Annotated in this window: 65 protein-coding genes (1 of these 65 running past the window's edge); 53 read left to right on the top strand and 12 right to left on the bottom strand. The window is 40.4% G+C overall.

From position 1 onward, the window contains the following. Positions 1-333 carry the 5' portion of a DUF7698 family protein gene (locus tag T355_RS13035; protein WP_037329604.1) on the bottom strand. 96 nt of this gene lie to the left of the window's left edge, so 333 of the gene's 429 nt are visible here — the first part of the coding sequence; the start codon lies at positions 331-333; the stop codon falls past the left edge of the window. Between the two features lie 189 nt (positions 334-522). Here T355_RS13035 and T355_RS0100330 point away from each other — a divergent pair, with 189 nt between their 5' ends. The 10 genes from T355_RS0100330 to T355_RS0100285 all read left to right on the top strand — a co-directional run bounded on the left by T355_RS0100330 (position 523) and on the right by T355_RS0100285 (position 6,421). Further along, complete coding sequence (locus T355_RS0100330; protein WP_027396002.1) at positions 523-1,227, top strand: hypothetical protein; 705 nt, start codon at positions 523-525, stop codon at positions 1,225-1,227. A 123-nt stretch (positions 1,228-1,350) separates the two neighbouring features. Beyond that, entirely contained in the window at positions 1,351-1,575 is a 225-nt protein-coding gene (locus tag T355_RS0100325; RefSeq protein WP_027396001.1) for a DUF4314 domain-containing protein, read from the top strand. Between the two features lie 128 nt (positions 1,576-1,703). Continuing rightward, positions 1,704-1,931 carry a DUF4314 domain-containing protein gene (locus T355_RS0100320; protein ID WP_027396000.1) on the top strand — a complete coding sequence of 76 codons (228 nt, stop codon included), beginning with the start codon at positions 1,704-1,706 and terminating at the stop codon, positions 1,929-1,931. A 2-nt stretch (positions 1,932-1,933) separates the two neighbouring features. Further along, the gene (locus tag T355_RS14900) at positions 1,934-2,107 is read left to right on the top strand and encodes a DUF5049 domain-containing protein (RefSeq protein ID WP_071997142.1); all 174 of its coding nucleotides are present in this window, start codon (positions 1,934-1,936) and stop codon (positions 2,105-2,107) included. Positions 2,108-2,286: 179 nt separating this feature from the next. Continuing rightward, entirely contained in the window at positions 2,287-3,177 is an 891-nt protein-coding gene (locus T355_RS0100310; RefSeq protein ID WP_231482949.1) for an amidoligase family protein, read from the top strand. Between the two features lie 83 nt (positions 3,178-3,260). After that, complete coding sequence (locus T355_RS0100305; protein WP_027395998.1) at positions 3,261-3,716, top strand: gamma-glutamylcyclotransferase family protein; 456 nt, start codon at positions 3,261-3,263, stop codon at positions 3,714-3,716. An 89-nt stretch (positions 3,717-3,805) separates the two neighbouring features. Next, positions 3,806-4,000 carry a hypothetical protein gene (locus T355_RS0100300; protein WP_027395997.1) on the top strand — a complete coding sequence of 65 codons (195 nt, stop codon included), beginning with the start codon at positions 3,806-3,808 and terminating at the stop codon, positions 3,998-4,000. Positions 4,001-4,015: 15 nt separating this feature from the next. Next, entirely contained in the window at positions 4,016-4,240 is a 225-nt protein-coding gene (locus T355_RS0100295; protein WP_027395996.1) for a DUF7678 domain-containing protein, read from the top strand. Between the two features lie 150 nt (positions 4,241-4,390). Beyond that, the gene (locus T355_RS0100290; protein WP_027395995.1) at positions 4,391-4,621 is read left to right on the top strand and encodes a hypothetical protein; all 231 of its coding nucleotides are present in this window, start codon (positions 4,391-4,393) and stop codon (positions 4,619-4,621) included. 207 nt (positions 4,622-4,828) lie between these two features. After that, a complete protein-coding gene (locus T355_RS0100285; RefSeq protein ID WP_027395994.1) occupies positions 4,829-6,421 on the top strand; it encodes a terminase large subunit in 1,593 nt (530 codons plus the stop codon). Here the strand turns inward: T355_RS0100285 and T355_RS0100280 are convergent. Both T355_RS0100280 and T355_RS0100275 read right to left on the bottom strand, forming a co-directional pair. Next, the gene (locus T355_RS0100280) at positions 6,418-6,729 is read right to left on the bottom strand and encodes a helix-turn-helix domain-containing protein (protein ID WP_027395993.1); all 312 of its coding nucleotides are present in this window, start codon (positions 6,727-6,729) and stop codon (positions 6,418-6,420) included. The two genes, T355_RS0100285 and T355_RS0100280, sit on opposite strands and share 4 nt — an antisense overlap. Before the next feature lie 3 nt (positions 6,730-6,732). Next, positions 6,733-7,086 carry a hypothetical protein gene (locus T355_RS0100275; protein ID WP_027395992.1) on the bottom strand — a complete coding sequence of 118 codons (354 nt, stop codon included), beginning with the start codon at positions 7,084-7,086 and terminating at the stop codon, positions 6,733-6,735. 95 nt (positions 7,087-7,181) lie between these two features. Here T355_RS0100275 and T355_RS0100270 point away from each other — a divergent pair, with 95 nt between their 5' ends. From T355_RS0100270 to T355_RS15195, 10 genes are read left to right on the top strand one after another with little or no spacing between them, the layout of a single operon-like run. Further along, positions 7,182-8,438 (top strand): phage portal protein, encoded by a 1,257-nt coding sequence (locus T355_RS0100270; protein WP_027395991.1) that lies wholly within the window; start codon positions 7,182-7,184, stop codon positions 8,436-8,438. Beyond that, positions 8,428-9,123 (top strand): head maturation protease, ClpP-related, encoded by a 696-nt coding sequence (locus T355_RS0100265; RefSeq protein WP_027395990.1) that lies wholly within the window; start codon positions 8,428-8,430, stop codon positions 9,121-9,123. Before T355_RS0100270 ends, T355_RS0100265 begins: the two co-directional genes overlap by 11 nt. Before the next feature lies 1 nt (position 9,124). Then, positions 9,125-10,324, top strand: coding sequence for a phage major capsid protein (locus T355_RS0100260; RefSeq protein ID WP_027395989.1), 1,200 nt, complete (start codon positions 9,125-9,127; stop codon positions 10,322-10,324). Between the two features lie 14 nt (positions 10,325-10,338). Then, positions 10,339-10,614, top strand: coding sequence for a head-tail connector protein (locus T355_RS0100255; RefSeq protein ID WP_027395988.1), 276 nt, complete (start codon positions 10,339-10,341; stop codon positions 10,612-10,614). Beyond that, on the top strand, positions 10,614-10,928 hold the full coding sequence (locus T355_RS0100250) for a phage head closure protein (RefSeq protein ID WP_027395987.1): 315 nt from the start codon (positions 10,614-10,616) through the stop codon (positions 10,926-10,928). The genes T355_RS0100255 and T355_RS0100250 overlap by 1 nt, the downstream gene beginning before the upstream one ends. Continuing rightward, on the top strand, positions 10,925-11,269 hold the full coding sequence (locus T355_RS0100245; protein WP_027395986.1) for an HK97-gp10 family putative phage morphogenesis protein: 345 nt from the start codon (positions 10,925-10,927) through the stop codon (positions 11,267-11,269). The genes T355_RS0100250 and T355_RS0100245 overlap by 4 nt, the downstream gene beginning before the upstream one ends. A gap of 4 nt (positions 11,270-11,273) precedes the next feature. Further along, a complete protein-coding gene (locus tag T355_RS0100240; protein ID WP_027395985.1) occupies positions 11,274-11,612 on the top strand; it encodes a hypothetical protein in 339 nt (112 codons plus the stop codon). After that, complete coding sequence (locus T355_RS0100235) at positions 11,609-12,187, top strand: major tail protein (protein WP_037329603.1); 579 nt, start codon at positions 11,609-11,611, stop codon at positions 12,185-12,187. Before T355_RS0100240 ends, T355_RS0100235 begins: the two co-directional genes overlap by 4 nt. Positions 12,188-12,190: 3 nt before the next feature. After that, positions 12,191-12,508: a hypothetical protein gene (locus T355_RS0100230; protein ID WP_027395983.1), complete on the top strand. Its 318-nt coding sequence runs from the start codon at positions 12,191-12,193 to the stop codon at positions 12,506-12,508. A gap of 2 nt (positions 12,509-12,510) precedes the next feature. After that, positions 12,511-12,678, top strand: a complete 168-nt coding sequence (locus T355_RS15195; protein ID WP_155851636.1) for a hypothetical protein — start codon at positions 12,511-12,513, stop codon at positions 12,676-12,678. 3 nt (positions 12,679-12,681) lie between these two features. Here T355_RS15195 and T355_RS0100220 read toward each other — a convergent pair whose 3' ends face one another. Continuing rightward, positions 12,682-13,269, bottom strand: coding sequence for a YbjQ family protein (locus T355_RS0100220; protein WP_027395982.1), 588 nt, complete (start codon positions 13,267-13,269; stop codon positions 12,682-12,684). 12 nt (positions 13,270-13,281) lie between these two features. Continuing rightward, positions 13,282-13,524 carry a hypothetical protein gene (locus tag T355_RS0100215; RefSeq protein WP_027395981.1) on the bottom strand — a complete coding sequence of 81 codons (243 nt, stop codon included), beginning with the start codon at positions 13,522-13,524 and terminating at the stop codon, positions 13,282-13,284. A 93-nt stretch (positions 13,525-13,617) separates the two neighbouring features. Between T355_RS0100215 and T355_RS13030 the strand changes: the two genes are divergently transcribed. Genes T355_RS13030 through T355_RS0100160 form a run of 11 tightly spaced genes read left to right on the top strand, consistent with a single transcriptional unit; the run spans position 13,618 to position 23,274 of the window. Beyond that, positions 13,618-16,008, top strand: a complete 2,391-nt coding sequence (locus tag T355_RS13030) for a hypothetical protein (RefSeq protein WP_051555282.1) — start codon at positions 13,618-13,620, stop codon at positions 16,006-16,008. 4 nt (positions 16,009-16,012) lie between these two features. Beyond that, entirely contained in the window at positions 16,013-16,348 is a 336-nt protein-coding gene (locus tag T355_RS14550; RefSeq protein ID WP_051555281.1) for a hypothetical protein, read from the top strand. Between the two features lie 2 nt (positions 16,349-16,350). Further along, positions 16,351-16,788, top strand: coding sequence for a hypothetical protein (locus T355_RS0100200; RefSeq protein ID WP_027395980.1), 438 nt, complete (start codon positions 16,351-16,353; stop codon positions 16,786-16,788). A 13-nt stretch (positions 16,789-16,801) separates the two neighbouring features. Beyond that, positions 16,802-17,653 (top strand): hypothetical protein, encoded by an 852-nt coding sequence (locus T355_RS0100195; protein WP_027395979.1) that lies wholly within the window; start codon positions 16,802-16,804, stop codon positions 17,651-17,653. A gap of 13 nt (positions 17,654-17,666) precedes the next feature. Then, complete coding sequence (locus tag T355_RS13020; RefSeq protein ID WP_051555280.1) at positions 17,667-19,688, top strand: hypothetical protein; 2,022 nt, start codon at positions 17,667-17,669, stop codon at positions 19,686-19,688. Next, positions 19,688-21,502 carry a hypothetical protein gene (locus T355_RS0100185; RefSeq protein ID WP_027395978.1) on the top strand — a complete coding sequence of 605 codons (1,815 nt, stop codon included), beginning with the start codon at positions 19,688-19,690 and terminating at the stop codon, positions 21,500-21,502. Before T355_RS13020 ends, T355_RS0100185 begins: the two co-directional genes overlap by 1 nt. Beyond that, entirely contained in the window at positions 21,495-21,725 is a 231-nt protein-coding gene (locus T355_RS0100180; RefSeq protein ID WP_027395977.1) for a hypothetical protein, read from the top strand. The genes T355_RS0100185 and T355_RS0100180 overlap by 8 nt, the downstream gene beginning before the upstream one ends. A 4-nt stretch (positions 21,726-21,729) precedes the next feature. Continuing rightward, complete coding sequence (locus T355_RS0100175; RefSeq protein WP_027395976.1) at positions 21,730-22,215, top strand: hypothetical protein; 486 nt, start codon at positions 21,730-21,732, stop codon at positions 22,213-22,215. Beyond that, a complete protein-coding gene (locus tag T355_RS15385) occupies positions 22,199-22,372 on the top strand; it encodes a hypothetical protein (RefSeq protein WP_231482947.1) in 174 nt (57 codons plus the stop codon). Before T355_RS0100175 ends, T355_RS15385 begins: the two co-directional genes overlap by 17 nt. A gap of 1 nt (position 22,373) precedes the next feature. Next, on the top strand, positions 22,374-22,910 hold the full coding sequence (locus T355_RS0100165) for an N-acetylmuramoyl-L-alanine amidase family protein (RefSeq protein ID WP_027395975.1): 537 nt from the start codon (positions 22,374-22,376) through the stop codon (positions 22,908-22,910). 10 nt (positions 22,911-22,920) lie between these two features. Further along, on the top strand, positions 22,921-23,274 hold the full coding sequence (locus T355_RS0100160; protein WP_155851635.1) for a hypothetical protein: 354 nt from the start codon (positions 22,921-22,923) through the stop codon (positions 23,272-23,274). A 179-nt stretch (positions 23,275-23,453) separates the two neighbouring features. Here T355_RS0100160 and T355_RS0100155 read toward each other — a convergent pair whose 3' ends face one another. Both T355_RS0100155 and T355_RS0100145 read right to left on the bottom strand, forming a co-directional pair. Then, on the bottom strand, positions 23,454-23,975 hold the full coding sequence (locus T355_RS0100155; protein ID WP_027395973.1) for a hypothetical protein: 522 nt from the start codon (positions 23,973-23,975) through the stop codon (positions 23,454-23,456). A 526-nt stretch (positions 23,976-24,501) separates the two neighbouring features. Continuing rightward, complete coding sequence (locus T355_RS0100145) at positions 24,502-26,283, bottom strand: N-6 DNA methylase (protein WP_027395971.1); 1,782 nt, start codon at positions 26,281-26,283, stop codon at positions 24,502-24,504. Positions 26,284-26,543: 260 nt separating this feature from the next. Here T355_RS0100145 and T355_RS14545 point away from each other — a divergent pair, with 260 nt between their 5' ends. The 3 genes from T355_RS14545 to T355_RS0100130 are packed head-to-tail and all read left to right on the top strand — an operon-like array spanning position 26,544 to position 30,183. Further along, the gene (locus T355_RS14545) at positions 26,544-28,670 is read left to right on the top strand and encodes an AAA family ATPase (protein ID WP_051555279.1); all 2,127 of its coding nucleotides are present in this window, start codon (positions 26,544-26,546) and stop codon (positions 28,668-28,670) included. Between the two features lie 24 nt (positions 28,671-28,694). Beyond that, positions 28,695-29,582, top strand: a complete 888-nt coding sequence (locus T355_RS0100135; protein ID WP_155851634.1) for a hypothetical protein — start codon at positions 28,695-28,697, stop codon at positions 29,580-29,582. Then, positions 29,572-30,183 carry a hypothetical protein gene (locus tag T355_RS0100130; protein ID WP_027395969.1) on the top strand — a complete coding sequence of 204 codons (612 nt, stop codon included), beginning with the start codon at positions 29,572-29,574 and terminating at the stop codon, positions 30,181-30,183. The genes T355_RS0100135 and T355_RS0100130 overlap by 11 nt, the downstream gene beginning before the upstream one ends. On the opposite strand, the gene T355_RS0100125 is transcribed toward T355_RS0100130, so the two are convergent. From T355_RS0100125 to T355_RS0100115, 3 genes are read right to left on the bottom strand one after another with little or no spacing between them, the layout of a single operon-like run. Next, positions 30,162-31,271, bottom strand: coding sequence for a hypothetical protein (locus T355_RS0100125; protein WP_027395968.1), 1,110 nt, complete (start codon positions 31,269-31,271; stop codon positions 30,162-30,164). The two genes, T355_RS0100130 and T355_RS0100125, sit on opposite strands and share 22 nt — an antisense overlap. Positions 31,272-31,314: 43 nt before the next feature. Beyond that, entirely contained in the window at positions 31,315-32,430 is a 1,116-nt protein-coding gene (locus T355_RS13005; RefSeq protein ID WP_051555278.1) for an ATP-binding protein, read from the bottom strand. A 51-nt stretch (positions 32,431-32,481) separates the two neighbouring features. Next, positions 32,482-33,657: a DUF2201 family putative metallopeptidase gene (locus tag T355_RS0100115; protein ID WP_027395967.1), complete on the bottom strand. Its 1,176-nt coding sequence runs from the start codon at positions 33,655-33,657 to the stop codon at positions 32,482-32,484. A 102-nt stretch (positions 33,658-33,759) separates the two neighbouring features. On the opposite strand from T355_RS0100115, the gene T355_RS13000 reads away from it, so the two are divergent. From T355_RS13000 to T355_RS0100075, 8 genes are all read left to right on the top strand, one after another. Beyond that, on the top strand, positions 33,760-35,811 hold the full coding sequence (locus T355_RS13000) for a PHP domain-containing protein (protein ID WP_051555277.1): 2,052 nt from the start codon (positions 33,760-33,762) through the stop codon (positions 35,809-35,811). A gap of 141 nt (positions 35,812-35,952) precedes the next feature. Then, entirely contained in the window at positions 35,953-36,486 is a 534-nt protein-coding gene (locus tag T355_RS0100105; protein WP_027395966.1) for a hypothetical protein, read from the top strand. A gap of 230 nt (positions 36,487-36,716) precedes the next feature. Further along, on the top strand, positions 36,717-39,539 hold the full coding sequence (locus tag T355_RS15380) for a DUF2779 domain-containing protein (protein WP_051555276.1): 2,823 nt from the start codon (positions 36,717-36,719) through the stop codon (positions 39,537-39,539). Between the two features lie 46 nt (positions 39,540-39,585). Further along, a complete protein-coding gene (locus tag T355_RS0100095) occupies positions 39,586-41,304 on the top strand; it encodes a hypothetical protein (protein WP_027395964.1) in 1,719 nt (572 codons plus the stop codon). Positions 41,305-41,319: 15 nt separating this feature from the next. Continuing rightward, positions 41,320-41,532, top strand: coding sequence for a hypothetical protein (locus T355_RS0100090; RefSeq protein WP_037329599.1), 213 nt, complete (start codon positions 41,320-41,322; stop codon positions 41,530-41,532). 2 nt (positions 41,533-41,534) lie between these two features. Next, positions 41,535-41,993 (top strand): hypothetical protein, encoded by a 459-nt coding sequence (locus tag T355_RS0100085; protein WP_027395962.1) that lies wholly within the window; start codon positions 41,535-41,537, stop codon positions 41,991-41,993. Between the two features lie 4 nt (positions 41,994-41,997). Next, positions 41,998-43,572 carry an AAA family ATPase gene (locus T355_RS0100080; protein WP_027395961.1) on the top strand — a complete coding sequence of 525 codons (1,575 nt, stop codon included), beginning with the start codon at positions 41,998-42,000 and terminating at the stop codon, positions 43,570-43,572. A gap of 52 nt (positions 43,573-43,624) precedes the next feature. Beyond that, positions 43,625-44,116 (top strand): hypothetical protein, encoded by a 492-nt coding sequence (locus tag T355_RS0100075; protein ID WP_027395960.1) that lies wholly within the window; start codon positions 43,625-43,627, stop codon positions 44,114-44,116. Between the two features lie 341 nt (positions 44,117-44,457). Here T355_RS0100075 and T355_RS0100070 read toward each other — a convergent pair whose 3' ends face one another. Further along, on the bottom strand, positions 44,458-45,213 hold the full coding sequence (locus T355_RS0100070; RefSeq protein ID WP_027395959.1) for a hypothetical protein: 756 nt from the start codon (positions 45,211-45,213) through the stop codon (positions 44,458-44,460). A gap of 884 nt (positions 45,214-46,097) precedes the next feature. Between T355_RS0100070 and T355_RS0100060 the strand changes: the two genes are divergently transcribed. From T355_RS0100060 to T355_RS0100045, 4 genes are read left to right on the top strand one after another with little or no spacing between them, the layout of a single operon-like run. Then, positions 46,098-46,331 carry an SHOCT domain-containing protein gene (locus T355_RS0100060; RefSeq protein ID WP_037329597.1) on the top strand — a complete coding sequence of 78 codons (234 nt, stop codon included), beginning with the start codon at positions 46,098-46,100 and terminating at the stop codon, positions 46,329-46,331. 31 nt (positions 46,332-46,362) lie between these two features. Then, the gene (locus T355_RS0100055; RefSeq protein WP_027395956.1) at positions 46,363-47,880 is read left to right on the top strand and encodes a recombinase family protein; all 1,518 of its coding nucleotides are present in this window, start codon (positions 46,363-46,365) and stop codon (positions 47,878-47,880) included. Beyond that, positions 47,877-48,290: a hypothetical protein gene (locus tag T355_RS0100050; protein WP_027395955.1), complete on the top strand. Its 414-nt coding sequence runs from the start codon at positions 47,877-47,879 to the stop codon at positions 48,288-48,290. The genes T355_RS0100055 and T355_RS0100050 overlap by 4 nt, the downstream gene beginning before the upstream one ends. Beyond that, positions 48,290-49,849, top strand: coding sequence for a recombinase family protein (locus T355_RS0100045; protein ID WP_027395954.1), 1,560 nt, complete (start codon positions 48,290-48,292; stop codon positions 49,847-49,849). The genes T355_RS0100050 and T355_RS0100045 overlap by 1 nt, the downstream gene beginning before the upstream one ends. A gap of 89 nt (positions 49,850-49,938) precedes the next feature. Here the strand turns inward: T355_RS0100045 and T355_RS0100040 are convergent, their stop codons facing one another. Continuing rightward, positions 49,939-50,259 (bottom strand): helix-turn-helix domain-containing protein, encoded by a 321-nt coding sequence (locus tag T355_RS0100040; protein WP_027395953.1) that lies wholly within the window; start codon positions 50,257-50,259, stop codon positions 49,939-49,941. 243 nt (positions 50,260-50,502) lie between these two features. Here T355_RS0100040 and T355_RS0100035 point away from each other — a divergent pair, with 243 nt between their 5' ends. The 7 genes from T355_RS0100035 to T355_RS0100005 all read left to right on the top strand — a co-directional run bounded on the left by T355_RS0100035 (position 50,503) and on the right by T355_RS0100005 (position 56,834). Further along, a complete protein-coding gene (locus T355_RS0100035) occupies positions 50,503-51,456 on the top strand; it encodes an AAA family ATPase (protein ID WP_027395952.1) in 954 nt (317 codons plus the stop codon). 21 nt (positions 51,457-51,477) lie between these two features. Beyond that, positions 51,478-51,960 carry a recombinase family protein gene (locus T355_RS0100030; RefSeq protein WP_027395951.1) on the top strand — a complete coding sequence of 161 codons (483 nt, stop codon included), beginning with the start codon at positions 51,478-51,480 and terminating at the stop codon, positions 51,958-51,960. Between the two features lie 14 nt (positions 51,961-51,974). Beyond that, on the top strand, positions 51,975-53,825 hold the full coding sequence (locus tag T355_RS14535) for a recombinase family protein (protein ID WP_197019533.1): 1,851 nt from the start codon (positions 51,975-51,977) through the stop codon (positions 53,823-53,825). Positions 53,826-53,843: 18 nt separating this feature from the next. Further along, positions 53,844-54,563, top strand: a complete 720-nt coding sequence (locus T355_RS0100020) for a hypothetical protein (RefSeq protein ID WP_027395950.1) — start codon at positions 53,844-53,846, stop codon at positions 54,561-54,563. Continuing rightward, complete coding sequence (locus T355_RS0100015) at positions 54,563-54,934, top strand: hypothetical protein (RefSeq protein WP_027395949.1); 372 nt, start codon at positions 54,563-54,565, stop codon at positions 54,932-54,934. Before T355_RS0100020 ends, T355_RS0100015 begins: the two co-directional genes overlap by 1 nt. A 103-nt stretch (positions 54,935-55,037) precedes the next feature. After that, positions 55,038-55,649 (top strand): hypothetical protein, encoded by a 612-nt coding sequence (locus T355_RS0100010; RefSeq protein ID WP_027395948.1) that lies wholly within the window; start codon positions 55,038-55,040, stop codon positions 55,647-55,649. Positions 55,650-55,652: 3 nt separating this feature from the next. Further along, positions 55,653-56,834, top strand: coding sequence for a hypothetical protein (locus tag T355_RS0100005; RefSeq protein ID WP_027395947.1), 1,182 nt, complete (start codon positions 55,653-55,655; stop codon positions 56,832-56,834). The last annotated feature ends 84 nt before the right edge of the window (positions 56,835-56,918 follow it).

Genomic DNA, 56,918 nt, shown 5'->3' with positions numbered 1-56,918 from the left:
GCCTGATTTTGTGAATTCCCAGGCAATCTTGTTGGAGCTGCTCCAGGTTGAGCTGAAGGTAAATTCCTTGATTCCCGCGTCCTCAAGGCCCTTTAAAAGCATCGGGATGTCTTTTTCCCAAATGCAGTCCTGGCCAAGGTCGAGGCGGCTGTTTTCTCTTTCCTGGCTTGTTTCGTAAAGGCTGAACACCCAGGCGAAGCCTTCGCCGCGTTCCTTGATCCTTGCCTCAAGGTCTTTGTATTCTGCTTTGAGCTGGTTCTTTTCTTCTTCGGTGGTTGCCTCCTTGTAGCGGCTTCTCAGGTTCTTGAGTTCGTTGTAAAAATCCTTAATCATGCTGTTTTCCTCCTTCAAAGGTGTGCTTTTCTTTCGGTACTGTATATATCACTCTAAAGCACATAATTAGCAAGTAATATGTGCAAAATAAATAATTATTATTTATCGAAAAACAACTTGCTATAAATGTTGCTTAGAGCAATCATACACATACCAAAATAAACATCACCAAAAAGGAGGAAATCAGAAATGAAGATTCATTACGACAGAACAGGCGCACAGCGCAAGGAAATGGTGAAGGTGATCAGCAAGGTTACCGGGGAAAAGGCAAAGTACCTTGGAATGCCAAGTTGCGCCTACCAGATTGGCCCATTCCACTTGGACAAGGAAGGAACCTTGGAATTTGACGAAGTAGGGGATAACGAAATCGCCAAGAAGGTAGTTGACGGACTCCTCGAAGCCGGGTTCGCCGGGGGAAAGAACGAGAACATCGGAAAGGTGCTGGAGCAGCTTGACGGGGCAGACAGCCAACAGGAGGCCGACAGCGAAGAGGAAATCAAAATGGCAATCCCTTATGAGGGCTTCGATGAAAATTCCCTCCAAAACCTGGAGAACCTGATAAAAGCAAAGGGCAGCCTTATAAAGAAGGCCCTCGGAATTGAGGAACTTCCAATAAAGGTGGAGGGGAATCAAATAAGATTTCCTTGGTTCCAGAATCCATTGGAAGATAGGGAAAAAATAATCTACGCAACCTTCATTTCAAAACTTGCAAAAATGGCCAAGTGCCAAAAACGCATTAGTGCCAAGGAAAAGGAAGTAACGAATGAGAAATATGCCTTCAGGTGTTTCCTTTTAAGACTTGGATTTATCGGTAATTTTTATAAGCCTCACAGAAAACTTCTCCTGAGCAAACTTGAAGGCTCCAGTGCATTCAAAACTGGTAAACCAGAGTGAAAATAACGGGCTGCCCTTTGGGCGGCCTTTTGTATACTTGCTAAAACGCTTGATAATAGTGTGCTTTAGAGTGATGTATATAAGTGCCAGAAGGCAATACAACACTTAAGGAGAATTTTGAAAATGAGAATGCCAAAGTGGAGTATCATCTACAGAATGCGGGAATGCTATCCGGAAGGAAGTAGGGTGGAACTGGATTTTATGGAGAAACCCAAGGCACCACCAAAGGGAACCAGAGGAACGGTACTTGGTGTAGATCTCGCAGGGAGCATAATTGTTGATTGGGATAACGGCAGTGAGCTTAATGTGACCTACGGTGTAGATAAGTGCCATCCAGTGCATGATTAAGAAAAAACAAGGGCCGCCCCTCAGGGTGGCCTTATGCATACTTTCAAAATCGCTTGATAATTATGTGCTTTAGAGTGATGTATGTACATGCCAAAAGGCAAATACAACATATTAGGAGGATTCGGAAAATGAAAATGCCAAGCAGGGAACTGATTGCAAAAATGCGGAGGATTTACACCAAAGGGAGCCGGGTGGAACTGGATTCCATGGATGACCCACAGGCCCCACCACAGGGCACCAGAGGGACGGTGCTGGGGGTTGATGACATAGGCAGCATCATGGTTGCCTGGGACAACGGCAGCGGCCTTCATGTGGTCTACGGAGAAGACAGCTGCCATTTGGTAGAGGAGGGCTGATCATGACCGAGGAAATCAAAAACCAGATACTGGACATCAGGCAGACCGGGGCAACAAATATGTTCGACATCATAAGGGTGAAGGAAATTGCGGAACTTATGGAATTTACCGAGCTGGCGGAGTTCCTTCCTGAAAACAAGGCCGAGTATGTGAATTTCATTCTTCATGGGGAGTAAGCAAAAAAACAGCTGGGGAAGCGGGCAAAAAAGCCCGTAACCCTAGTTGCTTCAAGGCTTTAAGTATACAAAAATAAACACAGATTCTTTCTGTAAATAACTTGCTATTAGAACACATGTATGGCAATATACACACAACAAAAGCAAAGCAAGGCAAAAAGCAGAAAGGATGACAAAACATGATGGATTTAAGAGCACAGACCTTTGGGGTAGAAATTGAGATGACAGGGATTACGAGAAGCAAGGCAGCAAAGACAATCGCAGCCTACTTCGGAAAAGAAAGCACCCACTACGGCGGAACCTACGACACCTACCAGGCCGGGGACAGCAAGGGCAGAACTTGGAAGGCCATGAGCGACTCAAGCATCAAGGCAGAAAAGAAAAACGGCGGCCGGGCAAGCGACCTTTACAAAACAGAGGTTGTAACCCCAATCCTCAGATACGAGGACATTGAAGACCTGCAGGAAGTTTTGAGAAGGCTCAGAAAGGCAGGGGCCATTGTAAACGAAAGCACAGGAATTCACATCCACATCGGAGCCGAGAATTTCACCCCAGCCACCCTTTGCAACCTTTTAAAGAACATCAGAAGCAAGGAGGACATCCTTTACAAAGCCATCCAGGTAAAGAATTCCAGAGTATACTATTGCAAGAAAACAAACCAAGCCCTGATTGAAATGATTGAAAAGCACCGCCCAACAACAAGGGAAAAGCTGGCCGACCTTTGGTACCAAGAAGCACCTTACGGAAGGGAACGCCATTACAACGAGAGCAGATACCACGGCCTTAACCTTCACGCCTACTTCACCAAGGGAACGGTTGAGTTTAGGCTTTTCAACAGCACCCTCCACGCAGGGGAGCTCAAAGCCTACATACAGTTTTGCCTGGCGGTTACCGCAAAGGCAATAAACACCTCCAAGGCATCCAGCAAGCCAAGCGTAAGCGACAACGAAAAATACACCTTCAGATGCTGGCTCCTCCGCCTTGGCCTTAACGGTGACGAGTTCAAGACCTGCCGCCACCACCTTTTGAAGAACCTTGAAGGAAACTCAGCATGGAGACGCCTTTCCTAAAGGAAACCACACACCAGCCCCTTCGGGGGCCTTTGGGTGGTAGAAGCCGATAGTGATTTCTTTTAGGAAGGGAGTTTCAGATTATGAAAAAATCAATTTATTTAGCCTACGGAAGTAACATGAGCCTCCAGCAGATGTACCATCGTTGCCCTGATGCCGAGCCAGTCGGCAAGGGGATTATAAAAGGATGGCGGCTGATGTTCAAGGGCTCCCAAAGCGGGAACTATGCCACAATCGAAAAAGAGGAAGGCTGCACAGTTCCGGTGGTAGTTTGGGCAATCAGTGAAAAGGACGAGGAACGCCTCGACCGCTACGAAGGCTGGCCACACTTTTATGTCAAGGAAACCGTGGAGTTCGATTACATCGGTGACCGCCCAGGAAGGCGAGTGAAGGGAGAAGGCATGGTTTATATAATGCCCCCGGATGAATCAACCCTTGGCCTTCCAAGCCAGAGGTACTTTGATGTTTTGCTGGAAGGCTACCAGCGCTTCGGGCTGGACCTAAAAATCCTTTATGAAGCCTTGGATTACAGCAAATAATAAAACAGAATAAATGTACTAAATAACTTGCTATTCCTCCGAACCAGAGCTAATATACACACAACCAAAGGAAAAGGAGGAACAAGGAAATGACAAGGTTTCAAAAAGACAAGCAGGAGATTTTGGAAGGCAACAGCCGCGAGGTGATGGCCGGGAGAAAAGAGGAGCTCAAAAAGCTAGAGAAAGAACTCAGGGAATGCCGCAACGGGTTCAGGGCCCAGTGCCTTAGGCAGGAAATTGAACGCCGGCAGAGAGAATACCGCGAACTTGACGAGATGATTTGAAGGGAGGAAACAGCAATGTGGGACAAGGCTACACTTGAAATCGATGGAACCAAGATAGAGTATTGGGTAAAGCATTATGAGAAAGGCTCCGAATTCGGAATCGATGAGGGCAGGATTTCCAAGCTGGACTGCCGGGTAGACGGGGAGAGAATTTTGAATTACGACCGGGGTTGGGATCTTGAACCACAGACGGAACTTGCCATCAAGGCACTTGAAATTCTCAAAAGCAGATTTAACTGAAACCAAATGAAAACAGCCCATTCAGGGTTGTTTTCTCGTAGTGAAGTATACAAAACTTATGTACTAAATAACTTGCTATACCTCCGAAGCAGAGCTAATATGTACACAACCAAAGGGGAACAGCCCCAAAATAAAAGGAGGAACAAGAAAATGGAAAAGCAGGAAATTTTGGAAGAAATCAAATTGGCAACCGAGGAAGTAGCATTGATCCTTTGGGACGGACCACGCCTCAGCAACCAGAAGGCGGTTTTGGAAAACATCGACAAAGCATTGATGAAGGGTTGGGACACAATACCACCTAAGGACTTGCAGCTCGCCTTGGCACAGGGCTTGATGTCAGCCGCCACAATCCTGACAACCATGGAAAACAGCGAGGATTAAAACAAAAAAAGCCGGAAGGCCCTCTTCGGAGGCCTTTTGGTCGTAGCGAAAATTATTACCATACAATAAGAATACCATTTGTTATGGTATGGTAATAACTTTCGCCCGATGACGACTGAGCACAGTATACTCTGTGTGTTGGATTTGAAAGTTTTACTATACTAAAGTATCGGCCCCGATTGGGGCTTATTTTATTGGGGGAATTTTATGGAAGGTTATAAGCCTACAAAATTCAAACTGGATACATCCCATTATGATAAAGGGCAGGCTGACTTTGCGGTAGGCTTTATTGAGTGCCTTTGCCACACAAAGGGCAGGTGGGCCGGTAAGCCTTTTAAGCTGCTCCCTTGGCAGGAACAGATTATAAGGGATATTTTTGGAACTGTTAAGGAAGATGGCCACAGGCAGTTTACCACAGCCTATATTGAAATACCAAAGAAGAATGGTAAAAGCGAATTAGCCGCTGCCGTTGCACTTTATCTTTTGTTTGCCGATGGTGAGGCAGCCCCGGAGGTTTATGGGGCGGCGGCGGATAGGCAACAGGCGGCCATTGTGTTTGATGTTGCCAATCAGATGGTGAAACTGACCCCGGCATTGGCGAAGAGGTCAAAGAGCCTTGGAGCCAATAAACGTATTGTGTCCCATCTGAATAATGGATTTTATCAAGTGCTTTCTGCAGAGGTAGGGACCAAGCATGGCCTAAATGTTTCAGGGCTGGTGCTGGATGAGGTACACACCCAGCCAAACAGAAAACTCTACGATGTTCTTACGAAAGGCTCCGGAGATGCAAGAGAACAGCCTCTGTACTTTTTGATTACCACAGCTGGGAACGACACCAACTCCATTTGTTACGAGCTTCACCAAAAGGCATTGGATATCATTGAGGGGCGGAAGTTTGACCCCACATTTTATCCTGTCATTTATGGTGCTGCCGAGTCCGAGGATTGGACGAGCCCGGAAGTGTGGAAAAAGGCTAATCCTTCACTTGGTGAAACAATCACAATAGATAAGGTGGTGGCGGCCTGCGAGTCAGCCAAGCAGAACCCGGCAGAGGAGAACTCCTTCAGGCAGCTTCGCCTAAACCAATGGGTAAAGCAGGCTGTCAGATGGATGCCGATGGATAAATGGGATAAATGTGCTTTTACAGTCAATGAGGATGAACTGGAAGGACGTGTCTGCTATGGAGGTCTTGACCTTTCCAGTACAACAGATATTACAGCCTTTGTGCTGGTGTTCCCGCCACTTGATGAGGAGGATAAATACTACATTCTCCCTTATTTTTGGATTCCGGAGGACAATGTTGACCTTAGGGTAAGGCGCGATCATGTGCCTTATGATGTGTGGGAGAAGCAGGGGACGCTTCTTACAACTGAAGGAAATGTGGTCCATTACGGATATATTGAGCAGTTTATCGAGAAGCTGAATGAAAGGTTCAATATCCGGGAAATTGCCTATGACCGCTGGGGAGCTGTGCAGATGGTGCAGAATCTTGAGGGTATGGGTTTTACTGTGGTTCCGTTTGGGCAGGGCTTTAAGGATATGAACCCACCAACCAAGGAATTGATGAAGCTGACCCTGGAGCAGAAATTGGCCCATGGCGGCCATCCGGTCCTTAGATGGATGATGGACAACATCTTCATAAAGACAGATCCAGCCGGGAACATAAAACCGGACAAAGAAAAATCCACAGAGAAGATTGACGGTGTTGTGGCCACGATAATGGCTCTTGACCGAGCAATCCGCTGTGGATTGGATAATGGTGAAAGTGTATATGATGAGCGTGGAATATTGTTGATTTAAGACACAACAGGTGCTACAGCTTTTTTAGCCAATAACTCAAGCAGACGCTTGGATGGTCCGTTTGGAGTATTTCTGCCAGATTCCCATGCTTCTATAGTTTTTTTGCTTACACATAAAAACTTGGCAAGCAGGTTTTGAGTAAGATTATTTTCCATACGGATATTTCGTATTTCACTTGGAGTGAAGTTACGTACGGTATCGACATCAATTGTCAATACTGTTTGTTTTAGATTGGCACCATTGGTAACTTCAATATCATCAATAATTTCATTTAAAGATGCACTTATCATATCATATGCTTTACTCATATCTTACACATCCTTTCTGGCATAGATCTTCTCAAGTTTATCAATTAACAATTTGATGTTGTTCCTCTCGGTTTTGGAGAGGTTTTCCATCTCATTTTTAGCGAATACCATGATTAAGAAAATCGTTCCACTAATTTCAAAATCTACATAACATACTCTGGCACAATGAGATTTTCCTCTGTTTCCATAGCTATATCGAAGCTTTCTAAGGCGGCCAGTACCAGACATAACAGGGCCAATTTTAGGATTTTCTAAAAGAATGGATTGAAGTTCTCTAAGATTTTCATCCGTTAGTCCAAGTTCTTTCCACTGTTTTTCAAACAATTCACCGTGGATAAATTTTCTGCTTACTTTCATTTGATTACCCCTATTTAAATTTTACCCTATTCAGTAGGGTTGGTCAATATAGATATTATCATAGGATTGTGAATATGTAAAGGAGGCATCAGCCTATGAATCTATTTTCTAAACTGTTTCGTTCAAGGGATAAGCCAAAGGATTATTTATCAGTCCATTGGCCTTTTTTATTTGGCGGCACTACCGCAGGGAGAAATGTCAATGAACGGACATCCATGCAGGTTACTGCTGTATATGCCTGTGTCAGAATACTTTCTGAGGCAATAGCCAGTCTGCCCCTTAATGTGTACCAGTACGGGGCGGAGGGCAGCAAGGAAAAGCTCTACAGCCATCCGCTTTATCATCTTTTGCATGATGAGCCAAATCCTGAGATGACCAGCTTTATCTTCAGGGAGACTATGATGAGCCATCTGCTTCTCTGGGGGAATGCCTATGCCCAGATTATAAGGAATGGCAAAGGTGAGGTGGTCGGCCTTTATCCGCTTCTTCCAAACAAGATGGATGTAAGCCGTAATAAGGCTGGGCGGCTGATATATACCTACAGACGCAATTCTGATGAAGCAGGATCCGAGAAGCGGGATGAAGAAGTGGTTCTCAAAAGAGAGGATGTGCTTCATATTCCGGGCCTTGGATTTGATGGCCTTATAGGATACAGCCCTATTGCCATGGCCAAGAATGCCATCGGTATTGCGATAGCCACTGAGGAATATGGAGCTACCTTCTTTGCCAATGGAGCCACTCCGGGAGGAATACTTGAACACCCAGGTGTTGTTAAAGATCCTGAGAAACTTCGCCAAAGCTGGAAGTCCCAGTTCTCTGGTAAGAACAGTCACAGCGTTGCTGTTCTGGAGGAAGGAATGACTTTCAAGCAGATGGCCATACCGCCTAATGAAGCACAGTTCCTTGAAACCAGAAAATTTCAAATCAATGAGATAGCTCGAATTTTCAGAGTACCGCCACACATGGTAGGTGATCTTGAAAAGTCGAGCTTTTCTAATATTGAGCAGCAGTCCTTGGATTTTGTAATGTACACCCTTAATCCTTGGATAGTTCGCTGGGAACAAGCAATGCAGCAGGCACTTTTGCTGCCATCAGAAAAGAGTCAGCTGTTCTTCAGGTTCAATGTGGATGGTCTTCTTCGTGGGGACTATCAGAGCCGGATGAATGGCTATGCTGTGGCAAGGCAGAATGGCTGGATGTCAGCAAATGACATAAGGGAGCTGGAGAACATGAATCCTATTCCTGCTGAGGAAGGAGGTAATCTATACCTTATTAACGGAAATCTTACAAAGTTAAAAGACGCGGGTATTTTTGCAAAGCCTGCTGAAAGGAATGATTTAGATGAGTCGTAAATTTTGGAATTGGGTGAGGAATGATAATGATGAAAGAATACTTATGCTCAATGGGGAAATCTCTGACCAGACTTGGTTCGGTGATGAAGTCACACCTGAAGAATTTAGAAACGAGCTTAACAGTTGCCAGGGTAAAGTCACTGTTTGGATTAATTCTCCTGGCGGGGATTGTTTTGCTGCTGCACAGATATATAACATGCTCATGGAATACCCAGGATGCGTTGATGTTCACATTGATGGCATTGCTGCTTCAGCAGCTTCGGTAATTGCTATGGCTGGAAGTCATGTGGCCATATCCCCTGTTGGCATGATGATGATTCATAATCCTGCTACTGTCTCCATCGGGGATGAACGGGAAATGAAGAAAGCCATAGAGATGCTTTCCGAAGTAAAGGAATCCATCATCAATGCTTACGAGCTTAAGACTGGACTTCCAAGAAAGCAGCTGTCCAACATGATGAATGCCGAGTCCTGGTTCAATGCCAAAAAGGCTGTGGAGCTTGGATTTGCCGACAGTATTCTTTATGACACCGATGAGGATGATGAGCCGGAGGCCATGATTTTTTCAAGGGCTGCGGTGACCAATTCATTCTTGGATAAATTTAAAGCTGCCAAAAAGGTAGCAGATAATCGTATTGACGCTTCTGAACTTCAGAAGCGTTTAGTTATTTTAGGAGGAATGTAAAATGGATAAGATTAATGAACTGATTGAAAAACGTGCTAAGCTTTGGGCAGAGGCCAAGAATTTCCTTGATACTCATACTGATGAAGATGGTAAGCTCTCTGCTGAAGATGCTGCCACCTATGAGAAGATGGAGGCTGATGTGGTGGATATGAAAAAGTCCATCGATCGCCTGCAGCGTCAGGCGGTTATTGATAGGGAGCTTGATAAGCCAACTAGTACGCCTATTACCAATGAACCATCTTCTGGTAAGGCACCAGCCAATTTCCGTGCTACGGATGAATACCGTAAGGAAATGTTGGCAGCAACCCGCAGCCGCTTCCGCAATATCAGTAATGTTCTTAAGGAAGGTGATGACCAGCAGGGTGGTTATCTCGTGCCAGTTGAGTATGATAAGCGTCTCGTTGATGTGTTGAATGCAGAAAACATTATGCGTAATCTTTCTACTAAGATTACCACCTCCGGGCAGCACAAAATCAATATTGCTGCCACAAAGCCAGCAGCTGCCTGGATTGAAGAAGGAGAGACCCTCGGTTTTGGTGAGGCAACCTTTGACCAGATTATGCTTGATGCATATAAGCTCCATGTGGCTATCAAGATTACTGAGGAGCTTCTCTACGATAATGCCTTTAACCTCGAAAGTTACATCATCGACCAGTTTGGTAAAGCACTGGCCAATGCAGAAGAAGATGCCTTCCTTAATGGTGATGGCAAAGGTAAGCCTACAGGCATTTTTGATGCTGAAAAGGGTGGACAGTTTAATACCACGACTTCCAGCAATAGCATTAGTGCCGATGATATCATCACCCTGATTTATAACCTTAAGCGTCCGTACCGCAAGAATGCGGCATTTATCACTAACGATAAGACTTTGGCTTCTATTCGTAAGCTGAAGGATAACAATGGCGTGTATATGTGGCAGCCGGCACTTACTGCAGGTGAACCAGATCGTATTTTAGGGTATGAGGTACACACCTCTGAATATGCACCAGAATCTGCGACAGGAAAGCCAGCTATGGCATTTGGTGATTACTCCTACTATAACATCGGTGACCGCGGTACACGTTCCATGCAGGAACTGAAGGAACTCTTCGCTGGTAACGGTATGGTGGGATATGTGATGAAAGAACGTGTCGATGGGCGCCTTATCCTCCCAGAAGCAGTTCAGATTCTTTCTATGAAGGGTACTTCTTCCAAGCCATAATAGAGGTGAGGTAAATGCTGGTAACTCTTGAGGAAACCAAACAGTATCTTAGGATTGATGGCGACTATGATGATGAGCTGATTGAAGGGCTTATGGCCACAGCAAATGATTTATGCCTGGCAATCTTAAGACAGGACGAGTCGGAATTGGACGGGGAAAATCCTCGGCTGAGAACGGCTATTTTTTATGCGGTGACTTATCTGTATGAGCACCGTGATGAAGCAGATCATAGAGGGTTAGCCTTAACCCTCCGTGACCTACTGTCCGGACTCCGTAAGGAGGGCTTCTGATGAAGGTAGGGAAAATGCGTTATCGTATAACACTTCAAATTCCAACAGATGAAACAGATATGTATGCCAATCCCAAGGAGGAGTGGACAGATTTTAAGGAAGTCTGGGCGGATATAGTTCCTGTAAGCGGCAGAGAATACTTTGCCGCTGAGCAGGCTATGTCTGAAACACAGTTTAAAATCTATATCCGCTACCTTGATGGAGTAACACAGAAAATGCGGATACTACATGGTAATGTGGCTTATGAAATCCTGACTGTGCTCGGGGATAAACGCATTGGCAGGCTGACTCTTATGGTGAAGGTGATAGTATGAGTTCTTTATCCGATGTTTTTCAGGATATTGGTGAAAAAGCTACAAAGGCTGCCAAGGATGCACTAAGTAATGGGGCGGATATGGTAGTAAATGATGCAAAAACCAGATGTCCGGTGAGAACTGGAGCCCTTAAGGAATCCATTCATAAAGTGGTTTTGCGGGGCGGAACTAAAATAAAGGTTGTGGCAGATGCCACTAATGATAATGGCGTACCTTATGGTAGGTTTGTTGAGTTCTCGCCTATGATAAATGAACCATTTTTGTATCCGGCGTTGGATGCTTTGCGAAACACCATAAGGGAAAATATAGCCGAAGCTGTGCAGGAAAGCCTAAAGAGGTGAGAGCATGATTGAAAAAATTGTTGAGGCACTAAGGACAGATATCCTTCTGGGAGTGAAGGGGATCTATCATCAGCTTAGTCCTCATGGATGTAAATACCCCAATATCGTCTATAAGGTAATATCTGATGTCCCAGCCCTTCATGGGGACAACGTGGAGCTTCAGTCCAGGGTGACTGTAAGAATACATATCATAACCAAGGACGGGAACTATCACAATATTTATAGACGGGTAAACAGAACAATGACTGACCTCGGATTTATGCGGGTTCAGGCAGTAGATATGATTGAAGATGGCCTTAAAATGAAGGTCATAGATTACAGAACAGGAGTTGATGCATTATGACAGCACCACAGACGGGGATTACCAATTCTCCTTTTATCGGGCTTAAGGGATTTCATGTAGCAAAGCTCATTGATGACCCAAAAGACGGTACCCCAACCTATGAAGAGATTATTTCCATTCCTCATATCCGGCAGGTGTCTATTAAGCCACAGAATTCATCTGCAACCCTTTATGCAGATAACCAGGCAGTGGACACCGCCAGCACAACCAGTGAGTATGAACTGACCGTGGATATTGCCACCCTGCCTTTGGAGTACAAGGCATACCTTCTTGGGCATGAAATTAAGGATGGCGTGATGACAGCCAGCAAGGATGATGTTTCGCCATACTTTGCTGTGATGTTTGAATCCACCAAGAAGAATGGAAAGAAGAGGTTCTGCAAGTTCTTCAAGGTTCAGTTTAATGAGCCGGATGAGAACCCACAGACCAAGGCAGAGAATATCAGCTACAACACACCAACTCTTGGCGCCAAGGCTATTTATCGTACTGCTGATGGCCTTTCCTACCGTCAGGCTGATGAGGAAGCTACCGGCTTTACAGCTGAAACTGCTGCTGCGTGGTATACGGAGGTGTAATTTATGGATACACCTTTTATCATAATCAACGGAAAAAAAATCGAACCCGCTGCACCCAAGATGAAGGTGTGGCGGGCTTTTTTGAAGTCTGCGGACAGGGACAGAAGCAAGGAACAGCTGGATGATTTTTTGAAAGAGCAGATTGATCTTATTGTGCTTGCCTTCGGTAAGCCTGATGTGGTCAATGAGGAATCTATTGATGAGTATATGGAGATTGCAGATGTAGTCCCTATGGTAAGAAAGCTATTCAAGTGGATTCAAACAATGACATTTGAAAAACTTGCTAAAGCCCCAAATGCAGAAACGGAGACAGCTCAGTAGAGTTGTCTCCGTATGAACATATATTAAGTTATTATGAACGGCTCCAGTCAGCCTATGGATGGACAATCAGCGAGATTGATGAGTCCGACCTGGAAGTGCTTTTGGAGCAGATGGTAATAATCACCAAGAAGAATTATAAACCGGCGTATATTGAGGATGTGATGGGATAACTATTATTCCTTTTCAATAACGACAGCATTACCATTTGCAGTTACACAAAAAACATACGGTAGGTATAACGTTCCGCCAGCTGCACTTGCAGTTTCTGGGTCCATAGTTATGTAATCAAAATCGACACCGATAACTGCGTTGCATCCTAAGTTATATGCTGCTTCTTTTAATTCTTGAATTGCTTGTCTACGAATTTGACGTAAAGCTTTTGATAATTCTTCGCCTACATCTGCTGTAGTATCAAACAGATATCCACCCTGGCCACGTGGAATTTGGATAACATCATCACCAGAGATGTAGCCAGAGTATTTTACAATTTTGTATCCTTCAAAATTAAATCCGGAGCTAATGAGCATTTGAGCGAGTGCTTGCTGTTTTGCATTTTCTTGTTCCTGCATCCTCCTAGCTTCATCAGCTCGAGCGGTTAAAACATTTTGATATCTAGTTATCCATTCCTCTAAACCATCTGGAAGAAACTTATCTCCAAAGAATCCTTCTGATTCCCATTTAATATTGTTTCTACGCAAGAATTCATCAAAATCATTCATGTTAAAATTATATCTTTTGGATATTTCTTTTCTGGTAATCATAAATAATCCCCCTTATAAATATCTCATGGCCTCTTTATTGCCTGGATCGATATCCAAGATAAGATTTGCATATTTCCTGGCATTGTGTGGTTCTAACTTACATTTTTGAAGCAGGGTTGCAATTTCATCTTCCATGAAAGTGCCCTTAGTATTAACTTCAAGTTTGTACTTCACACCACAGTAGGCACATTCTTGATATCCATCTCTTTTGATAAATTCAGATGCTCCACAGCTAGTACATATTAGTGATTTCATTTTATTCTCCTGTACATTCTACTAAAAGATTTTTTAAGAAAACAATTCGACAATAATTAAATAAATCCTGTTTGAAATAAAGGAAGTGTAATAATGGCTAAGGGGCAGGAAATTGAAGAACTTTATATCAGTCTTGGGCTTAATATTAATGACCTGAAACTTGGCTTTGATACTGCCGGGAAAACAGTCAATCAGGCCATCACCAAGCTCAATAACCAAAATAAGAAAATCCAGCTCAAGACAGATGTAGATTTGTCAAAGCTGACAGGTGTTGGCTCTGAGCTGGATAAGATAAAACTGAAATATGAGGCCATCAATAAACAGCTGGATATCCAAAGGCAGAAGGAAGCTATCCTTCAGGCCCAGTACCAGAGGTCTGTAAAAGATCATGGCATTGGTCATGGTATAACCCAAAGGGCTGAGATGAATCTCCTCTATCAGCAGAAGAACATCGCTGGTCTTGAGGCACAGCTAAGAACCCTTGGTAATTCCTTAAATGCCATACCACCTAAGTCCAACAGGGCTTTTAGCTCCATATCCAAAGGGGCGGGAATGGCAAGAACTGGAATCGGCAAGCTGACTGAAGGTTATACCCTGCTTAATGCGAAGCTGGCAGCATTTATGGCTGTAGCCGGTACTGGCGCCGGTCTTTTTAATATTACCAAGGATGCCATGATGGCGGGTAATAACCTCTATAAGCTGCAGACCCGACTTAATATGACAACTGGTGAAGCCGCGGAGCTGAGCAGGGTTTTTTCATTGGCAGGTTCTAACATCAACAGCCTTACGCCTTTTATTGCTAGGATAGATAAACAGCTGTTATCTGCCGGTGCATCCGGTAATGCCACATCAAAGGCTCTTCAAAAATTTGGTGTCACCATTACTGATGAAGGTGGAAACTTACTACAGATAAATGAACAGCTGGAGCAATTAGCAAAGGGGTATAGGAATGCGGCTGAAGCTGGTGAGGTTGAGGCCTTTACGGCTGAAGTTCTTGGTGCAAAGGGTGCGGCACTTATCCCGGTCCTTGAAGAATATAATGACCTGATGGCTATTTCCAAGAGCGTGAAAACGACAGGACTTTTAAATCCTGCCGAGGCTCATGAAACTTACCTTGAGTGGCAAAAGATGGAAATGGAAATGGGTCAGCTCAAGATGGCTTTGGGGGCGGCACTTCTGCCAGTGTCACGGGAACTTCTTCCTGAGATTACGGAAATGTTCGTGTCCTGGATAAAGCTGATTTCAGATAACAAGGAAGAAATAAAGCTGATGGGGGAAATCCTCATTGACGTGATGCATGAGGCTGGTAAAGCCATTGACCTTGTGGCAAGCGGGCTGGATGCTATTGGCGTAAATGCCAGAAATGTCGGTGAGGTATTACGTGATATTAAGGCTGAATTCGATGCCGGCTATGGTACGGCATTGCTTGCTTATGCAGGAAACCCGACAATGCTACCTCTTGTGGGGGCAACCTTGCGTACATTTGATGATGTACAGCAGCAGCGCTCCAAAAATGATGATGCTGAAAGATCCAGCAAGGCAGAGAAGGAATATTATGCTGACATTGAAAAGCGTAGCAAGGCCCGGCAAAAAGAAGTGGCCCAGATTAAGGCCCAGGAGCAGGCGGAAAAGAACCGTCTTGGGGATGTGGCCAAGGCCAGTAGGGAAATGCAGGAGAGCATTTACGGTCTTACTCATATGGAACTTGAAACACAGCTTCATTCCATTGATAAGGCTATGGAAAAGTATAAAGAGGCGGGCGTATCTGAGGTTGAGCTGGCAAAAGCTACTGAAGCCCAAAAGGCAAAGGTAATTAAGCAGTTCAATGATGATGTTGCCCGATCCATTGACTCTGTCTGGAAGTCAGCATTCCAGAATAGAATGGATGAAATTGACCGTGAAAAAGAAGCCTGGGAAAAGAAAGGTCTTGATGAGGTCAAGGCAACCAAATGGGCGGAGGAGCAGAAGCGTCAGCTCCAACAGGAAACTGCGCTCCATATGTTCAAGGAGAATTATAAATACCTCAAACTCTATCGTAAGGCTATGGCCGGTGGCGGAAGTATGGAGGAAAAGCAGGCCAATGCTATGCAGGCTATTGTGGAGCAGCTTAGAAAGGATGCCAATCTTCCTGCTGATGCCTGGACATCAAGAGAGGAAATAGCCGGCTTTGAACAGGTATTTAAGAACGCCAAGGAAAACATCATTCCGATTTATGACAAGATGCCTACCCGGTTTATCCTGAAAGGAACGGATGCAGTTCCAATGTTTGCTCCTGATTACAACGAAGAAGTCATGAGCAAGATTGGTAATACCCCGGCGCCTTCTCCTGTTACGGCATCTCAGGAGAATATCAACTACAACCTCAATGTGGATGTTCATGGCCTTGAGGATGTGTCCCATGAAGTGGCCGATACAGCGGCCAAGAAGATACTTGATATGCTGCCACAAAACAGCAATGTAAACATAAGCTACGGAGGAGGATAAGCAGATGAAGATTAGGATAGGTGATGCAGTCTCTTTGACCACTCCGATTGATTTTAAATTCCACCCAGATGATCGCCAAACTTTGGTACAGACTGATGGCGGAAATGTGGTGCAGGATTTTGGGAGTGTAGCCAGTGGGGACAAGATTACACTTAATGCCGTGTTTAAACGGGATGAATTTTTGAAGGTCTGGAATTATTACCAGAGCCGGGAACTCATTGATTTTACTGATTCTTCCGGTGTGGTATGGCCCAGGATGAGGGTGAGGATTCTTGCCTATGGCTATAAGGAAAGATTCGAGAATTACATCAATTGTGAGATTGAGTTATGGAGGATATGACTATGATTAATCTATATTGCAATAATCCAACGGCTGGCAAGAAGGACGGTACAGCTATTTCACAGGATAATACCCAGACCAGCCCACTGGCATTAACATTGAAGCTGTCAGAACAAAAGGCTGTAAAGGTAGCTGTAAGAACTGATTCTGGCTATAAAACAACTGATGGTGTCAATATTTCATTTGCTTATTGGGATGGTACAGAATATCAGGCTACTGGCGGCAATGTCGCTAATTGGTATGTGTGCCTAGATAATAACTACTCCAGTGCTGAGGATGCTCTTAGTAAAGGCACATGGGGACATAGCGCAGATATTAGTGATGATGTAACGGATGTAAATACTATCCTTTGGGTAAAGTACGACGCAAGCAACGCCACAACACCAATAAACGACAATAGCACCGCCGTGTGCTTAAAAGCTACTGTTGAAGCTGTTTAAGAGGTGGTTTGTTATGAAATATATAAATTCAAGCATACCGACACTTTTTGACAACAGCACTTTAAAATCTTATACAAATAATAAAAAGTATAAATGTATTGGTAACGGTGAGGCTAAACTCACATTACCTAACGTACAAAATACAAAGTTGTATGTTGCTTTTGACCTGTTTTATGACACAAATTATAACTACATAAATTGTTACCCAATACAAGTATACATGAGTGACGGGGCTTATGATAAAGTAATTAAATCAACCATACAGGTATATTTGGATGCGAGTAAAAAACTAATAAAATTCCGTAATACAAGCAATGATGTGTTTTCTGCGTCAATTTATATGAATGTATGGCATAGAATATATTTAGTTATTGATACGGTAGCGGGGACAGTTAATTTTTACCTTGACGGCGATAAAATCGGGACATATACGGATTATGTAAAAACAGGCGTAAAAGCTATAAGTTGCAAAATAGCAAGTACATTTTGGAGTAATTATATTCCAACAATGAAAAATATAATCATCTCTGACCAATATTTTCCTATGAACGAAACCGTTATAGAAGTACCAGCAACCATTACAAATAATGGTTTTACCTTTGATAGTAGTGGTGATTCTTACGGTTCAGAAGCAGAAAACAGCACATTAAAATTACAACCCGACTTATCGGTTTTAAACGGCTATAAGGTAACGGGCTGTAACGTAGGCATGGCGACGACCGTATTAGGCGACACGATTAAAAATATTCAATGTTCAATGGGCAATTATTCAGATACAAAGGAAATTCCCGCCAATGGTAATGGAATGTATTTTGACGAACTGCCAACAAACATAAAAGATATTACATTAACGGCGAAAAAATAAGGGGGTGGCTTAAATGTCTAATAGCTCAATAAGCACTCCCCGAATATTAACCACAGGTATTATAAAAAATTCTGCTGTAAGCACGCCAAGAATTTTAACAACGGCAATCATAAAAAAATCTAGTATTAGCACGCCAAGAATATTGGCTACCGTCGTATCGTCCACAGATACAAGCTATTATTTTGATACGGCCATAAAAGCCAATACAGACACAGAACAAACCTATGATACTGCCCTAACTTTGCAGCAGGATATAAACGTTAATGCTGATACCTTTATCAAATTACGGACTGACACAGTAAAGCATTATAGTACAGCTATAACCTTAAAGGCTGATACTGCAAATTATTTTGATACTGCTTTAGGTATTGAAAGCAAGGATAAACAAGCCTATTATTTTGATGCTTATACCAATATACAGCAGGATATAAGTATTAGTGCGGATACAGCCATTAGCTTACGTGATGAAGTGGTGCAGCATTATGATACTAATACAGTTATCAAGGCTGATGTAAAACAATACCATGATACGGCTGTAATATTAAGAGATACCACGGCTCAGACAGTAACCCAGCATTTTGATACTACTGTAAAAGCAATGGCAGCAGCCAAATATTATTATGATACCCAAATCAGTATTCCTCGTGACACGACAATTCCAACGGATAAAATTATCAGTGATCCGTTTAAGCCAGCAGCACAGAAGGAAAAGTCCGGTATGGTGTCCATTTCTTTGAATCTCCAGGAGTTAACCCTGGCAGATACCTTCACTTTGGAGACCACGGATAATATCAATATTCTGGATTATATCAGTGGCAAGATACTGGATTTTCCTTATCTTTATCGTGTGGGGGAAACCACACAGCAGGACAGGGTTATTACTGCCAAGGGAATGTATGATGTTGATGAAATTCTGTATCGGAGCATTAACTATGGGCCTGGGCAGAAAACACATAGGCTGTCTGAACACGCATCATATATTGCCAGCGCCTTGGGTAAGAAGCTGGTTTATTGCTGTGATGATTTCGTTCATTCTGGAACATGGATAGGTGAGGGGCAGACCTATGAAAATATCATATCCAGCCTTTTTGGGTGGTCCAGTTCTATCCCTCATAAGGCAATAAATGTGTTTATGCGGGCCGGTGATAATTCCCTGAACATAATTCAGCGTGGTCATGAGAGCAGAACAATTGATATTACAGATACGGCACATACCCACCCTATAATAAACCGTGTCATTGAGCGAAGCATGATTAATTATTCTGGCAGTGATCTGGATAGCGGTAATGATGCCGGCCGGGGACTTTATATCGAGCCACTTCCGTTCTGGGGAACACTTAAATTTGGTGATGCCCTCTGTTCGTATGAATCAGGATATTTACGCAGGGAAGAAATCAACGGCGAAGTAACAACTTATGACTATATAGGTGATGGCTTTGGAACCAGCAAGTATTTGAGAAGAAAAACGACTCAGCATACAGATGGCTCCAAGACAGTTACAACCTATGAATATTCCCACAGCAAAAGTGGTGTCCTTGTTCTGGGGCAGGAAGTGGAAACTACCACGGACAAGAATGACAATGAGACTGTCAGAAAGACAATCCACGCTCCTTTGGGTGGAGGTTTCTATGGTACATCGGTTTATATCGATGGAGAATTTGCAGGCAGTTCAATAGGCACCGGTTCCCCAGCTGCAGCTGCATCCAGATACCTTCAGAATCAGGAATCAATTACATTGGGTGGAGCAAATTATGGTGATAATGATAATCCCCTGGGAAGAGGTAATCGCCTAAAAGAATCAATTGAAGTACCTACATCTGACAGGGATAAGTTGAAGGCTTATCTAAACGAACTGAAATGGCTTAACAGAAAGATCAAGGAAACTGTAACCATGGATATTTATTGCTATGGCCACGTTGTCGATTTTTCCGAAAGAGTCAGATTCCGTGGGCATGAGTATTATCTGGTAAGCAACGCTGTAAGCCAGACAACAAGAGAGCTGAAGCAGAGCGTTCAGCTTGTGAGGTGGTATTGATGTATCAGACGACAATTGCATCTGTAAGTGGAAATATGGCGGCCGATATTAACGGCCGCTCTTTCTATATCGCCGGTAGCAGTATTGTAACGCCAGGGCAGCAGGTATGGACCGACGGTAAGGTTATCTATGGAAATACCTTCACGGGGGCACAGCCTTATATTCCAACGCCAACAAATGGCGGTATTATATGGCTTATTCCTAACAAATCTATATGGCATACGGACACGAAACTGAAACCATTTCAAAAGTTATGCGATACGAACGCACAATATATAACTTGTGGCAACAAGTCACAATTCTACATTAATCAAGGGATCTGGACTAATGGACAAAATCAAAACACAATACAAACCCCGCAAAATTGGCATATAAAAGACGCTTGTTTTATAGATAATACAAGCCTTTTTGAAGTTGGGCATACGTGCAAAAATTTGTACTATCCACAAGGATTAAGGAAAAAAAGCAATTCCTACAGAATGGGCTATTATGCAGTATGCACAGCGGTATTAGACGACTTTTCTGAAACCGTAAAAAAATATTATTCTAACGGCGTCAATCACGAAATGTATATCTTTCACTATGAAGGATTTGAAAAGGCACAAAACACGGGCGGTATATATGTAAAAAAAGATGGGGACAATTTAGACAATATAAACCTTGATAGCTATATAGACAAAGTAAACCAAAAAGCCTTAACTGCTGTAAATTCATTGAACGGGTTTGACCATGAACATATACAGAGTATAGCAAAAATTAATAATATGTCTTGTCATCCCGATGGCTCATATCAGATTGATTTTTGGGTTGGCTCGTTTCATATCGTTTTTATCAATTCTTGGAATTCTTTTGATTATAGATTCTGCAACATGGTTAGCGTTATATCAGAAGCCCGTTATATTGTCACCAACGAAAAAGAAAAAATCATATACAGCAATACACGGGCAAAAGTTATAAAAACGCCTATGCCTAATTGTAACCATACACCCACCGAGGAAGAACAGCCTGAAAACCAAGACGATTTTATTGTTTTTGAATATGGCAACGGACTTTTTAAGGGCGTCGATTGTTATATGAATAGTCCTGCAATACGGAGCAGTGACAAACCTATATGGGTAACGATTGAAGACCCCGAACTAAAATTAATGACCTATACATACGGGAACCCGACAAGTACAAAAGTACGAAATTTTACATATAAACCAAAACATGAGTATAAATCTAACTGGTGGGCGTGTGTTAATTCGCAAAAAATAATGGATAAATTACTAAAAGATGAACATTGGATATATAACGTTGTACTTGTTCCTTGGCCCGTATCCCCCGAAAACCAAGACGACGGGCAAGACACCCGACCACTACAATTTATAAAAGGGGCTTTTTGGCAACAGTTAGAGGATTATTACGGAAAAGAACAGGCTGAAGCAATATTGGACAATATTGTTACTGAAGCGGTTATAGAGGATTATTCCTGCGAGAGTTATGAATGGAAATTAGACGAAACCACCGCCACCTATTCCGCTGATAATCCATATTACTTTAAAACAACAATTGAAGGGTGTACGTTTACTGACAGCAGATATATTACAGACGCCTATAAAATCAAAAAATGGTGTTGGCTTTTTTCCACGTTGCAGACTCTTGAAAATATTGAAAATGAGTTTTATAGAATTGAATTAATCTATTGGGACGGGAAAAATAAAAAAACTTTGCAGTCAATGCTTGTTGACGAATATCAAGGAAGGAATACAAGAATAAAAAACATGAAGGACTTGAAAAAAATAAAACAGTTGGCAGGTGTTGAAAATGGATAATTTACAAAAACTACATGACGCAGTTAAAGCAATATTGGATGTAGCCAACAAGAAGTCAACCAATATCGGGGCTTTGCGGGGAACTATGGTCTCAAGAGATACTGTCCTTATTGAGGGAAAGACCTACCATGCAATAGCCGGCACTCAGGTAAATATGTATCCGGGAGCAATGGTGTGGTGCCAGCTTACATCAAATTCACAAGCAGTAATTATAGGAGCGTGATTAAATGACATCAGAGCAGATTCTCATTATGCTGGCCACGGCAGTGCTTAGTTTCTTTTCTGGCCGAGCCCAGAGCATGGCAAATAAGCATGATGAGGCAGTGGCAAAGAAAGAACAGCTATTTATGGAAATGATGGAAAATCAGAAGAAGTTTATAGCCTGGCAGGAAGAAATCAACAATCAGAATGCTGAGATGAAAAAGGAGATAAGGGCTCTCCAGATAGGGGTTGACCGTATCTGTAAGGGTGGCCTTGTCCTTCTCAGGGATAGGATTATTCAGTCCTGTCGTGCCTTTATTGAGCGTGGGAGTATTACCATCACCGCAAGAAATAATATCCGGGATATGTACAAATGCTATCATGACGAATTCGGTGGCAATGGTGATGGGGAGTATTTCTTTGATGAAATGATGAACCTTCCGATTGACCAGGACGTGCCTATTGTTTCCCCTTTTGATGTCGGAGGTGGTCATAGTGATAGAAAGAATTAATGTTACAGACTTGGTTGTAGTTGTAGCCTTATCCGCAGCTCTCATCATAGCCATTTACTCAAATCTTAATGAGCTTAGCATGAGTATTGCCAGCGGTCTTTTAGGTTATATTGGCGGTGCTGGAAAGCACCATGTTGAAAAGAGAGGAGAGAAGTAATATGAAGGTATTTATTAATCCAGGCCATGCGCCAAATGGAGTACCAGATCCGGGGGCGGTAAGTGATGTCACAGGTCTTAGGGAATGTGATGTGGTACTAAGCGTTGGTAAGCTGGTAGAGCATTACCTTAATGCCGTGGGGATTGAAACTGCTGTGTTACAGAGTGATGAATTATATGAGGTCTGCAGTGAGGCTAATAACCTTGATGCAGATCTTTTTATTTCCATTCACTGTAACAGTGTGGAGTCCCCATATGCGGAGGGAACTGAAACATGGTACTGTGCTGGTTCCAGTGATGGAAAGCATCTGGCTGAATGCATCCAGTCCCAGATTGTAGATCACCTTGGAACCGTGGACAGGGGAGTTAAGATGGCAACCCCGGGTAAGAACGGACTCTATGTCCTTACCAATACGGATATGCCAGCAGTCCTTGTGGAGTTGGCATTTATTTCCAATGAGGATGATGAGAAGCTTTTACGGTTTAACCAGGATGAGTTTGCGAGGGCCATTGCCCGCGGTGTAACGGACTATATGTGATGGAGGGCTTATGAATGTTAAAAAGATATTGGTGGTTGTTGTTATTGGTTTTATTATCGGTGCCGCAGTTGTCCTTTGCCTCAGAAGCAACGTACCAGATAACGGAGTCGGAGTTGACACATTTAGAGAACAACTTGATGGAGCTATCCGACTTGAACGACAGACAATCAGAGATGTTGAGTCAGCAGCAGATACAGCTGCAGGAGTCCGAGGAGAAATTGAGTCGGGCAGAGCAGGAGTCCGAGAAGCTACAAAATCAAATCTACAGCTTAAGGAAGGAAATGATAGAGCAGGAGAACTCATTAGAGACTGCCAGAGCATCCTTAAAACAGTTCGAGAAAGAGGAGCAAGCAAAACTGAATAGAGCCAAGCAAGTGAAAACAGCAGCCTGGATCATAGCCGGACTGCTGCTTTGCGTTTGTATAGGAAAATGATTTGTGGCCCCGTCGGAGAGTTCTCTGATGGGGCCTGCTTTTTTTATTGGTTGCAGTAGTTGCCGAGGTCTTCATAATTATTTCCTTAGAATGGGCTCCCCAGTATTATTCACACATTATTCATCATAGCATAAAATTCTTCAGGCACAGTATCAATTGGAATATTTTTAATTAATTTTATGGTTCTCTTGTTAATCGCTATTTCATTTTTAGAAACAAAATTTGCATAATTTCCAAAGAAACAATCACTTTCAATCTCACCGTTATAATCTACAATTACATCATTGGCGGTTTTGCCGCCACAAAACTCACATGTAAACGGTTTTGCAATGATAACAAATAAGCAATTTTCTATATTGCTATTAGTGTTAAATTTATAAAATTCTACGACGAAGAATATTTCATTTTCTCCTGCATAATAACAACCGTAATGGGCAAAGTCTGGTTTGGCATTTTCGGCCAGAGCAACAATTTTTTTATAATCTTCATCCGATAATTCATGAAGTTTATTTTTATAGTGGTTAATTGCTTTTGAGATTTCTGTAATAGAATTTGTTTTATCTCTCAATTGAGCAGACGGGCTTCCGAACACAATTTTTCTAACTTCCCTTACATTCAGCAATTTCTTCATATTATCACCTGCACATAGTTATCAACTATCTATTATAAATGCTAATCTAAATGTGGCTCAAATTATGATTGACGTTTATAATCTATTTCTGCCGATTTAAACACGTTTTAATCTTGGCGTATCCCTTAATAGTTTCAGAAAAATCCTTTAGGGTTGAATGGGCTGTCGCATGTTGAAAAATTATCAAAACGCGACAGCCCATTTTTTATCTTTATATTGCTTTGAAAAACTGATTCACTTCATATAGAACGGTTTATCAGGAATTGTATAATGGTTCCCACCCACTGCATGTATTGTCAGCCGTTTTGTCCGACTGCCAGTTTGCACAATAACCTTCTTCATTGTTGTCGTATTCTATCCACATTTTACATGCGTCTGTTTTTCTGTAACCGCCCCAATTTCTGCATGTTACACAAATCCGGTAATCTACACTTGATGAACTCATAAATAACTCCTCCTATACACTAAACAAAATTATCATCATAATAACTCTTCAACTACATAGCTAGATATGTTTTTTCACCTCCTAAACAACTGTTACCAACTGACGGATGGAAGCTCTTATCTGGTTTGTTTTGTCGAGAAGTTGTTGGAGATTTTCCTGCAGCTCCCAGAATTTTGCCACAACAGCCTTTTGTTCTTCCAATGGTATAAGTGGTATCTTAACCTGCTCCAAATCCCTTAAGGCGATGGTCTGCATTGCAGTCCTGCCTCTAAGAATATGAGAAAGTTGCCTCATGCCATCATCACTTTGCAAATATAACATCAGGTAAACAGGGTCATATATTTCCTCATTTGTTTGTAGGGCATATATATTACCGCTCAATAATACCTTTGTGTTTTCGGGTACTTGTAAAAATCCTATTCTTATTGGGGCATTTCTGCCCATGACCAAAATATCTTTTTCTACACAGAAAGGATACTGCTTTTCATCTATGCTTTTCAGATATTGCAGCGGTGTTTTAATAATACCTTCCTGTACATCCTTTAGCTGAAGATACTGGAAATCCGTAGGAGCTTCACTGAAGGAATTTTTTAAATTCTTGGCATTGGCAGTAATGTCGCCGCGATATATCTGACAGATTTCCTTTATAGCCGGCATTGTCGAATTGGCAAGGCTTCTGCAGTAGTCATCATTGTTCCAGTATTCCACATCTGGCAACAGTTTGTAATTGCGGAGAGCCAATTCCTTATTGGAAAAAGAGCGGCTGATGGAACTGTCTGTCTTTAATTCCTGCAAGATTTCCTCGATATCCTTCTCCTTTAACGTCTGAAGGGGATGAAGTCCGATGGATACCTTTTTCTGAGGTGGTTCCTCATCCGCTGAAGTATATATTTCATGGGCATCCACCAAACGAACGGAAGAATTATTGGTACTAAACACTACAAGATAAATGGGGGAGCGGTTATAATCCAATTTTTCCGGTAATGAAATAACTGCTTCAATACGTCCTTCGTTTATTAGCTTTTTGCGTAGGATTTCCGTATCGGGACCAATTAAATCCGAGTTGTCGCGAATAATTGCAACGGCTCGTGCTTTTTTAGCTTGAAAGCGAAGGGCCGAAATAATCTTAAACCACATGGTTGTCAGCTTCGTAGGTATGTTATTAAAGTCCAAATCCTTGAACGAAGGATCATTTTCGATTTCGTTATGGAATTTTTCCCAGTCCATCTCTTTTTCTTCTAGCGGTGCATCAATAAAGAGCTTATTGGCTTTTATTGATTTTAAATCGCTGGAGAAAATATCACCCCCCTGTACATTGATGTTCCATCCCATGCAGGCTGAAAGGATATTTAATATGCGACACATGGAGCGGTTGCTATCAAGGGCAAATGATTTAATATTTGAATTTTGAAAAATAGCTTCCCGCAAGAAAATTCCTCTTCCGGAAGCAATATTTAATATACTGTCACCGTCCTGTATATCCAATAATTTAAGGGAAAGACGGGCTGCGCTGGCTGGGAGCGTTTTCAATGTACTCATAACAGAGTCATTATTTCCAAACAAAAGTGCAGCCTGTAATTCTTCAATGCTTAATTTTTGTATTATTTCTTCAATGATACCCTCATGCTGCTGAGAGAATTCTCTCATGTATGATCTGGTATCTTCATCGGAAATGCGTTTTTCAAATGTATCAGGTGAAAGCAGATTTAATGCTTCAAGCTTTTTGGAATATGCTGACGCCGCTAAGGCAAACATTGCTTCTGGCCTTGTATCTGCATAGTCAGACCGTAAACAGTCATTTAAAATCCTGCAAATACGGCGCAATCCCAGGGAAAGTAATTTATCGATTATTTTAGTCTCCATATCCGTTCCTCCAATCTATAGTTTAAATAAACCAAAAAAACACATCTTTGTCAAGAAAAATTTATCGTGCATTTTAAAATACTTTTTTCACATGCCAATAAAACGGCATTTACAGGCTTGTTTAACTGTTACATGCGGTATGGTTTATGGCACTCAAAAGAAAATGTATAAAATGATTTTTTTAAATCTTGACAGATGTAAAATGTTTTGGTTTAATTAAACCAAAGATTAACAGAGACAAAATTTGAGGAGGAAGAAAAATGCTGCTATACCACTTTGACTTACAGTATGAAGAAATTACGGATATTCCTGTGAGTGAGGAATCAGAAGCAAAACAGTCTGCATCAACTGCATCCAGGAAAGATAATCGGGATGCTTTCAGGGATATTAACATGGACATGGGGAAGGAAATTGCCGAAGAAGGGCAGAGTATCTTTGTATATCATATAGATAATAACGCTAAAAAGATCAGTGTGATATTGGCCCACAACCGGGAACAGAAATTTGAGGATTTCAGCAAAGTAGAAGAACGGATAAAAATGATTTTTGATAATAAAATTTCCGGAATCAGAAGTATCTTTATTACAAATTTGAGAGAAATTACCTGCTCGGATTTTTGTGAGTGTGTGAAAATGGGATATAAAGAAGATTTGATCAGAGCACACTGGTCCATTTTGAATTATTTTTCCATGGAGTACTTTGAAAATAAAAACTCGACGGTTCATAAGCAATATCGTATTGAAGAAAATATAGTTTCTGCCATTCCCAAAAAACTCAATAATGCAATACATCAGGCGGAAAATATTATGGCCCATCAAAGTTTACGGGATGAGCTGGACAGGATATACGATGCTCAAAACAGCAATGAATTTTGGGGCCATCCTGTTCACTATATAATACAGGCTGAAAGACAAGAAACAGCCCAGGAAATGATTGACCTTTTGGTATCTGCTCTTTATGCAAGGAATCGGCTTAAAAGTAAAAGGATCTTTTCTTTTTATGATTTTGTACCTCACGACAGTAAAATTTCTTTTTGGAATTCTATCGTTTCCTTGGCCCAGCAATCAACCATGGTACTGTATATGTCAGAGGGGATGGATACAAAAAGAGGAAAAGGCGGACATTTTAAACATGCATTTCATGAAGATTATATTGATAATCTGGTATCTGAAATAAAGCAGCATAGGAATAATACGCTGTTTATTCTGGTTGTACCAGCCAAGAAAGAACTTGATGCTACCAGATGTTTTATTGAATCCTTAAATGGTGCGATTGATTTTGTCACTATAAGTGAAGGGGTTGGAGGGGAAAAACAAGCGAAAAAGTATATAAATTATTTGGCCATTAGTCGTGGACAACGGAAATTCACGGCCAAGGAACTGAAAAACGTCTTTACAGCCGGAAAAACGTATTCTGTAACAGAAGCCTGGGAAGCCTACGAAAAAGCTGCTGATGAGTTAATAAGATGGGAGCATTACCCTGCTTATCGCAGAATCAAGGCGGCTGATAAAACAATAGAGGAAAAAGTAGAAAATAATTCCTATGAACAGTTGCAGCAATTAATTGGCTTAAAGGAGGTAAAAAAATTAGTTGATCGCATATTGGCTGTACATCAGATACAGGCGATCCAAAAGAAAAAAGGAATAGAACTTAAAAAGCCTGCCCTGCACATGGTTTTTACCGGTAATCCGGGTACTGCAAAAACCACAGTGGCACGTCTGCTGGCCGGCATACTGAAGGAGCGTAATATTCTTTCCACCGGCGCTTTCGTGGAGTGTGGAAGGGCTGATCTGATAGGCAAGTTTGTAGGGCACACAGCTCCTATTGTAATCAAAAAATTTGATGAAGCTGAAGGGGGAATACTATTTATTGATGAAGCATATTCTCTGGTGGATGAACGACAGGGACTATATGGGGATGAAGCTATAAATACCATTGTGCAGGAAATGGAAAATCGCCGGGAAAATGTGCTGGTTATTTTTGCAGGATACCCACAGCCAATGAAATCATTTATTGAACGTAATGTTGGCCTAAGAAGCCGTATAGCGTTTCATCTGGACTTTTCTGACTATGATGCACATGAGTTGTGCAGAATTCTTGAGTGCATGGCAGAAGAGCAGGGATACAGGCTGGATGAGGAAAGCATGGATTATTGCCGTGAACTGTTCCAAAAAGCTTCTGATAAAAAGGATTTTGGCAATGGCCGATTTGTTCGCAATGTGTTGGAGGCTGCTGTACTTTCTCACGCTGAATATCTGGTCAATTCTTATTCCGCTGAAAATATTGACAGACAAATGATTAAAAATCTTACTATTAATGATTTTAAAAACGAATTTTTTGGTTCGGAGCCAGCTGAAAAACATCAAATTGGTTTTTGCATGATGTAGTAAATGAAAGGAAAGGGAATTGCTATGAAAAGAAATATGGAAACAGAATGGTATATTATCCTCGGAGTTATCCTGTTTATCGGTGGAGCAACAGCTACGCTGTATTTGGATAACCTTTGGCCTGTATTAATCACATATCTTGGCATAGGCTTTGTCGTTTTTTCAGCAGTATCCTTTAACGCCAAGTGGAAAGAAGTTTTTGCCAGTGATCTACCACTTCAAAACAGAATGCAGGGCGAATCTCTATTTTTGGCAAGATTATTTCTTACGGCATGTTGGGTTCTCAGAAGGAGGGGAATCACTTCGGCTGTTGAATTTTCCTTGGATAAAAATTATCCGAATTTTGTATATCACATGGGCAAAAAAATGGTTCTCAATGGCTATAAACCGGAGGATATTAAAGGAGCGTTGCAGCGTGCTGGTTCAATCGGCCGTCAGAAAATTTATGAAAAAATTAATATCTTGAGGCAGTTGGGAATGAGTATATTGGTAATAGGACTGCTTGGGGGAATAGCTGGAGGGCTGGATCTTGCTATTCGCACAATTATTGGTTTGAATAATCCACCAGAAAGCATTATATGTGTGTGCCTGCTGACTGTATTGAGTCTGCTTTTAAGCATTATTATCGGTATTTTGTTGCCTGGCAGATTACACAGCTACTGGGACAATGAAAAAAATATTCAGCAGCAGGTAATGAGAGGGCATGTTTTGATACAGGAAGGTGTTGCTCCAACTGAAATATTACGAAGCCAGCTTGTTTATTTAAATTCTGAGGAACAGGATGAACTGCTCAGACAGCCATTTTTGGACGAGTACAAGGATGTCAAGGTTTTGGATGTTTTCTTTGATCCTAACTGGTCTGCTGATTTAAGGTTTTGGGAAAATTATAGGGGGGATAATTATGAACACTAATTTTATTAATGAGAACAAACCGGATAAATTTTTGGAAATTGTGAAAGAAAATTTTGAGGAATATATTGAGAATAAGGTTTCCGAGGCGGAGTCAGTCAATTTTATTTCAACCGTTTTAAAAGCAGCGAAGAGAACTGAGCATAATTCCAAAATTCTTCTTTGGCACATGGAAGATATTTCTGATATGCCGGATGATGCCCGTGTTATGTACATATATGAACCAACATATATGATAACCGGAATTATTGTTCATGCCCTTACAAAGTATAATGGGGTGAAAAAAATCCCTGGCCTTCTGGATCAGCTTAGCAAAATATTTGCTGGCTGTATGGACAGGGATTTTATGGGACATGGTTATGAAGATTTGGAGGGCTTGATCTTTGCAATGGAAATATTTGCAAAAGCAAACATTAAAGAATTTTTGAAAAAATATGGCAGTGATTATCCTGAATTTGCCAGCTTTTTCCAGTCACGGAAGGAAATATTAAAAGAACTTGCTGATGGCAATATGAAGGGGGCCTGGGGACAGGATTATTCTAAATGGGCAAGGGTGGTTATGAATTGTTTTAAAAAACGGGGTTATATTATTGTCGCTAAGTAACGATCAATAACTTTTCGATAGTGTTCAGTATCAAGGCGTTTGGCTTTTTTTGGTAATTTTTTAAATTTTAGTTGTAATTTCTCATCGATTACTATATTACGCTTGAAAAGGAACAAAATACCATCTTCCTTTTCTTTGTAGGTATTAAAAATTATTTTAATACGATCATCAGTTGACCTAATTAATAAGCCACTATCATAGTAATAGTCTATTTTGGCGATTGAGGCTTTATGTGGGTAAAAATTTTCGATAAAATAACTAAATTCATTATCATCAACATTCATTTTTGACAAATCATAATATTTCCTATTGGGCATGTTTTGATTGTCAATGTAGTATTTATTATTATTGCTTAACCTCAATGAATCATCAATACACCTTGCTTTATGCCCACCCAAAAAATAGCATTTTTGATCAGTTTGATCAATATATACGGCTGCAACTAATATATGTTTAGCTGATTCATTATAAAAATCAATATAGGTAAAATGGCTAACAGTCGTTCTGTCTTTGCTAAAGGTAAATAGAATGCTTTCTCTTTTTTTTATGTATCTATCAACAATATTATTTTGCAAAAATTGTAAAACATCTGGATGCTCTGACGGGTTAAGTGCAAGAAAAGTAAGTAGAGAATGAAATAAAGCGTTTATTTCATTTCTATACATATAGCTGTTAATATTATATTCACAGTGAATTTTATCGTTGACTATATCATAGTATAGGTGAAAGTGATTAAAAAAAACACGGGGTAATTCTTTTGCTTCCTCAACAGCTTTTTTGCTACAAATATTAGGATTGTGATATGTTTTTGCGGGGCCAATTTCGTTAATTGGTTCGTTAATTATAAGGAGGTGTCTCCAACCTGTAAGATTTAAAAAAATATAATATACATAATCATATCTTTGGAATTTATAACAGCATACTAAATCATAATCTTCAGTCCCTGTTAAAAATTCCATTTTGTAGTCCACGCCGATAATTATAGATTTATCTGGGAATTTTGCCAATGCTTCTTTGCTGATGATATATATGGTATTAAGTGCCATGTGATCTAAAATTAAATTTTCTGCAGAAATATTTGTATCCATTGCTTATCACTCCCACAAACATCTGTGCATTAATTAATGGTGATTAATTAGTTAAATCATTGCGAAATTGCTTAATAAATTTGATGGTATCTTTGTTTTTTAAAAGATATTTATTAAATTCAGGGCAATTTTTTATAATATCTTGCAATGTAAGGAGAATGTATTCATCATGCTTAAAGGAGCCAATATATTTAAACAGATTATTCTTTTCTTTCAGTTTAAGCGTAGAGCCATTTTGCACTACATTTGAAGTAATCATTGAAGAAATAGCATACATTACAGCAGGATCATTATTAGCTGGTAATTCGGCTTTGTTGGCAATAATATCACTAAAAGTAGGTAGTGTTACGGAAAGATCAATAAATGATTTTAATTCAATGGCTGTTGCCAGTCCGACGGTTCCAGCTATACATTCAAACATTTCCTCAAAGCCAAATTGCATATAAGTGTTGACTAATTCCCAGGAACGGGGAGTAGGAAAAGCCACATCATCGTTTGAGGGGTCAAATTTATTAAGGTAATCTGGTCGCCATGTAATAAACGCAATGATTGAGTCATTGATATTGTGTTGGTAAGCCCATGAACGCCATGAATCTAAATCAGCAATTATTTCAAAATGAGTAAGACGATTGGACAGGGGCTTAGGCATTTTAAATGCCACAGCTTTGTCTGAAACCCTGTTGCCGGCACATATTACTATAGTATTGGTCGGGAGAACATGCTCGCCGATGCGTTTGTCAAGGCATATTTGATATGCCGCAGCCTGAACAGATGGTGGAGCCGCTGATATTTCGTCCAAAAATAAGATATTGATAACATCATCACTGGGATCCAATTTGAATATATCCGGGGATAACCATTTGGCCACATCTTCGTTCCGTTCATTTTTCGATTTGGCTGGAATACCTCTAAGGTCAATAGGATTCATCAGCAGTAAGGAAACAGTTTTTACATTAGTTTTTTTACCGGTTTTTTCTGACAGTATGTTGGCAAATTGTTGTACTGCCTGGGATTTACCAACACCTGGCTGGCCCCATAACATTTTGGTTGGTTGTTTGGAAAAATCTCCTTCGGAATACAGGGCAGACATGATATTGATAAATTTATTACAGGAAATTTGTGAATAATTTTCATTACTAATCATATCCATATAAGACATTATATGTTCCTCCCTCGTACAAAATTAATATGCGTCATATTAGGATAACTGTTATGGGCTGACTTCGATGGTAGTAGATAAGCCAAAGGGTGGATTGTTGTCATGGGTAGTAAATACCCAAAGAACAGGAAAATCTGGTGCATCGATGTCATCGTAGTCACATTGTCCATCAGTTAAAATAATGACACCCGCAATGGGATTATGAGCATTCTTATATTCTTTTAAAAAATCAAATATAGCATAAAAACAGGTACCGCCCCTGCCTATAGGACATACAGATCTGATATCTTTGATGTCGTCAAAATCGTATAATGGTTCATGGACAACTGCATCAAAAAAAACAAGTTTACCCTGTAGTTGCCTATTGAATTGCTGGAGGGCACCGTTTATTTCCGAATAACAAGCCTCTAATTCATTTATTCGCATGGAACCAGATGTATCAACAAAGAACAGCAAGTCTTTTACCACTTCTGTTGTATCGGAAAAGGAAAAAATGAAAAAATCCCCATCAAAACGGTTGTCCGGCGGCATAAGTGAAAAATCATTTATTTCCTCTTGGACAAATTCATTCAATAGAGTTCGCCAATCCTTTTGTGGTGGTTTTAACCGCTTAATTATTTCTGTAAGATATGAAGGTGCTTTACCATATCTTTCTGCATTTTTAATTGCAATCTTGGTATTGTATTGCCAGTTTATCCGTTCGTTTTTATCAGCATTTTTCCATAAAACATGGTTTTGAGGCTCATCATCACCATCATCACCATTGCCAACGCTAACGCTAACGAAAGCTCTAGCAATATCTGACTTAAGGGAATCATATATTTCTTCCGCTGACATACCATAATATGTTTCTTTATATAGCAGACTTGGTGGCATTTTGAGAAAATGATTTAGTTTTATATCGTTATGTAACATACCATTAATTGCATAATCAGTGGCAATATTCCAAAGTCTATGATCCTTATCTTTTTGTCTCCAGATATGTCCTAAGGCACAGTGGAGAATCTCATGCAGATACACAAAAATAACTTCCTCAATAGACAATTTTTCTATATAAGAAGGAGCATAGAATAGGTTTTTTGAATCAGTCGCTGCTGTTCCTATAGAATCATCTTCAACTGGTGTAAGGAGCATAATAAGGGAAGCGAAAAAAGGCTGTTTGTTCATTATTCTGATTCGGGCTTTTCTTAATTTTTCTGTAGCTGTCAGATTGTTACCTTCTGTCAAAACTCACACCTCCGTATCAGGCTGATTGATTTTGGAGCGCAATTTAAATTTCAACGTATATTAGTATTATACATTATTGTTTTAAACTTAGGGGGAATAATTATGAAATTATCAAGTAAAATAGCTAATGAAATGTCCGTGAAAGAATATATTAGTACAGCCGCCCGGAGAGGTCGGAAAGCTGTGGCAATCACTGATATCTGTTCAGTAAAGGCGTTTCCGGAGGCTATGCAAATTGTTGAGGGGGATAATCTTGACATCAAAATAATCTACGGCATGGAAATTTTATTGTCGACGGAAGATGCAGATTTATTATCTGTATATCACGTGATTGTTTTGGCCAAAAATAAGATTGGTCTTCAAAATCTGTATAACTTGGTTACATTATTACATACCAAGCCAGGAAACGAGGCTCATAGTATATCAAAAGAAATTTTGGAACAACACCGTGAAGGATTACTCGTAGGGGCTGCAGGGCTTGATGGTCAGCTTATACAGGCCATAGCCTCACATAAAAGTGAAGAAAGGCTTTTGGAAATTGCCGCCTTTTATGATTACTTGGAAATTCAGCCAGATGATGATTTGTGTGACACCAATATAAAACTTGTGGAGTTAGCGGCAAAAATTAATAAGTCCGTAGTGGCTGCTGACCAAGGTATAGAAGTTTTACAAACAACAGATGAAATGTTGAAATCCTTCAGTTATCTTGGAGAAAAAACAGCTTATGATGTTGTGATCAATAACCCGCAGCTTATTTCAGATATGATTGACCGACTAAGACCAATACCGGAAGGAATCCATCTGCCTGTTTTGCCTGAGGCGGAAGAAACTGTAAAAAATCTTTCATACGAAGCAGCGCACAGGATATATGGTCAAAATCTCCCTGCGGTGGTGAAAGAAAGACTTGATAAGGAACTGTCAATTATCACCAGGAATGGTTATTCGTCGCTGTATTTAATTTCCCGGAAGCTTGCAGATAAAACCCATGGGAATGGTTATAGTACTACCTCCCGCGGTTCCGTAGGTTCCTCATTGGTTGCAAATCTGTTGGGGATTACGGATATTAATCCTCTTCCGCCCCATTGGCGCTGCCCAAAATGTAAACACAGTGAATTTGCTACTGATAATGAATACGTATTTGGAGCCGATTTACCTGATCAAAATTGTCCTATTTGCGGTGAACCGCTGATAAAAGACGGCTGGGACATGTCTTATGCAGTTTTTCTTGGCTTTGATGGCAGAAAAATACCGGATATTGACATTTGTTATTCTGCTCAGCAGATCCCGATGCTTCGTTCATATATAAAGGAAATATTGGGGGAAAATAACGTCTTTAAACCGGGGATAATAAATATCCCGTCAGATACAGGCGTTCATCCAGCCGCATTGATGCTGATTCCCCAGGATATGGATGTTCATTGTTTTACGCCCACTCAGTATATATCCGAAGATACTGATGATCAGTGGTTAACAACTTATTTTGATTATCGCGCACTATTAGGGGATCTGATAAAGCTTGATATGCTGCCACTTAGGGAGATGGATTTTCTGAAAAAAATGGAGGACAGTACTAATTACCGGATTAGAGATATATCCCTTAGCGATGCTGAAACGCTATCATGTTTATGTTCCTTGAAGCCAGAATCATTTGGTGATGTCATGAAAGAGAATAAGGGAACATCTGGGCAAATGGGAATTCAACTAAGCAAGCTGTTTTACCAGATTATGTCCATGGTAAAGCCAAGCAGTATGAATGAGCTTGTAAAAATCATTGCATTGGCATCATTTGATTCCGGGGCATGGAATAATAATACCGAACTTCTGCTTAAGGATGGGGTGTGTACCTTCAAAGAGGTTATAGCTACACGTGATGATATTATGACATACCTTATTGGGATGGGAATTGAACCAATGACGGCAGTTAAAATAATGGAAGCTGTACGCAAGGGACGTGGCATAAAACCTGATATGGTGGCAATTCTAAAAGAACATAATATACCAGATTGGTATATTGACTCCTGCCAAAAGATCAGATATTTGGTTTCCAGAGCCCAGGCCATTGACTATACAGCTCTTTTATATCGTATGGTGTACTATAAAGTTCACTATCCAAAAGAGTATCAGCAGGCTTATATTGATGTATATGCAGAATAAACCAGCATGGCCGCATTTCCTCAATAGTTTAGGATAATAATATTTTTCCATACAGCAGGATTTTAAAGATGTGTATAGAAAGTAATAAATGATTATAAATGCAGGATGGTTTACTTTGGGGACAGGGGAGAGTTGAATAAAATGGCAAATGTTAAACGTAGGGGCAAGAACATCAAGAAAAAGCTTTACAAAGCTGTTATGCTGAAGAGAAAAGGCGCTAGGTATCGTGAAATGTATTTAGAGACCAGAGAATTGAGTAACAAGATTGCCAAAAGAACTGCTGAGAAGGTGGATGAGCATTTCAAAAAAATTATGTTTGATACTGAGAATGAAATTAAGGAACATGTACCATCAAAACATGTGATGGAAGCTTTTAAATATGTTGAGTCTGTTTTATATAAGAACGGGATTGCCTATACTTTTAATATCCAAGAAGATAGCATGCAGCCACTTAAAATAGACAACACTGACTTCAACGATGTTGATATACATGCGGTCTGCAATAAAATTGTAAATAAGGCTGTCAAAGAAATTGAGAATGTTCTTTCTACTGCCGACAATGTAATTCATTCCATGTCCGAGAAACACTGCCCAATGAAGAAGACCGGTGTTGTTATCATGAAGAGAAAACTGGAGGAGGAACTGCTTGATTGCGGTCTTGAGTGTGAATTTTAATTTGATGCTTAAAAAAGTAGGCTAAATAATATATATCCTTCTTATAGCAGGATTATAGAAGTGAATGCAGAGGTCAAAAAACTTAAATTAAAGATGTATTACATTTATTACAAGGATGGTTATTTATGGCACCGGATCCTACATATTTTCTAAGATGTGCAACCTGTATTAATTGGGGCGGACCGAAAAAACAGACAACTTCAGGACATGGATTTAGGAGGAACTGACTGATGGCAATTTTTACAGGAATTCAAGATTATTTTTCAAGGCATAATGAAAAGAAGATAATTGATTTTGAAATTTCATTACCAGAATATGAAGAAGTAAAAACCGTTACTGAATTGTATGAGAAATGTATTAAACCTACACTAATAGACAGCGAATACGCTATTGCTTGGCACAAAATGTTGGTTGAGTATATTGACCGGTCGGATGCGGTATTTTTGATAAGAAAATATGAAGGCGGAAATAATAAGAATTGGGAACAGCGCGGGCTAAGACCGTATAAAAATAGGCGCGCTGCAAAAACTGTTATGGCTGACGGTTGCTCCTACGTGTTTGCCAGCAATTTTGAGGTACATGAGATTTATAATATGGCTCACAAGGGCATTGTTCCCACAGCAGAGGAATTTGCTAAATTATTAAATGATAATATGTATCCAATGCACTATGATAATGGCAAAAAAAGTGAAGAAGCGTTGATAGCCAACAAAAATCAATTTCTTGGACATCCTAGAGAAACGGGGATTTTAAATGGGAAAGGTTGGTATTTGGCACATATTGCTAGTTTAAAGGAAAATAACCATAGAAGTGATGATTTCTATTTGCCAGAAGCTTTAAGTGATAAATTATTTCCTAGAGGGGTGGTGGCGGATTGGATAGAAAATGAAGATCATGTACGACGTCTCCCAGATATTTGGACTGATGAAGAAAAGAATATTGTCAAGGCACATTTTCTACGTTTTTGTGACCCGTTAAATTATTTCCTTGTCCCGAAAAGTGGAAACTCAAATTATCTGATTGGTGAAAATCCTGATGTAATAAATTATGTGCGTCAGCAGTTTTATACAAGGTATGGACAAGAAAATATGCAACAATTTAATAAGCTGGCGATGGTAAACAACGTAAGCAGCTCATTCATAGATGAACTACCAAAGCCGCTAAAATATGGCACATCATTTAAAAAAGAAAAAAATAATGATAATAAACCAACTGGCAAATCTAAAACTTCAAGATACCTATTTAATGGTGAACAAACCGCATTAGGAAGAATTGTATTATCTGTTGTGGGCCTTTATGTTGAAAAACATCCTGATATTAATTATGAAGGACTGTGCAGAGTATTTCCTAAGGATTTGCAGGGGTCATACGGCGTGATAAAGAATCTTTCTGAAGTACCAGACAAGGATAAATCAAGATTTTTAACAGATTATCCTATAGTACTGAGAGATAATACTACAGTAGTTATTTGCAGAGAATGGGGTGCAGCTAATACTAAGAAAAATTTTTTAAAGTTCATTCAAAAAATGAAAGATTTGGGATATGGCGATATGATTACAGAGGTATCTACATTGATTTGTTCCAAGTCGAAGTATGTAATGGCGACACAGTGCCCTAAGGCATTGTGGTTAAAAACTAATAAGCCTGAGATTATCGATGAGTCGCCGGCCTCTGAAGAACGTATTGCTGTTGGCAATGAGGTGGGGATACTGGCTCAAAAGCGATTTGATGGTTGTGTTGTTGTGCCCTTTAATAAGAACAATCTCGGTAGCATGGTTACACGGACAAATGAACTTTTGGAGAATGGGCAAGAGTACATTGCAGAGGCGTCCTTTGCGGTAGACAATCTTTTCTGTAGCGTTGATATATTACATCATCTTGGCGGGAAAAAAGTGGATATTTATGAGGTAAAGAGTACCGCGAAAATCAAGGATCATTATTATGATGATGTAGCTTTCCAGTGCTTTGTGGTGGAAAAGTGTGGTTTTGAGGTGAATCGAGTCTATTTAATGCATTTGAACAATAAATATGTGCGGCATGGAGAACTTGATTTGCAGGATCTTTTCACAGTGGTGGATTTTACAGAACAAGCAAAGGCCAAGCATGATGAGGTGGAGGCTAATTTAGGTAAATTTACTGAGTACATGAAGCAAAAGGACGAATCTCCAGATATCATTGATGAACATTGCAAAAGAGATGGTGTAATGTGCGACTGTTGGAAATACTGTACCGGACACCTGCCACAACCTAATGTATTTGATGTCGCGGGTAACTCACCACAATGGAAGAAAAAAATCCAATATTATCATCAGGGAATAATCGATTTCAACCAGCTATATAAGGCAGGAGTGAAGAAAATACAGATAGAGTACGAGCTTTTTGAAAAGGCACCGCATATTGAAAAAGAGGAGATTCAAAAATTTTTGGTGGGGTTATCCTATCCATTGTATTTCCTTGATTTCGAATCTTGCCAAATGGCCGTACCACAATATGATAATGCAAAGCCTTATGCACAGATAGTATTTCAGTATTCCCTTCACTATATTGAACAGGAGGGAGGGGAACTAAAACACAAGGAATATCTGGCATATCCTGGAGAAGACCCACGTAGAGGGATAGCAGAGCAGCTTTGCATGGATATTACGTTGAATGGTTGTACGTTGGCATATCATAAATCATTCGAACAAGGGCGTGTAAAGGAATTAGCGGAACTTTTCCCTGACTTGGCTGAACACTTGATGAATATCCATGACCATATCCAAGACCTTGAGATGCCGTTTCATAATGAGCATTATTATGTCAAGGAAATGCAGGGACGTTCTTCTATCAAGCTTGTGTTACCAGCACTATTTCCGGATGATCCTGCGCTGGATTATCACAATCTTGAAGGTATTCATAATGGCACTGAAGCATCAAATGCATTTCTAGCTATGGCTGACATGTCTCCAGAGGAACTGGAAAAATATCGTGGGTATTTGCTTAAATACTGTGGTCTTGATACGTATGCAATGGTTAAAGTGTGGGAAAAGCTGCGTGAAGCTGTAAATATATGATAAAGCAGTATGAATAATCGTTTTTGATATACAAGGGGGGATGGTCGTGAGTGAACGGATAATTCAGGAAGCTGATCTTAGCACAATTGAAGATAATTTGCTGGACATCAGCAGGGATTTGGAACGTATTAATGATGACATTGGTCGCTTGGATGAACGCATGCGCGATGTAGATGATACCCTTGATACTTTAAAAAACGACCTGCAACAGTTTATTCAGTATCAGCATTTGGCTAATAATCTGCAACGGGCAAAGACTGACCTTATAGAAGTTCGGCAGACACTGGAACGTCAATTTGGGCATTACGAGCTTGTTCGTCGTACGGCCACTGGTATTTTACAGGCGGACGATTTGGGAATTGTAAGAAAGGAAACAATAAGCACCGCTACTGAGGAATTGATGCTTTCTACACCAGGATATTGGCTTGCTCCTTGTCTTGTTGCTTTGGCGGCCTGGATCAGCGATCAGCCGGAACTGGCGGAAAGAGCACTGAAGGAAGGAATCAGGAGAAGCGACACAAAGACGTCCTTATTTTTCCTGTTGGTATGCCGTAGGGCTGCACGTAAAAGAGCAAGTATTCAATGGTTGCAACGTTATTTGGCAAATCAGGATGCAGCAGCTCTTGAGCGCACAGCTGTTATAATACTTGATGCTTATGCCAACGGCTTGTTCGGGGCGGACACGGAGGGACTTGTTGCCAGACAAATGAACGAATGGTTGGCATATTTATCTGAAAGAACAGGTTTTGTTGAACAGCAGACAAGACAGTGGTCCAATGCAATCATTGCAAAACGTACGCCAATCGACACGTCTTCCTACCAATATGTTAGACGCTATACGGCATTGTGGCCTGTCATGGCAGATATTTTGGAAGGAGCTAGTTTGCACGAAAAAATTCTGAAATATTTTTCTCAGATTTTTGCCCAGCCCTCTACAAGCATGAAACTTGAGCAACAACTGGATAGTATATTGAAAAGTCTTGTGACAGATTATGATGAAGAAGAATTACCGCTCCGCAGGCAGGAACAGCTGGATATGTTGATTGTAAAATTCAATGGTGATGAGGACCGTGCAAATAGAAATATGACTTTGGAAAAATCAGCGTTTGAATCCCGCAAGGATTTTACCCAGCTTTTGACTGATGCTGCTATGAATGCCGCAAGTTCACATGCCAGCCCATCAACCCAAAAACTTGCCATAGCTTTGTCGAGGGATTGGATTTACAATGCCTATACAGATATTGTTGCGAAAAACCGGATGAAAATACCTCATGAGATTCCTTTTACAATTGATAACTTCCAAGGGACAACCGTCGACGGGACTAATGAGGCTGAATTATTAGCGAAATACCAAGGGGAAGTAGATGCCGAAAAAGAACAGGCACTTGCGCCTCATGTGCTCACACTATTTGACAAATTTTGTCTTTACGGCGGTGGTGCGCTCATTGTTGTCGGCCTGATAATGGCCCAAACCGGGAAATTGGGAGTTGTGGTAGTATTGGCTGGATTCGGATGTATCTTAAAGCATTTTTCACGCAAGAAAGAACTGGAAAAAGTGCGTGCGGACATTGAGGAACAATTTGCCAAAAAAGTGAAAACTGGCAGCCAAATGATTAGAGCTGTTTTGGCGGAGGTCGTCGACTTCCGTGCGGATTTTTCCAATAGGGATTCGGAGAGCCAAAAGGTATTGGATTTTCTGGAACAGATTAAGCCGGAGCAATATGTTAAGAGACTTGCTGGGGCAAAGCGCACTATTCGGGTATAAGGAGGAGAGGAAATTATGGATGCCAAGATGAGGGCTGATTTCATCAACGGGGTAGCCGACACCTCTGAAAAAAAGAAGCCAGGGTATGCCACTGTTGATCCACAGGCATTTGCATCTGACGAGGCAGACAGTTCAGAAATCAACGAAGAGGCAAAGGGCGCATTTGCCCAGGGCTTGCCTTCATGGGATTTGGTTCCGCCGCAAATGCCGGTAAGGAGGAAGCGATAGACATGATACCAGCGCCACGCCAATATTCTGAATGGGTAACAGTGATTGAGCTCTTTAAGGGCGGGGAAAACGATACAGATGTACTGGAGGCAATGCAACATGGAGAATTGGAATGGCAATCGGGTGTTGCAGAACGATTTTCCAAGAGATTGATTGATGCGGTGAATCATCGGATGAATGAGGCTACTGACAAATTTCAAAAGGACATGGGGAGAACAATGGGGAGTGAGTCATCCATTGTACGCGCCATTTTGGCTGTAAGAAAGGAAATGCGTTTTCTTTCTGCGGCTCTCGATTTGCCAGTATTGCCAGCAGAGCATCGAGAAAAACTGCAGGAGCTGGTTCAAGAACAGGCGGATAAGATGCAACATTCATTGGAGGATTCCGCCAAACGGGATCGTAGCGGAAAGTTGCTGAGCATAGTGCGTAACAATAAGGTAAATTCCTTGAAAGGGGTGTAGTTTTGTGAGTGATATCAATAAAAGCAAGGAACTGTTAAAAAGATATTCTATCGCCAGAATACCTTTTATTGCAATTCATACCATAGAACATGGGCGAACACTGGATATCCTCAAGAATACGGCCGAGGAACTGCAGCTGTCATTTTTAGTACACACATCCTCTAGGGGAATTTATGATATCACTACTGACAAGGTCGTCAATGAAGACAAATCCTTCTATGGTGCCATAGATTATATAACGGAGCAGATGCAGCGCAGACAATATTTGACCATTGTGTTGACTGAGGTTCCGGATATAAGTACTGAAAACAGCGAATCAAAGCAATTACTGGCATTGGTAAATCTGGCTAATGAAACAGGTGGGGTCGTGATTGTTATGACCCACAATGCTGTATGGAATCATTTGCAGCGGCAAGGGATGATTGTAAAAATCGGTTTGCCTACAGAGGATGAAATGTATTCCATTATTAAGGAGTATATTGACGATTATCGCAGTGAAATCCAAATAGAATGGGACAATAATGATATTCGGGAAGCAGCCTCTGCGTTGGCAGGAGTAAGCAAAATCGAGGCAGAAAACGTAATTGCGGCACTGATTGCAAACAAACGTATTTTAAAATCTGATATGGATGAAATTAGGTATGCAAAAAATCGCTTATTTTCCGATATATCCGGGCTGGAAAAAATCGATGTGGATGACAGTTTGAAAGATGTGGGCGGATTGCAAGGGCTCCAGAGCTGGTTGGATGAGAAGAAGGAATTGATGAAGCCTGAAAAAAGAGATATGTTGCGTGCCAAGGGTCTGTTACCACCAAGAGGCATATTGCTGGTGGGGGTTCCAGGGTGCGGAAAATCGTTATCTGCAAAATCCATATCTGCTAATTGGAGACTTCCTCTTTATCGATTGGATTTTGCTACAGTACAGGGAAGCTATGTGGGCCAGTCAGAACAGCAGCTTAAGGATGCTCTGACTACTGCGGAGAATGTATCTCCTTGTATTTTGTGGATTGATGAAATTGAAAAAGGTCTGTCTGGGGCCACTGGCGGTGCCGGAGACGGCGGCGTATCCACAAGAATGGTAGGGCAGTTCCTGTTCTGGCTTCAGGAATGTAAAAAGCAAGTGTTTGTGGTTGCAACGGCGAATGACGTTTCTATGCTTCCATCGGAGCTTTTGCGGCGTGGTCGTTTTGACGAGCTGTTCTTTGTTGATCTTCCTACAGTTGATGAGCGCAGGGAAATATTGGCTCTCTATATGAAAAAATACTTGGACATGGACTTTAGCGGGGAGTTTGCAGATAAAATTGTTCAAATCAGTGATGGCTTCACTGGTGCTGATTTAGAGTCCACTGTACGCGATTTGGCATATAGGACAATTGCAAATGAGAATTTTACACTGACCTCGGAGAATATAATTACAGCATTTAATAATGTAATTCCATTGTCCCAGACCAGCCCAGAAAAAATTGAGGCAATTCGCGAGTGGGGAAAAGAGCGTGCTGTGCCAGCTTCCGGCAAACCTATTGGCGGGGAGAAAATTGCCCAGCAAAGTGGACCAAAGACTCGCAAGGTGCTTTTATGATTGAAAAAGACTTTTGTAAACGGCCGAATAAAAAAACATCGGAGGGATTGATATGCCGAGGCCTATGTTGCGTGTCCAAGAAAAGAACAAGTCAGAGACTAATTTGAATCAAATGCTGCAACCTAATACACAACGTATTCAAAGTGAGGCGGAAAAGATTCGCTTGGATCGCTTGCTCCGCAAAAAACGTAGCAAGCAATATATTGAGGCCATCCATGAGCTTGATGCGGGTGGGCATGTAATGAACCAGAGTAAAGTTGATGAGATTATCAATAAAATCAGTCTGGAATTCCCGGAACTGGAAATGTCGGGGATTTTGCTTGGGTATGTTTCCAAATGCTATTTAGGAAAGCCTTATGAAGTACATACTTTGGACATAATAGGCGGAATTATTGAGCACTATAAAGCGGGACAGCCACTTCCCGATGGATTGGAGAAGGCCAGAGGAATAGCTCTTCATGGGGGATATGCATTTATTGAAGTATATTCGGATTGTTGTCGCGCAGTCAGTGAAGATGGGACAGTTGCAGTAATTCCTTCTTGATTTTTCCTTGCCCGATTCCTAAGATGTGCCAAAAGAAGGGGAAATACTAGTAATAATGATGTATGGTATAGGAGAGATTGGATTTTACGTCCCACAGAATAATCTCTGATTTCCGGTACCCCATATTCACATCACTGATAAATCAACTTAATTACCATATAAAAATGCCAAATCCCCCGAAAGCAACGATGCTGTTTCCGGGGGATTTTTTTATGATAAGGGCATTTTATCGGAAGTCTGTTACTATGCCCAGCAGTTGTTCTCAACTAGCCATAAAGCAACTCTCTCCCTATGATATCTATGAAAATAATTAGTGTTCACGTGCTCCTACACCAGTTTTTCTATAGAAATTGCAGGAGCTTATTCTTCACACAAATTTCATATCCCATTTTCTTCTCGCCAACCTTATCAAAATTGACAACAATAGTTCCTACTTCCGTACCTGTAATAACTCCTGTTCCAAAAGATTTATGACTGACCTTCTTCCCAACAATATCTGCTGGTATGATCACCGGCGGTTTAGGTTGTGGTTTTAGAGGAACAGGCTGAACAAAAGCAATCTTACCTCCGTTCTTCTTCTTATCAGCAAGATACTTACTATATCGAGTCTCTACGTCTTTGCCTCTATTCTTGAAATCCTCCATATCCTCAAATACGAACATTGGAGGTTTCTTTACGTCGTTATCGGGAACTGGTCTAATAGGAAACATCCATACTTTTCTTGGATTACCATCTTCCCCTGTCTGGATCTCATTATATGGCTTATCTACAAGTTTTACTCTTCCACAATAAATGTATTCACCTTCATCGATAACCTCAAAAAGGTGTACATCAACACCATTATGATCACATCTAGCAAGTGTGGCATTTTGACCATAATTAATATCCTGATCTCCGTTTTTCCCCATTCCTGTATAGTGCAGCACTCCACCGATCCACTTATCGTGATAAATGCCCTTCGTATAATCAGATACTAGCACCAAAGTATTAGTCGTTTTTGACCGACGCATACCGCTCTGATTGCTACACTTAAACTTCTCGACAATATCAGCATTATTCAATACATCTCCTATGTTTAAACCAGGATCAAAAGCCATACGATCACCTCGCCTTTCTATATTGCTTTATACAATTCTACATTAAATCCTAAAAACCTTTATTAACTTAAAACTAAATATCTGCTACAATATACATATCACCTGAACCGGAACAGGCTATTAAGCAGTCTTGGCGCCTGGGAACTACCTCTCTGCTTAATCGGCATCACTACCAGGAGTGATGGGCGGCAGCTGGCCTTGCCGCTTTTGGTGCTACAATTAGGTAATGTAAATGGGACTCTGAGGCCAAGCAGAGTAAGGGCTCAGAACAAATGATACAAAGTTGTCGTGTATTAAAATAGCCATCGTTGCAATGATGCTTCGATGGCTTCTTTTTATACTAAATCGTATATGTCGATTATTGGGGAAGTTTTCCGCATTTCAGGGGTGATTAGAACTTCAGCATGGGTAAGAAGGTGGTCCTTAGTTTTTGTTCTCACATATATGGCAGAATTTTCATTTAGGAGAGTATCAATCTTGTCAAATACTGCTTCTACGCTGTCTATCCCTGTAAATATGCGCTTGATGTTATTGTTGAATGAATCATAGCATGTGTAAAATACTCGATTAGCTTCATCGTTGAATATGTATAGCAGGTCGGAAATTAGTCCTTTGGGTGCGCTGGATTTACTATTTTGCCTTGAGCATATGTCGTATTTATCGCGTACCATATCTACAATTTTGGTATGGGTTAATAACTCGTTTTTGGTCTCTACTGGTTTTAGATAGGTATACATAAAAAATCCTTTGTGAATATTGAGTAAACAATAGCAAGTATACTCCTTATAGTGGGATAAAGCAAATATCCGGGTTTTAAACCCGGTAATTTTTTATGCTCAAAAATGGAATGAACCTCCAGTGATAATCAGGAGGTGTTTTTGATTATGGATGAGAACACAGCTTGTACTCATATTGAAGCTATACCGTTTACCGAGGATGAATTTTATATAGAGGTTGGTTGGCTCTTGGCTTCAAAGCTCACTAAAGGACTGCTAGATAAAGGCCTAATTTCAGTTCCACAGTATAAGGAAATAACTGAGTTAAATAAAGACTCCTTTCCTATAATTTCAGTGGACTTGTTGCCTAAATCACTTGATACAACTGATTTACAGAGGTAATATCTCATGCTGATGAAGGGAGGTGGTTCCAATGCCTACAATAAAAATTATTGATAAAAGACCTGAGAATAAACTGAAGGTTGCTGCATACTGTAGAGTTTCTACCTCAGACGCTGATCAGTTGGCCAGCCTGGATAACCAAAAGAAGCACTATGAGGAGTACATTAGGGCACACCCGGAATGGTCCTTTGTAGGAGTGTATTCTGATGATGGTATCAGCGGACGCTCCATAAACAGACGTGATGGTTTTAAGCAGTTGGTTAGTGATGCCATAGCAGGAAAGATAGATTTTATCCTCACAAAGTCAATCAGCAGATTTGCCAGAAATACATTGGATTGTCTTGAAACAGTCAGGACACTTGCTGTAAAAGGCATATATGTAAAATTTGAGCAGGATAATATCAATACAAAGGATATGGATGCAGAGCTCTATATGTCAGTTGTAAGTGCATTGGCTGAAAATGAATCAAAGTCGTTATCAGAGAATATAAAGTGGGGAATTCAGAAACGATTCCAGGATGGAACTTACAAGATGGTTTCACCGCCTTACGGCTACATATATGAAGAAGGTGTCATTAAATTGGATAATGAAAAGGCGGAAATAGTGAAGAAAATCTTTACATGTGGACTTGATGGACTGGGAGGTTATGCCATTGCAAAAAAGTTAAATGAGCTTTCAATACCATCCCCAAGAGGAAAAAAGTGGGACGCATCCACAGTAAAAAGGATACAGAACAACATTTTTTATACTGGAAATATAATCTTCCAGTCCACCTATATTGGCAGTGACGGGAAACGCCACAAGAACAAAAATAATGTGGATGCATATTACTGTGAGAAGCATCACGATGCAATTATTTCCCAGGAAGTATTTGATAGACTGCAGAAACTCGCCGAACTGCGGGAAGAGGCAAAAGAAGCCCCTACCAAGTATAAGAAAAGATATGCTTTTTCCGGCAAAGTATGTTGCGGAGAATGTAATAGTGTACTCAGACATAAAATCCAGCATACTGGAGACATTAAGTATCCGTTGCTGGCCTGCCCGGAGCACATAAGGGATAAATCAAAGTGCTCTATGAAGGCAATAAAAGAGGCAGCCTTGAAGGACGCATTCTGTACCATGGTAAATAAGCTGATATGTATCAAGAACAGGGTTTTAAAAACAATGCTTAGTGACTTGAGTAACACTGAGATTCCGCACTGCGAGAACAATGAATCTGAACTGGATAGACTGAATTCCCAAGAGGCGTTACTTCTTGAGATGCAGGCAAAACATAATCTCAGCAGTTCGGTAATATTACCAGAGCTGATAAAAATAAGTAAAGCCAGGGATAAGATTCGCGTGGGTGAAAACATTAGAAGTAAAGTGGACCGTAAAACAGCACTTAGGGAACTTATCGGCATATGTGATAAGAAAGGTGTACAGAAAGAGTTTTCAGATAACATTTTTACAGCAATAGTAGACAGGGTAGTTGTGCTATCCAAAAAGGAAATCATATTTGAGCTGAAATGCGGACTAAGATTAAGGGAAAGGCTGGTGAGAGCATGATTTCACACATACCATTTGGTTACTGCATCAAAAATGGGGAACTGGTAATAGATCCGGTTGATGGCCCCAAGGTCATAAGAATGTATGAGCTTTATCTTCAAGGATATGGATTGCACTGTGTCGGAGAAGCTGTTGGCATTAGCTCATGGCATTGCAGTATTGGCAGGATTCTCACAAACAGGGCCTATATTGGCGAAGGTATATATCCTAGACTTATTTCTGATGAGGTGTTTGCCAAGGCCCAACAGGAAAAATATGTGAGGGCTGCCAGATTGGGGCGGCTTAATAAGAAGCATAAGGTTAGGGAAACATGCATAGGGATTGATTTTGTATTAGAGTCAACAGAATGCGATATAGAAGATCCTTTCCGAAGGGTAGAATATCTATATAGCCAAATTAAAGAGGTGTAATGATGGCAAGAATAACAACAATACCAGCAACAAGGCCATTGCATGGGGATATTCCACCAATAGCCTTTAAAGAAATGCCAAAGAAAAGAGTGGCTGCATACTGCCGTGTATCAACGGATTCTGAGGAACAGGCAACAAGCTACGATGAGCAGGTCAGATATTACACAGACCTCATTAACAAAGAGCCCCAGTGGGAGCTGGCAGGTATATTTACGGATGATGGTATTTCAGGTACAAATACCAAAAAGCGTGAAGGGTTCAATAAGATGATAGAATCCTGCATGTCAGGCAATATTGACCTCATCATCACAAAATCCATCAGCCGATTTGCCAGAAACACCGTTGATTGCCTAAAGTACATTAGAATGCTCAAAGAAAAAGGGGTGGAGATAAGGTTTGAGAAAGAAAATATCCGTACCTTTGATAGCCAGGGAGAAATCATGATAACCATCATGGCTTCCTTGGCACAGCAGGAGAGTGAGTCTTTAAGCAAAAATGTAAAAATGGGGCTGAAGTTCCGCTATCAAAGAGGTAAGATTTCCATTAACCATAATTGGTTCCTTGGTTATACCAAAGATGAGGAAGGGAACCTTGTTGTAGATCCTGAACAGGCAGAGATTGTAAAACGGATTTATAGGGAATATCTGGACGGAAGTAGCATGGACCAGATAAAGGCTGGCCTTGAACGGGATGGTATAAAGAATGGGGCTGGAAGAAAAAAGTGGGGAACTTCCAATATTCGTCAGATTCTTACCAATGAAAAGTATGTGGGGGATGCCATGCTCCAAAAGACAATAACAGTTGATGTGCTGAATAAGACCAGAATACCTAATGATGGTCGGGAAGTGCAGTATTATATTGAGGACCATCACGAGCCAATTATCAGCAGAGCTGTTTTTTCAAGGGTTCAGGAAGAGATACAGCGACGTGCTGAAATGAAAAAAATGAAACGATCGTATAGTGCAAAGCACGGACTTTCCAATGTATGTAAGTGTGGAAATTGCGGAGCTGTAATGAACCGAGTTCATTGGTACATCGGTGGGAAAAAGATTATGTGGCGTTGCCGCAATAGAATGGATAACGGTGTAGACGTATGCGACCTTAAAAGTATTGATAATAGAATCGTAGAGGACGCAGTGGTTAAGGCAATAAATAGCCTTATTGAAAAAAGACAGGACATTATGGAATCGGTTAAGGCAAATATCTTGAAGGTAGTAGGTACCAAGGGAAACAGTTTGACAGGCACCCTGGACCTGCGAATCAAAGATTTGGAGCAGCAGGTCGTGGATGCAGTAAAGAGCGGTAATGCTTGTGGTGCTTTATTGGAGAAAATTGATAATCTGAAAGAAGAGCGTAGCAGGATGATTAAAACGGATGTGGACTGTAAGCAGGAAGGGGAGCTGCTTTCTTGGATCAGGGATTTTCTTGATAGCCAATCTGATGGAATTAAGGAATATGATGACAGTTTAACAAGAAAACTTATTAGAGACATTATTATTTATGAAGACAAGATAGAGATTGTTTTTAAACATGGGCAAATGGTAGAAATTGAAATTTAGGATTTTATCCTATAAGAAAGCCTGCGTAGACCAGAGCGAGCACCCTGATGCGGGTGCTGCTGTAGCCTACGCAGGTCTCTTTTTTTATATTACTTTATTGTGTAGCCATGTAGTACAGTTTTGATTTCTTGAAGAATCTTTATTAAAATCTCTTTTTCTGCATAGCTACAATCCTCAAATAGAGAAAAATAATTGGTGTGTTCGTGTGTTAACTCATCAGCAAATAATTCATCTAATGAGATATTAAGGGCATTTGCCATTTTGATAGCTAGTTGCAGGGATAATGATTTTTGATCAGATTCCAACTTGTAAATAAAGTTTTTATTTACATCGACTTTCTCAGCAAGCGCTTCCTGGCTTAGATTGTTTTCTTTGCGATATTGCCTGATTTTATTGCCTATATCTTTCATATAAACCTCCAGTTATAGAGCCCTGCATAGGCATTGGTATATTAACTCTACGCAATGAAATAATCAACTAAGGATGAAAAGACTGCAATATTTTCTCTCCCCACGTTTTATGCATTCTTAGTGAAAAAAAGGCAAAAAATAATACCACAGGGGAGATTTTTTTCAGAAAAATCTAACCAGTGGGTAGACGACATTCTGCAATATTGCAGATATAATTTTTTACGGAAGGAAGTGATAGATAGTATGGACGAAACTGAATATACGCTCTATAGCGAAGTAAAAAGTCAACCTGTAGAATGGCTATGGTATCCATATATCCCCTATGGGAAAATCACTCTTCTTCAAGGTGATCCGGGTGATGGAAAGTCAACAATGATTGTGAACTTAATATCAACATTATCTACCAGTGGATATATGCCATCCGGAAATAAGCTGCCGTTTCCGGTAAAAACAATATATCAGTGTTCAGAAGATGGCATTGAGGATACAATAAAGCCTCGTCTGGAACGATATGGAGCGGATTGTAGAAAAGTCGCATTTATTTCTGAGCAGGAGTCCCCATTAAAAATTAGTGATGATAGATTACGACAGGCAGTGGAATCATTTGGAGCAAGACTGGTAGTTATAGATCCTATTCAAGCCTATATCGGTGACGATGCCTCTATGTTTAACGTAGGGAGCATTAGGCAAGTGATGAAATCTATTAACAATTGGGCTAATAAACAAAAATGTGCCGTAATACTTGTGGGGCATATGACGAAGAAGGAACATGCCAAAGATTTGTACCGAAGCATGGGGAGCATAGATTTTATTGCTTCAGCAAGAAGTGTTTTATACGTTAGTAAACACAAAAGTCTAAAGAATATAAGATGTGTACAGCATGTTAAAAGCAGTTTGGCGCCATTAGGCAAAACAATAGGATTTGAAATTGGCTCATCCCACGGTTTTAAATGGGTGGGGCAGATTAATGATGATGGAGAAATACGAGAATTATATGAAAAAAAGAAAAAGAAAATATCAAAGAGGGATGATGTAGCAAAGAACCTTATTCAACTTCTTAGAAAAGGACCTATAAAAGCCAGTGAGGTTGCATCATTTTTTTCGGAAAAAGGTATTGGTATGCGAACAGTGAATGAAGTAAAGAGCCTTTTGGGCATTGAATCATATAGGGCTAATAATCAATGGTATTGGAAATAATCGCTGGTGGAGAGGGTATAATTGTCAAAACTGAGAGCTGCCGGATATGTTAAGCTGGCTAAACTATGGGAAAAATCCAAAGATAAGGTAATTGAGGTAACTAGCAGATATTTTGTAGAGCGTTATGCCAATGACGAGAATATAAGCGTACAGGGGATTTACATTGACATAACCGGCAATAAGAACATATATAGACGGCCTGAAATGGTCCATTTACTGCGCGACTGCAGCATGGGCCAGATAGACGTTATATGTGTTCAAACAAGGGCATATCTTGCTGCCAATACTGAGGAACTGTTCTTTTTGTTAAATTACTTGTTTGAGCTCGAGTATAGAGTTGATATCAAAACAGATGATAATGACAGGAGAATTGATACATTACTCAATTCGGAAAATCAACGCACTTTACTGCGTAATACTGCTGTTCAGTACGTCAATATAAAAAAGGATGAATATAAAACATGGCTTGGCAAGTTGGAAAAGGCCATGGATAAAATTAAATGATAGCGGGTGTATATATGTCTGAGGATAAAACAAATACTAATTGGCAGGAACGCCATGTGGGGCAGGAACAACGTAAGACTGATATCCGGAACAGGATACAGGAAGCTGGTCGAAATTACGAAGAGGCACGCAAGAATTTCAGACCTGCAAAGCCGGCCCCTAGTATTGATGATGATGAACCCAAAAGAGTAGCAGTTTACGCAAGAGTAAGTACATCAAGTGAGGAACAGGTTTCTTCAATAGAAAACCAGACTCTGTACTATGAAAAAAAGATAGCAGAAAATCCGAACTGGAAATTACAGAATATCTATAGTGATGAGGGGAAATCCGGGACCTCTATACGGCATAGGGACGCATTTAGGCAGATGCTTACAGATGCAAAAAATCAGGAGATGGACATGATAATCTGTGCCAGCGTATCAAGGTTTGCCAGAAACATATCTGATTGCCTTGACCAGGTGGCTAGATTAAAGTCATTTAATCCATCCCATCCCGTTGGAGTGTACTTTGAAACTGAAAATATATATACCCTTAATCCGGATGGTGATCAGGCACTGGGAATACATGCCCTGCTTGCAGATTGGGAGTCAGCCAATAAAAGCAGACGCATGATTTTGTCTTATGATCAAAGAATTATGACAGGACAATATCCCGTGGCAGATTTGTTGGGGTATCGGCATACAAAAGATGGCAAGCTGAACATAGAGCCGGAGGAAGCAAAAACTGTAAAATTCATATTCCTTGCTTATGTCTTGGGCATGGGTTCATCAGCTATTGCAGAGTTCCTTACCCAAAAGAACCGGCCTACCTTACAGGGGAAAACAACATGGAATTCCAATATGGTAAGAGCGGTATTGTTTAATGAGCGAAGATGGGGAGACCTGGAGGCCAGAAAAACTATTGTAACGGACTATAAACTTGGTATTAACAAAGCAAATGACGGAGAACGGTGCTCTGCTTACGTTGAAAATCATCATGAAGCTATTGTAAGTCCTGAAATAGCAAAAGCTGCCGCATTGGTTTGCAGCAGCATAGGTTCTACGAGAAATGGAGTTACAGATATCAAGATTATTCCTAAAGGAGCGTTGAAGGGCTTTATTTCCATTAATCCCTCATGGAAAGGGATTAACAGAGATGTCCTCAACTCTATATGTAAAGACGTATATGGCGTGGATGAATTAGATTCTGTTATGGAGAATAATGGTATAATAGCCGGATTTGAGCATAGCAAGGTTTCCAGAATAGATTTCCATGGTTATCAGGTTCCTTATGGCGCGGGCTTTATTACCTGCCGTACTCCAACTCTGACGATGAGCACTAAAAACATTAAGTTTAACAAGACTTGCCATGATAGGTTAGATAACTGCAAATACATAGAAATAGGATATAATCCGCTTTTACAGATGCTTATTGTCAGGGAAGGAGCGGAAAGTAGTAGTACATCAATAATATGGCAGCATGAGGATGGAAAAATAATCGGAACAATGGCTTCAAGGGTGTTTTCGTCTATTGTATATGAAAATATGGGATGGAAGAAATCATATAGTTTCAGGTTTCGTGGAATAACAAAGGAACGCAAGGGTAAGAAAATAATGTTCTTCTTTTTAGATGATCCATTGGTTATACCGGATACGAAAGACGTAACATCAGATAAAGGTGTTAAGTATATTGATATCTACGATGCTGAGGTTAGGTCTATAGGTGTAAGTATGAAAGACCGTGAAAAGCGTAGTAGAACACTATCAGATATAACTCGTGAAGATATAGAGGCAGAAGGAAATCAGGTAACAAATCCATTAATTGGGCAGTTACCTGATCGTAAGAAAATAGCTGAAGAATTGAATGCTCTTGTGGCTTCAATGTAATTGTGGGGGAGGAACAGAATGGATAAGCAAAATACAAAGAGTTTTCATATGAGCCAAAAGGAATATGAATTGCTGCAACAATTCGTTGAAGCCAGGATGGAGAATAATCAGGAATTATTGTATGAGGAACTAGAAGGGTATGAAGTGCCACCCAGAATTCAGTTCTCTATGGTAAATAAGCCCGCAATTACTCTCAAGACAGATAAATTTCATTTCAATGTAGCATGTTTGAGACTATTTGCTGGAATAAGCCAAGTGTTGCCTATTGTTCATCAAGGGAAAAAGAAAATAGGTGTTGTTCCTTGCAAGGAAGAGGAGGCTTCGTCTGTATGCTGGGGAAAGAAAAAAGATGATGGAAAGTTGGTAGTAAAAGATATCAGAAATGCTGAATTGATGAAAAAGGTCTTCGATTTTATGGACTGGAATGAGGAATGCAGATATAAGGTGATGGGGGAAATACGAATGTCTTCCAAGGGGTTGATGCTGGTTTTCGAGTTGGAAGATGCCTTGATGTATGTATCATCCGTGGAGGAAGTAATTGATGAAGAAACCGGAGAGATAAAAGAAAAGAAGAAATCTATCCAGTATTATCCAGACAAGTATAAGAAGCGCATTGGTTTATCTTACAGTGATTACTTGCAGGCCAGAGAAGCAAGTAAGTTTGAAGAATTTTCAGATTACAGTGACCAACCGATGGATAATAGTTTGTTCAATAATACAGCAGGAGATGATGCATAATGGTATTAAAGAATCCGTGTATTACAGTAATGGCACCGCATGAAATAATCTATGTCCACAGTAAGGTGATAGAATATCTTGGCAGTCCTGATTATGTATGCTTATTTCAGACCCCTAAAAGGGATAAAATTGCACTTGGTGCATGTAAAGACAAGCACCCTATGTCATTTCGTGTTATAAAGGGGCAGCACGGTTTAATGGCATTTATTTGTAGTAAGAAATATGTACATGATATAATGGCCTTGAACGGTTTATCCGATTCGAAGGATTATCGAATTGTGGGTAAAATGGAATCGAATCCGAGAATAGTATCATTCGTAATTAGTGAGGCCTGTGAAATAGACAAATATTTGGAATGTAGTAATGAATAGCTATTGAAAAACGCTTGGGCAAAAAAAGATTTTGCTTAGGCGTTTTTTGCGTTATTATATTAAATGGTATAGTTTTATTCAAACATATCGGGGGGAATAACTTATGGGATTGCTAGGGAATACATTTGCACAAGTTGCAAGGATGCATGGAATTGGTATTATTTCTGAGGATGAAAGATATGAGGCCCAAAGAAAAGGTGCTACTATAGCAAGTAAAATATACGAGCCTATTTTTGATGATTTAGTTTCTCATAATAAGATGCTTGAAAAAATAGTATCTGATGAGAAGAAGGACTACGAATCAAAGAAAAAACAAATTAAAATAATGTATGAAAAGTTAAATAATGAAATAGATGAACTAGAGAAAAGATATCGTGAAAAAAACGGAATGGTATTGGAAAATGGAAATATTTTCTCTGGTTCGTTAATAGCGAATGATATAAGTAAAGCGATAGCTAGGGAGTTGATACTGGGTCTGGGTCCAATACCAAAAGAGATTCTCCCGGATTATAAAGAAGCAATTCAATATGGTTTCAATAAAACAAAAGATATTTTTGAGAAAAAAATAAAATTAGAGCAAGAGAAAATAGATAAAGTTATAGCAAATCTTTTAGAGTTTAAAAAGACATCTGATGAATCTTTTGAGAAAGCGATGAAACTCATAACTAAACTAATGCAAAAGAAGAGCTATTACGAGAATATGCTTGCGAGGTAAGTCATGAATGATTTTGAAGAATTATTCAAGAATGCAGACAGACAAATAAATGATTTAGAACAACGAACACAAAAAAATACAAAAGAAATTATACGAGCTCATGATGTTGTGGTAAATACAAACAGCATTATGGCTGATTTAGATGATGAATTTAGCAAAAAGACATCACTAAATTTTTCTGATTTTGGTTTTTTGTTTTTTGCTACAGCACTTCAGCTTGCAAGAATCATTCTTATTAATAAATTAACAAAGATAGAAAAAGCTGGATCAGAGAACCAAATAGAAAAATGGCTACATGAAAAACAGAAGAATGTTTTGGGCGTTTTTGATGGATACGGAAATAATACGCCTTATTTTGCTTCTATGGATCATATTATAACAACAAAGGGTGTACCTTACGATGCCACGAAATATGCAAATGTGAATTATGGATTTTTTAAAGGAGCAAATCATAGATTTGCAACTTTGGGGCACGATCCACTAATTGGGCTTGTTATTGGTACATCAAACATTATTACTAATACAATTACATGTAGGTCTCACGAATTTTTTTCTTTACCAATTACATGTCATGTTGGATATGATGCTAATGGGAAAAACCCAGTAATTACCGATATCGGTTCCAGTTCTGTGATGTTGTCTAGGGTCGCAGATAGAATTTGTGACGATCCTAAGGTTTTGGCAGCTGCATTGATTAAGCAAATTATCCATATTGCGACTGATACATTTACTACGTGCGGAATTGAAATTCCTGGAGCAAATCTAATTCTAAGTAATAAACAAGCAGAGGAGCTAACAAAGTATATAAATTTTGGTGACATAATAAAAGCGACTACGTCTATGAAAATTCAGGCACTGATTAACGTGTTTATAAGTACGCTTCACATGTTAACATGTGATTCAGTAGCTGTTCGTGATAGAGAACTTCATAGTGTAAAGACCATGAAAATATTGGAGTATTCTAATGTCATTGCTACAGGAAGTCATACTATTTATAAATTAGTAGAGATGTACTTAACTAAAAATCCAAAAGCCTTACGTGAAATTGACTGGGGAGGTATGCTAGGTACCATCATGCTAATAATTTCAGATCAGGAAGTTAAGAGACGTATAAAAGAAGAATTTATATACGGTAGCTTTGAAAAAATGTTAATGGGTGAAGATACTCAACTATTGAGTGACTAGAAATAATTGCCATGTTCGTTGCAACTGAACTACGATGACAGGCAACTTTTCATCGTTTGAACTTCCTCGTCGCACGTTGAGAGC

Source organism: Anaerovibrio lipolyticus LB2005 (assembly GCF_000621545.1).
GTDB classification, from domain to species: Bacteria; Bacillota; Negativicutes; order Selenomonadales; family Selenomonadaceae; genus Anaerovibrio; species Anaerovibrio lipolyticus_A.
Note: the sequence above shows the minus strand (reverse complement) of the source record. Positions and strands in the feature narration are given on the sequence as shown.

Coding starts and splice junctions, on each gene's coding strand:
- T355_RS0100075 (WP_027395960.1), top strand. CDS start 43,625: ATGCCGAGGCCTATGTTGCGTGTCCAAGAAAAGAACAAGTCAGAGACT.
- T355_RS0100015 (WP_027395949.1), top strand. CDS start 54,563: ATGGTATTAAAGAATCCGTGTATTACAGTAATGGCACCGCATGAAATA.
- T355_RS0100295 (WP_027395996.1), top strand. CDS start 4,016: ATGTGGGACAAGGCTACACTTGAAATCGATGGAACCAAGATAGAGTAT.
- T355_RS0100245 (WP_027395986.1), top strand. CDS start 10,925: ATGAGTTCTTTATCCGATGTTTTTCAGGATATTGGTGAAAAAGCTACA.
- T355_RS0100060 (WP_037329597.1), top strand. CDS start 46,098: ATGGATGAGAACACAGCTTGTACTCATATTGAAGCTATACCGTTTACC.
- T355_RS0100270 (WP_027395991.1), top strand. CDS start 7,182: ATGAATCTATTTTCTAAACTGTTTCGTTCAAGGGATAAGCCAAAGGAT.
- T355_RS0100220 (WP_027395982.1), bottom strand. CDS start 13,269: ATGATTACCAGAAAAGAAATATCCAAAAGATATAATTTTAACATGAAT.
- T355_RS0100050 (WP_027395955.1), top strand. CDS start 47,877: ATGATTTCACACATACCATTTGGTTACTGCATCAAAAATGGGGAACTG.
- T355_RS0100260 (WP_027395989.1), top strand. CDS start 9,125: ATGGATAAGATTAATGAACTGATTGAAAAACGTGCTAAGCTTTGGGCA.
- T355_RS0100070 (WP_027395959.1), bottom strand. CDS start 45,213: ATGGCTTTTGATCCTGGTTTAAACATAGGAGATGTATTGAATAATGCT.
- T355_RS0100300 (WP_027395997.1), top strand. CDS start 3,806: ATGACAAGGTTTCAAAAAGACAAGCAGGAGATTTTGGAAGGCAACAGC.
- T355_RS0100255 (WP_027395988.1), top strand. CDS start 10,339: ATGCTGGTAACTCTTGAGGAAACCAAACAGTATCTTAGGATTGATGGC.
- T355_RS0100250 (WP_027395987.1), top strand. CDS start 10,614: ATGAAGGTAGGGAAAATGCGTTATCGTATAACACTTCAAATTCCAACA.
- T355_RS0100185 (WP_027395978.1), top strand. CDS start 19,688: ATGTATCAGACGACAATTGCATCTGTAAGTGGAAATATGGCGGCCGAT.
- T355_RS13000 (WP_051555277.1), top strand. CDS start 33,760: ATGAAATTATCAAGTAAAATAGCTAATGAAATGTCCGTGAAAGAATAT.
- T355_RS0100135 (WP_155851634.1), top strand. CDS start 28,695: ATGAAAAGAAATATGGAAACAGAATGGTATATTATCCTCGGAGTTATC.
- T355_RS0100105 (WP_027395966.1), top strand. CDS start 35,953: ATGGCAAATGTTAAACGTAGGGGCAAGAACATCAAGAAAAAGCTTTAC.
- T355_RS13030 (WP_051555282.1), top strand. CDS start 13,618: ATGGCTAAGGGGCAGGAAATTGAAGAACTTTATATCAGTCTTGGGCTT.
- T355_RS0100125 (WP_027395968.1), bottom strand. CDS start 31,271: ATGGATACAAATATTTCTGCAGAAAATTTAATTTTAGATCACATGGCA.
- T355_RS0100280 (WP_027395993.1), bottom strand. CDS start 6,729: ATGAGTAAAGCATATGATATGATAAGTGCATCTTTAAATGAAATTATT.
- T355_RS0100130 (WP_027395969.1), top strand. CDS start 29,572: ATGAACACTAATTTTATTAATGAGAACAAACCGGATAAATTTTTGGAA.
- T355_RS0100055 (WP_027395956.1), top strand. CDS start 46,363: ATGCCTACAATAAAAATTATTGATAAAAGACCTGAGAATAAACTGAAG.
- T355_RS0100035 (WP_027395952.1), top strand. CDS start 50,503: ATGGACGAAACTGAATATACGCTCTATAGCGAAGTAAAAAGTCAACCT.
- T355_RS0100010 (WP_027395948.1), top strand. CDS start 55,038: ATGGGATTGCTAGGGAATACATTTGCACAAGTTGCAAGGATGCATGGA.
- T355_RS0100020 (WP_027395950.1), top strand. CDS start 53,844: ATGGATAAGCAAAATACAAAGAGTTTTCATATGAGCCAAAAGGAATAT.
- T355_RS0100285 (WP_027395994.1), top strand. CDS start 4,829: ATGGAAGGTTATAAGCCTACAAAATTCAAACTGGATACATCCCATTAT.
- T355_RS0100290 (WP_027395995.1), top strand. CDS start 4,391: ATGGAAAAGCAGGAAATTTTGGAAGAAATCAAATTGGCAACCGAGGAA.
- T355_RS0100215 (WP_027395981.1), bottom strand. CDS start 13,524: ATGAAATCACTAATATGTACTAGCTGTGGAGCATCTGAATTTATCAAA.
- T355_RS0100090 (WP_037329599.1), top strand. CDS start 41,320: ATGGATGCCAAGATGAGGGCTGATTTCATCAACGGGGTAGCCGACACC.
- T355_RS0100040 (WP_027395953.1), bottom strand. CDS start 50,259: ATGAAAGATATAGGCAATAAAATCAGGCAATATCGCAAAGAAAACAAT.
- T355_RS13005 (WP_051555278.1), bottom strand. CDS start 32,430: ATGTCTTATATGGATATGATTAGTAATGAAAATTATTCACAAATTTCC.
- T355_RS0100265 (WP_027395990.1), top strand. CDS start 8,428: ATGAGTCGTAAATTTTGGAATTGGGTGAGGAATGATAATGATGAAAGA.
- T355_RS15380 (WP_051555276.1), top strand. CDS start 36,717: ATGGCAATTTTTACAGGAATTCAAGATTATTTTTCAAGGCATAATGAA.
- T355_RS0100235 (WP_037329603.1), top strand. CDS start 11,609: ATGACAGCACCACAGACGGGGATTACCAATTCTCCTTTTATCGGGCTT.
- T355_RS14545 (WP_051555279.1), top strand. CDS start 26,544: ATGCTGCTATACCACTTTGACTTACAGTATGAAGAAATTACGGATATT.
- T355_RS0100165 (WP_027395975.1), top strand. CDS start 22,374: ATGAAGGTATTTATTAATCCAGGCCATGCGCCAAATGGAGTACCAGAT.
- T355_RS0100085 (WP_027395962.1), top strand. CDS start 41,535: ATGATACCAGCGCCACGCCAATATTCTGAATGGGTAACAGTGATTGAG.
- T355_RS0100200 (WP_027395980.1), top strand. CDS start 16,351: ATGATTAATCTATATTGCAATAATCCAACGGCTGGCAAGAAGGACGGT.
- T355_RS13020 (WP_051555280.1), top strand. CDS start 17,667: ATGTCTAATAGCTCAATAAGCACTCCCCGAATATTAACCACAGGTATT.
- T355_RS0100275 (WP_027395992.1), bottom strand. CDS start 7,086: ATGAAAGTAAGCAGAAAATTTATCCACGGTGAATTGTTTGAAAAACAG.
- T355_RS0100325 (WP_027396001.1), top strand. CDS start 1,351: ATGAGAATGCCAAAGTGGAGTATCATCTACAGAATGCGGGAATGCTAT.
- T355_RS0100160 (WP_155851635.1), top strand. CDS start 22,921: ATGAATGTTAAAAAGATATTGGTGGTTGTTGTTATTGGTTTTATTATC.
- T355_RS0100175 (WP_027395976.1), top strand. CDS start 21,730: ATGACATCAGAGCAGATTCTCATTATGCTGGCCACGGCAGTGCTTAGT.
- T355_RS0100230 (WP_027395983.1), top strand. CDS start 12,191: ATGGATACACCTTTTATCATAATCAACGGAAAAAAAATCGAACCCGCT.
- T355_RS0100305 (WP_027395998.1), top strand. CDS start 3,261: ATGAAAAAATCAATTTATTTAGCCTACGGAAGTAACATGAGCCTCCAG.
- T355_RS14550 (WP_051555281.1), top strand. CDS start 16,013: ATGAAGATTAGGATAGGTGATGCAGTCTCTTTGACCACTCCGATTGAT.
- T355_RS0100195 (WP_027395979.1), top strand. CDS start 16,802: ATGAAATATATAAATTCAAGCATACCGACACTTTTTGACAACAGCACT.
- T355_RS0100155 (WP_027395973.1), bottom strand. CDS start 23,975: ATGAAGAAATTGCTGAATGTAAGGGAAGTTAGAAAAATTGTGTTCGGA.
- T355_RS0100180 (WP_027395977.1), top strand. CDS start 21,495: ATGGATAATTTACAAAAACTACATGACGCAGTTAAAGCAATATTGGAT.
- T355_RS0100005 (WP_027395947.1), top strand. CDS start 55,653: ATGAATGATTTTGAAGAATTATTCAAGAATGCAGACAGACAAATAAAT.
- T355_RS0100330 (WP_027396002.1), top strand. CDS start 523: ATGAAGATTCATTACGACAGAACAGGCGCACAGCGCAAGGAAATGGTG.
- T355_RS0100145 (WP_027395971.1), bottom strand. CDS start 26,283: ATGGAGACTAAAATAATCGATAAATTACTTTCCCTGGGATTGCGCCGT.
- T355_RS0100045 (WP_027395954.1), top strand. CDS start 48,290: ATGATGGCAAGAATAACAACAATACCAGCAACAAGGCCATTGCATGGG.
- T355_RS14535 (WP_197019533.1), top strand. CDS start 51,975: ATGTCTGAGGATAAAACAAATACTAATTGGCAGGAACGCCATGTGGGG.
- T355_RS0100310 (WP_231482949.1), top strand. CDS start 2,287: ATGATGGATTTAAGAGCACAGACCTTTGGGGTAGAAATTGAGATGACA.
- T355_RS0100240 (WP_027395985.1), top strand. CDS start 11,274: ATGATTGAAAAAATTGTTGAGGCACTAAGGACAGATATCCTTCTGGGA.
- T355_RS14900 (WP_071997142.1), top strand. CDS start 1,934: ATGACCGAGGAAATCAAAAACCAGATACTGGACATCAGGCAGACCGGG.
- T355_RS0100320 (WP_027396000.1), top strand. CDS start 1,704: ATGAAAATGCCAAGCAGGGAACTGATTGCAAAAATGCGGAGGATTTAC.